Source organism: Mesorhizobium sp. M1329 (genome assembly GCF_040318035.1).
Taxonomy (GTDB): domain Bacteria; phylum Pseudomonadota; class Alphaproteobacteria; order Rhizobiales; family Rhizobiaceae; genus Mesorhizobium.
Genome location: NZ_JAMYLN010000011.1, coordinates 112,563 through 168,225 on the forward strand (window position 1 = coordinate 112,563; position 55,663 = coordinate 168,225).

The window sequence follows — 55,663 nt, forward strand, 5'->3', positions numbered from 1 at the left end:
TCGGGTAGAGCGCCAGTGCGGTTATGCCCAATGCCGAGAAATGAGCATGAATGAAGGCCCGGAAACGATAAATCAGCCACGCCAGCGCATAGATGATTGCGAGCGCCCGCAGGAACCGCACAAAATCGGAAATTTCCGGCCCTAAGGCCTCGGTCAGGAAGCCACTGAGCGCGAGCAGAATGACGGCGACGGCGAGCGCCACGATGAACGCGGGAAGGCGGAAGAATCGCGAAGCCAGGCTGACCGGCAGCAGGCCGGTGGCGACGTCGACGATCTTCTGGTTCGCCAGGAAGGGTTGGCCATAGGCGACGTAAAGGAAGCGTCCGGCCATGGTGGCGATCACGACGCCGGCGAGCAAGCCCCAGCGCTGCACGAGGATCAGTTCGTTGGAAATGTTCTGGTCGGTCTTCAGGCCGATGAACAGGACGAACAGGCCGAGCGCGATGGCGCCGGCATAGAGCGCTTCGCGAAAAGCGCGCTGGACCGGGGTGGCGACGACGGTGCTTTCCGGAGATACGGTAACCGCCATGATCTCAGACCTTTTCGACTTCTGGCCGGCCGAGAATGCCGGAAGGCAGGAAGATCAGTACGATCGCCAGGATGGAGAAGGCGGCGACGTCCTTGTAATCGATCGAGAAATAAGCCGACCACATGCTTTCGATGAAGCCAATCATCAGCCCGCCGAGCACGGCGCCGGGCAGTGAGCCGATGCCGCCGAGCACCGCGGCAGTAAATGCCTTCACACCGGGCGTAAAGCCGTCGGAAAACACCACCACACCGTAGTACATCAGGAACAAAGTGCCGGCGACGGCGGCAAGGGCGGCGCCCATGATGAAGGTGATCGAGATGGTGCGGTCGACGTCGATGCCAAGCAGTGCGGCCATCTTGCGGTCCTGCTCGCAGGCGCGCTGCGCCCGGCCGAGCGAAGTCTTGTTGACCAGGTACCAGAACAACGCCAGCAGGACTATGGTGACCAGGACGATGATGATCTGCTTCAGCGAGACGCTGATGCCTTCGATGTTGTAGACCTTGGACACCATTGGCGGGACCGGCTTGTTGCGCGGCCCTTGCGTCACCTGGACGAAATTGGACAGCGCAATCGACATGCCGATCGCGGTGATCAGCGGCGCCAGCCGGAATGAACCGCGCAAAGGCCGGTAGGCCACCTTCTCGATCGTCCAGTTATACAGGCTGGTCAGCAGCATCGCGACGATCATCATGATCAGCAGCGCAATGACGATCGGCAGCGAATAGAACAATGCACCGAGGATAAGGAAAACGATGAGCGCGGTGAAAGCGCCGATCATAAAAATGTCGCCATGGGCGAAATTGATCATGCCGATGATGCCGTAGACCATCGTATAGCCGATCGCTATCAGCCCATAGATCGATCCCAGCGTCAGCCCATTGATAAGCTGCTGGACAAAGTACTGCATGCTGTCGTGGCTCCCCTGGAATGTCGCCCATGCAGACGCATTCCTTTTCGTATTTCCCCTAGTCGTAAAGTTTCGAGCCCGGATTGCAACGTGATTTTTCGATCATTATGCGTGTTTTCGCCGCACGCCGTCCGATTGCCCGTTTTGTTCCCGTCCGACCCCTGGACCATCGCGAACCCTACCATTGGCCTAACGCAATGTCTTTGACGATTCAATCGCAGCATGCGCTCTATTTCGAAGAAATCGGCGTCAAAATAAGTTGATGAGCGGGATCGTTGCGTGATCGATCGCAATTCGTTTGCGCTCTCTTTCTTTCCCTTGCGTCAGTAATTTCCCTATTTGACGACGAAGCCGTGCGCGAACGGGTCGCGGTCGTCGATGAAGATCGTGTTCAATCCGGTCATCCGCGCCCAGCCGCCGATCGACGGAATGATTGCCGGGTTGCCGGCGACGGTGACCTCTTTCTCCACCCTGCCCTTGAACAGCGACCCGATGATCGATTCATGGACGAAGTCCTCGCCAACCCCAAGCTTGCCCTTGGCGTGAAGCTGCGCCATGCGCGCCGAGGTGCCGGTGCCGCAGGGCGACCGGTCGATTGCCTTGTCGCCATAGAAGACGGCGTTCCGGGCATCGGCTTGCGGGTTGGTCGGCGCGCCGGTCCACAATATGTGCGACAGCTTGTTGATGCCGGGATTCTCCGGATGCACGAAGGTATATTTTTCGTTGAGCCGTTGCCGCACCACCGGGCTCCAGGCGATCAGGTCGCCGGCCGAATGCTCGGCCATGTCGCGATAGTTCTTTTGCGGTTCGACGATGGCGTAGAAATTGCCGCCATAGGCGACATCGACGCTGATTTCGCCGAGCCCGGGGCACTCGACCGTCAGTCCCTCGGCGTAGAGGAAGGACGGCACATTGGTAATGCGAACCTCCTCGACATAGTCGCCGACTTGGCTGTACTCGGCTACGACCACGCCCGCCGGCGTATCCAGCCTGAGCACGCCCGGTGTCTTCGGCTTGATCAGCCCATGCTCGACCGCAAAAGTTACCGTGCCGATGGTGCCATGGCCGCACATCGGCAGGCAGCCCGAGGTTTCGATGAACAGGATGGCGATGTCGCAATCCTCGCGCGTCGGTGGATAGAGGATCGAGCCGGACATCACGTCATGGCCGCGCGGCTCGAACATCAGGCCGGTGAGAATCCAGTCATATTCGGCCAGGAAATGCGCTCGCCGCTCCATCATCGTCGAGCCCTTGAGCAAAGGCCCACCGCCGGCGACCAGCCGCACCGGATTGCCGCAGGTGTGGCCGTCTATGCAGAAGAAGGAATTCTTGGCCATGCCGGCTCCCAACTGAATGTCTTCGAACTCAAAACCGTTGCGGGCTGAACGGGCCGAGATCGAGCGATGGACTCTGCCCGAGAACAAGTTCGCGGATCAAGCGCCCGGTCGCCGCGGCCTGGGTCAGGCCGAGGTGACCATGGCCGAAACCATACACAACCGACGGCGTTTGTTGCGACCGCCCGATCACCGGCAGCGAATCCGGCAGCGACGGTCGGAAGCCCATCCATTCGCGGCCATTGGCCGGATCCAGCCCCGGCAGGAATTTCTGCGCCTTTTCGAGCAGCGCTTTCGAGCGCGCATAATTGGGCGGCCTCTCTAGGCCGCCGAGCTCGACAGCGCCGCCAACGCGCAAGCCCGTCTCGAGCGGCGTGATGACGAAGCCATGCCCGGAAAAGATCAATTGCCGCCTTACGTCGAAGGCAGTCTTCGGCAACGTCGTGTTGTAGCCACGCTCGGTCTCCAGCGGGATGCCGTCGCCGAGATGTCTCGCCAGCAGATGCGACCAGGCCCCGGCAGCAATGACGACGTGCTTCGCCCGTCGCCTCGTGCCGTCGGCCGCGGTCAGGATCGCGCCGTCCTGTCCCGCCTCGACACGCTCGATCCGGGCCTTTTCGAACCCGGCGCCCAACCCCTCGGCATAGGCCCACAAGGCCTTTCCAAGCAGCTTGGGATCGGCGACGGTTTTCCACCCCGGCACGAACGTTCCCTTGACGAAGCGCGGCGACAGGCCGGGCTGCAGGGCTGTGAGAGCCCTACCCTCGACATGGCTGAAGCCGATGCCGAAGCGCTGCCGTGCCGCCCAGCCGGGCAGCGAAGCCTTGAACTCGGCCTCGCTTTCGTAGAGTTCGAGCGAGCCGTCCTCGTGCAGCATCGGCCGTGTGCCGGAACGGTCGAGCAAGCCCATCCATTCCGCCTCGGCGAGCTTCATCATCCCGGCCTGCGCGGCAAGGCCGGCTTCATAGCGGTCGCTTCGGCCGGCACGCCAGAAGCGGACCAGCCAGGGCAGCAGCTTCGGCAGATAGGCGGGCGGAATGCTGAGCGGGCCGAGCGGGTCGGCGAGCCATTTCGGCAACTGCCTGATCATGCCCTTGTGGGCCAGCGGCAGCACGTCGGAGAAGGCAAAGGCGGCGGCATTGCCGGAACTGGTCTCCTCGCATATCCCTGTCCGATCGAAGATCGTGACGTTTCGGCCCGCCTCGGCCAGAAAGGCGGCGGCACAGATGCCGATAATGCCGCCACCAATGATGGCGACATCGAGCGTAGCATTGTCATTCATTGCCATGCGCCGCGCTGCACATCTGCAAATGCCATCAAAGCGACTGGATCAGAATGCCGGCAGCTCTGGCCGCACCGCCAGCGCATCCCTGACGATCTTTTCGACTGTCTTGCGCCGCTCGCCCGACAATGGCTGGCGCGGCATGCGCACGCGGTCGTTGGTGTTGATCGCCAAGACTTCGGCGAGCTTGATGTTCTGCACCAGATAGGTCGAGACGTCGAGGTCGAGCAGCGGCCGGAACCAGCGGTAGATCTTCAATGCCTCCTCGCGGCGGCCCTGCCTCATCAGCTGGTAGATCGCGACGGTCTCGCGCGGGAACGCGGTGACCAGGCCCGCCACCCAGCCGATGGCGCCGACCGACAGCGCCTCGAAGGCAAGATTATCGACGCCGGTGAACAGGTCGTAGCGATCGCCGAGACGGTTGATGATCTCGGTCGAGCGGCGGATGTCGTCGGAGGACTCCTTGATGGCAACGAAGCGCTGGTCTTTCGCCAACTCCTCCATCTGGTCGACAGTGACGTCGACGCGATAAGCAAGCCGGTTGGAGTAGATCATCACCGGCAGATCACCGGCCGCGGCGACGGCGCTGAGTGCCGCGACCGTCTCCTCGGCATTGGTATGGTAGATCGGGCTCGGCACCACCATCAAACCATTGGCGCCTTCCTTGGCGGCGCGGCGCGCGATCGCCGCCGCCTCGCGTGTACCGGCCTCGTTGACCGTCAACAGCACCGGCTTCTTGCCGGCGACCTTCTGCGCGGTCTTCAGCACCGCGATCTTCTCGTCATGCGACAGCATCGGGCCTTCGCCAAGCGAGCCGCAGACGATGATGCCGTCACAGCCGGCCTCCATCTGCAGCGCAAAGCAGCGCTCCATCTCGGCGTGGTCGAGGCTGTCGTCCTCGGTGAATTTGGTCGTAACGGCGGGGAAGACTCCGGCCCACATGTCGATCGCTCCATCTGATATATCAGTCGTATATTTCTTAAGAAGCCGGCTGTCAACATTGAATCCGCTATGATATATCAACAATATATCAGGAGATGCCGCATTGGTATATGACAGCCCGGGCTCCGAGCCGGCAACTGCGAAGGCCTACCGCAGGCTCGAGCACATGATCGTAACGCTCGAACTGGCGCCGGCGAGCTTCATCACCGAGGGGGCGCTGATCGACAGGCTCGGCCTCGGCCGCACCCCGGTTCGCGAAGCGATCCAGCGGCTGGCCTGGGAGGGGCTGCTTGAGGTCCGGCCGCGCGCCGGCATCGCCATCGCGCCGCTTCACCCCGGCGACTGGCTGCGTGTCCTCGACGCCCGCCGTGGCGTCGAGGTGGTGCTTGCCCGCTCGGCCGCCCGCTTCGTCACCCGCGAGGCCGCCGACCTGTTTCATGACGCTGCCCTTGCCATGCAAAAGGCGGTGATTTCGGAAAATGTGTTTTACTTCATCCAGGCCGACAAGGCGCTCGACGAAGCGCTGGCGCTGGCTGCCGACAACCCGTTCGCCGCGCGCCTGGCGGCGCCCTTGCAAACCCACAGCCGCCGCTTCTGGTTTCGCTACAAGGCCGACACCGGCTTGGCCGAATCCGCCGAGCACCACGTCGCGCTGATCCGCTCGATCCTCGCCGGCGACGAAGAGGCCGCGGCCAAGGACGCCAAGCGGCTGATGGCGCTGCTGCGCGGCCACGCTGAGGCAGCGGCTACGCGCTGACGCCGCCCGCTCCCTCATGAGTTTTGGCCGGGCAGGGCCTCTACGCTTTCCCAATTTTCGCCGGCTGCGACAATGCAGCTTCTGCCGGCGACGTCGGTCACGATGACCGTCCAGCTTCCGCTATCGGCGACAAAAACTTCCATGACCGCCTCCTGACCGATCAGTCCGAGAGCAAACTGTTTTTCCTGGAAATTCTCAGTCAGGTGGGCGACGAGGGCGCCATGTTCAACGCAGTATTGATATTGGGCGCTTGCGGCATTCGTACCCACCGCGAATAAGCCAGCAAAAGCTACGGTCTTCACCCATCCTAACAGCGATTTGCGTGCCATAGGGCACCTCCTTTGCCATCACGATCCGGCAAAGGGAGGTGATTGACGGCCTCATTTTGCCGGAGCGATCCAGGCCGGTTCCGGCGTCATCATCGCGTCGCTCCTTTCCGTGTTCCGGTCTGCCGTCAGCGGGAACGATTCTGGATGTTCTCGCTATGTTCGATATATGGTATCGCTAACGAAAAATAGCAAGCGATGCGCGCCTTAAGCGGGCGCGGGGAGATCCGTTTCAAGGTCGCCGAGAATAAGGCCGCTGCCCGGCTACCGTGCCGAGGCTGCGGCCAGGTGAATAGGAAAGGCCTACTTCAGGTGCCTGGCAGCGCCGCTATCGTCATCGCGCTCTCCCAGCCTTCGCCGACTGAAATCACGCAGCTTTGACCTTTTGTGTCGCTGGCGAGGATGGTCCATGTGCCTTTGTCGGAAACGAAGACTTCAAGCACCACATTCGGATTGACGACGCCGACCGCGCTAGGGTTTTCATGAAACTTCTCGCCGAGCGCCTTGACCATATCGGCGCGTGCCGCACATTGCTCGGCAGCCATTGCCGGGACGGCGGAAAGCGCCATCGCAGCGCAAGCTATAGTCGCCATGAGACGTGTCATCTGACACCTCCTTTGCGCCGGACGATATCCCCCGGAGCCGTCACCAGCGCCGTTGGTTGATCTGCCAGCGTGTCCTTCGCGGCAGGACTGCAACCTAAGAAGATTGCTGCCTTCTTGGTTCCATCACATTAGTGTTCATGCCGATGAAGACCGCGACAAAAAGGCCCGAGCTTGGTGCCCGGGCCTTGTCTGCTTTCCGCGATTTGGATCAGTTCATCGTCGGGATGACGAACTCGGCACCATCCTTCACGCCGCCCGCGCGCCCGAAGCCGAAGGCAAGGACGCACAGACAGAGAACCGTCCGGCTAATTCATCGTCGGGATGACGAACTCGGCACCATCCTTCACGCCGCCCGCGCGCCCGAAGCCGAAGGCGAGGACGCACAGACAGAGAACCGTCCGGCTAATTCATCGTCGGGATGACGAACTCGGCGCCATCCTTCACGCCGGACGGCCAGCGCGACGTTACCGTCTTTGTCTTGGTGTAGAAGCGGAACGCGTCCGGCCCGTGCTGGTTGAGGTCACCGAAGGAGGACGCCTTCCAGCCGCCAAAGGTGTAGTAGGCGATCGGCACCGGGATCGGCACATTGATGCCGACCATGCCGACCTGGACCCGTGAGGCGAAGTCGCGCGCCGCATCGCCGTCGCGGGTGAAGATGGCGACGCCATTGCCCATTTCGTGCTCGTTGGCGAGCTTGATGGCGTTCTCGTAGGTTGGCGCGCGCACCACCGACAGCACCGGCCCGAAGATCTCTTCCTTGTAGATGCGCATGTCGGCGGTCACGTTGTCGAACAGGCAGCCGCCCATGTAGTAGCCGTTCTCGTAGCCCTGCATGGAAAAGCCGCGGCCGTCGACGACCAGCTTGGCACCTTCCTTGACTCCGATATCGACATAACCCTTGACCCGCTCCAGCGCCTGCGCCGTGACCAGCGGGCCGAAATCGGCGGAAGAATCCGTCGACGGACCGACCTTCAGGCTCTCGACGCGCGGCACCAGTCTTTCCATCAGCCGGTTGGCGGTGTCGTTGCCGACCGGGACGGCCACCGAGATCGCCATGCAGCGCTCGCCGGCCGAGCCGTAGCCGGCGCCGATCAGCGCGTCGACGGTCTGGTCCATGTCGGCATCCGGCATGATGATCATGTGATTCTTGGCGCCGCCGAAGCACTGCACGCGCTTGCCGGCCGCGCAGCCGCGCGAATAGATGTACTGGGCGATCGGTGTCGAGCCGACGAATCCGATAGCCTTGATGTCGGGATCGTCGAGGATGGCGTCGACCACTTCCTTGTCGCCGTTGACGACGTTAAGGATGCCGGCAGGCAGGCCGGCCTCGATGAACAGTTCGGCAATCCGCATCGGCACGCCCGGATCGCGCTCGGACGGCTTGAGAATGAAGGCATTGCCGCAGGCGATGGCCGGCGCGATCTTCCACAGCGGGATCATCGCCGGAAAATTGAACGGCGTGATGCCGGCGACGACGCCGAGCGGCTGGCGCATCGAATAGACGTCGATGCCGGGGCCGGCGCCATCGGTGAACTCGCCCTTCATCATATGCGGCGCACCGATGCAGACCTCGACCACTTCGAGGCCGCGCTGGATGTCGCCCTTGGCGTCGGCGATGGTCTTGCCGTGTTCGCGCGCCAATATCTCGGCTAGCGCGTCATACTCCTTGGCGACCAGCTCGAGAAACCGCATCAGGACGCGTACGCGCCGCTGCGGATTGGTCGCCGTCCAGCCAGGCTGTGCCGCCTTGGCGTTTTCGACCGCCGCGCGCAATTCCGCCTGCGACGCCAACGCCACCGTGCCGCGCACTGTGCCATCCATCGGCTGCATGACGTCCTGCTTGCGGCCGCTGGTTCCGGCGACGCGCTTGCCGCCGATGAAATGACCGTATTCGATCATGATCTCTCTCCCTGGTTCGTGATGAGGCATTGTCCGCCTTTGCGGGAGCGATGGCAACGCGAGCGAAAACGCAACCGTTGTGCAGAAAATAGAGTGCGAGCGGTGCCTGTGCATTAAATCGCGCAAATGGTAGAGATGTGCGGTGTACGCCATGGGATTGAGAAATTGAGTTTCTTCGCGCCCCCCTCTGTCCTGCCGGACATCTCCCCCACTTGGGGGGAGATCGGCTGTCATATCCGCTTTCGCCAACCAGCAACGTTGCAAGAAAGTCGCCGCCGGAGCGGCCGGCCGATCTCCCCCCAAGTGGGGGAGATGCCCGGCAGGACAGAGGGGGGCGCCGTAGAGCGCTGCTGTAATCGTTATCATCCGGACCATCCCGATGAACTGGGATGATGCCCGCATCTTCCTTGCCGTGGCGCGGGCCGGCCAGATCCTGGGCGCTGCCAGGCGGCTGGAGCTTAATCACGCGACCGTCTCGCGCCGCATTGCCGCCCTCGAGGATGCGCTCAGGACAAAACTGTTTCGCCGGCTTACCACCGGCAGCGAGCTGACGCCGGCGGGCGAGCGTTTCCTCGAGATCGCCGAACGCATGGAGGGCGACATGATCGCCGCGCGCTCGACTGTTTCAGGCGAAGGCGACGACGTCTCGGGCACCGTGCGCATCGGCGCGCCGGACGGTTTTGGCGTCGCCTTCTTGGCCAGGCGCCTCGGCGCGCTGACCGCTCTACACCGTGAGCTCACCATCCAGCTCGTGCCGGTGCCACGCTCCTTCTCTTTGTCCCGGCGCGAGGCCGACATTGCCATCACCGTCGAACGGCCGACGGAAGGCCGCCTGGTGGCGGGAAAGCTGGTCGACTACACGCTCGGCCTGTTCGCGTCGCGGGCCTATGCCGACACGCATGGCCTGCCCGGAACCGCCGCCGAGCTAGGCCAGCATACGCTGATCGGCTACGTGCCGGACCTGATCGTCAGTCCCTCGCTCGACTACGCGGCCGAATTCAGCGCCGACTGGCGCACCAGCTTCGCCATTTCCTCAGCGCTCGGCCAGGCCGAAGCGGTGCGTTCCGGTGCCGGCATCGGCATACTGCACACCTTCGTTGCCCGCTCGATGCCGGAGCTGGTGCCCCTCGATATCGTCGCACCCATCCGCCGCGCCTACTGGCTGGTCTATCATGAATCGGTCAGGCCGCTGCGCCGCGTCCAGATCGTCTCGAGCTTCATCACCAAGGCCGTCGAACGGGACAGGGGTTTGTTCGCGTGAAGCCTATCGGCCGCTGGCTGTCTTAGGCTGCTGGGGTCTTACTTGGCGTATCGTCCCGGCCCGAGATCGCCGACGTCGATGTCTGGCACCCGGCTGGAGATGATGTCGGCCAGAACCTTGGCCGAGCCGCAGGCCATGGTCCAGCCGAGTGTGCCATGGCCGGTATTGAGATAGAGATTGGAGAAATCTGTGCGGCCGATCAGCGGCGGCCCGTCCGGTGTCATCGGCCGCAGCCCGCACCAGAAGGTCGCCGACCGCATGTCGCCGCTGCCCGGAAACAGGTCGCCGACCGAATGTTCGAGCGTGCGCCGCCGCGATTCGTGCAGCCGCAGGTCGAAGCCGGAAATCTCCGCTGTGCCGCCGACCCGGATACGGTCGCCGAGCCGGGTGATCGCTACCTTGTAGCTCTCGTCCATCACGGTCGAGACGGGTGCGGCGGCGGCGTCCTTGATCGGCAGGGTGATCGAATAGCCCTTGACCGGATAGACCGGGATGGGCCGCTTCAGCATGCGCATGAACCACGCCGAATAGCTGCCCATCGCCATCACATAGGCATCAGCGACCATCCAGCCCTTGCTGGTGCTGATATTGGTGATGCGATCGCGCTTCTTGACGACGCGCCGTATCTCCGTGTCGTATTCGAAGGTGACGCCGCGTGCCGCGCAAAGCTCGGCAAGCCTGTCGGTGAACATCTTGCAGTCGCCGGTTTCGTCGCCCGGCAACCGCAGGCCACCGACGAATTTTTCGCGCACGCCGGCCAGCCCAGGCTCGGCCGCAATGCAGCCGTCGGGGTCGAGGACCTCGTAGGGGACGCCATAGGTCTTCAGCACCTCGACATCGCCGCCGACGCCGTCGAGCTGCTTTTGCGTTCGGAAGAGCTGCAGCGTGCCCTTGGCGCGCTCGTCGTAGGCGATGCCGGTCGCCTCGCGCAGCGCCTTCAGCGTGTCGCGACTGTACTCGGCCAGCGGCACCATGCGCGCCTTGTTCAGCGCGTAGCGTTCAGCCGTGCAATTGCGCAGCATCTTGACCAGCCATATCCACATATGCGGATCGAGGGCCGGTCGCACCACCAGTGGACCGTGCTTCATCAAAAGCCATTTGATGGCCTTCAGCGGAACGCCGGGCCCGGCCCAGGGCGAGGCATAGCCGGGCGAGATCTCGCCGGCATTGGCAAAGCTGGTTTCCAGCGCCGGGCCTTTCTGGCGATCGATCACCGTCACCTGATGGCCGGCCTCGGCAAGAAAATAGGCGGTGGTGACCCCGACCACGCCGCCGCCCAGCACGAAGATCTTCATCGTTTGGTTCTCCGCGGCGGCACCTCGTCGGGATTCGAGAGCGGGATCATCGCCGCCTTCTGTCTGCCGGATTCTGTGGCGTCAGCCAAGTGCCGATGCTTAGGGAAAAGACATGCGTGAGGACAACAAGCTTGCGTCCTAGCCATTCACATAGCGCCGGTGGGAACGGTGGCCGAGGCTGGTCAAGACCTCATAGCCGATGGTGCCGGCCTGGCCGGCTACTTGGTCCACCGTCTGCGACGACGGCCCGATGAGTTCGACGAGGTCGCCGGCCTGCAGCCTGCCGGGCGGCAGTGCGGAAATGTCGAGGATGATCGTATCCATCGAAATCCGGCCGACGAAGGGCAGCCGCACATTTTCGAACCAGGCGACAGAAGCGGCGCGTCGATGCCAGCCATCGCCATAGCCGAGCGAAATGGTCGCCGCGGCAAGCGGGGTCTTAGCATGGAAAGTGTGGCCGTAGCCGACACCGGCGCCGGCCTCCAATATCCGCGTCTGGATGACCTTGGCTTGCAATCGCACCACCGGCAGCATCGGATTGTCCTTCGCCGGCGTCGGATTGATGCCATAGAGAGCGGCACCCGGACGGACGAGGTCGTAGTGATAGCGCTGCCCGAGAAAAATGCCCGATGAATTGGCAAGCGAAGCCGGCGCCTCCGGCAGCATCCGGCGCAGCCGTTCGAATTCCAGCCGCTGCCGCTCGTTGGCCGGTTGCTCGGGTTCGTCGGCGCAGGCGAGATGGCTCATCATGAATGTCAGTTCGACACCGTCGAAGGCCTGCGGATCGTGCGCCACGGCTTTCACCTCGGACGGCGTCATGCCGAGCCGCGACATGCCGCTGTCGACCTGGACGGCGGCCGGCAACTTACGGCCCACCCGCCCGGCCGTCTCGCGCCATGCCGCGAGTTGGCTGGCGCTGTTGACGACGGTGCAAAGCCCTGCCGCAACCGCTTCCGTTTCCGCACCCGGCGGAATGCCGTTCAGCACATAAATGGCCGGGTCTGAGCCGAGCGCCTTGCGCAGCAAGATGCCGCCGGCCAAATGCGCAACAAAGAAAGTATTACAGCCCTCAGCCATCAGTGCGGCGGCTACCGGCGCCGCGCCAATCCCGTAACCGTCGGCCTTGACCACTCCAGCACAGCCGACGCCGTCCAGCCGCGCCTTCAGCCGCCGGTAGTTCTCACGGACGGCGCCGAGATCGATGGTCAGGATCGCCCCCGCCGCGGCTTCGCTGATCGGTTCGCCCAGGGTGACGGTCAGCGGAAGAGATTTGCTGGAGATATCGTTCATGCCGACCTGTTTTAGCGGAAGGCCGGCGGCTACGCCACCAGGTGCCGGAACGCTGCCACCACGTCCTCGTAGACCTTGCGCTTGAACGGCACGATCAGACCCGGCAATTCCAGCATCGGCCGCCACGCCCACCGGTCGAACTCCGCATTGTGGCCACCCGGCGGCGGATTGATCTCGATCTCGCTTTCGTCGCCGTGGAAACGGAAGGCAAACCATTTCTGCGTCTGGCCGCGATATCGTCCCTTGAAGGCGACGCCGACCAGATGCGCCGGCAGATCGTAGTTGATCCAGTGCGGCGCCTCGGCCAGCAGCGACACCGAGCGCATGCCGGTCTCTTCGTAGAGCTCGCGCTCCGCCGCGGGCAGCGGCTCCTCGCCATTGTCGATGCCGCCCTGCGGCATCTGCCAGAGCTGCGTCGTTCCAGCGAATTCGCTGTCCGGCTCGGCAATGCGACGGCCGACCCAGACCAGGCCGTCGCCATTGAGGACCATCACCCCTACGCAGGGCCGGTAGGGTAGCGTCTCGGGGTCAACGAGCTTGTTCTTTGCCATCTCAGCCTTTTTCCGGATCTATCGCCACCGCCGAAACCGGCACGATCTCGATGCCGCGCTTCTTGGCCTCGGTCACCCAGGAAGACACGGTATCCACCGTCAGGTCGAAGGCCGAGCCGATGCCTACGGCAAACCCTTTCGCACGCGCTGTCGCTTCCAGCCCATCCAGTTTCTTCAATATGGCGCCACGGTCCTGCACCGCGTCGATCGCCGTATCGCCGCCGACGAACGGTACGCCGTCCTTCAGCGCCAGTTCGGGTGCCAGGCTGCGCGCCGACGAACCGTCGTCGACATAGGCCAGGCCACGCTTGCCAAGCTCGGCCATCAGCGGCCCCATCGCCGTCGCGTCGGCCGAAAAGCGGGCGCCCATATAGTTCATGACGCCGGTGTAGTTGGTCGTTCGCGACAGCGCCCAGCGTAAATTCTTCAAATTCTCGTCCGGCGTCGCAGCCACGGTCAGCGTGTTGCGGCCGGGGTCGACGTTCGGATAGTCGAACGGCTCGAGCGGCACCTGCATGATGACCTCATGGCCGCTCTGCCGCGCCACCTGCATCCAGCGGCCGATGCTGTTGCCTTGCGGCGCGAAGGCCAGCGTCACTTCCGCCGGCAGCTTGGCGATGGCTGCCTGCGTGCCGGTCTGCGACACGGCAAGACCGCCGATGACGAGCGCCACGCGTGCGCCGCGAGCCCCGGACCACGGCCGCGCATAGACATCGAATGGGCGCCGGCCGTCGGCGGCGCGGATCGGCAGCGGACCGGTCTCGCTGGCCTCGATCAGGGCCTTGTCGGGAATGTGCGCGATCCTGAGGTTCTGGCCGATCGTCGAAGGGTCGCGAATGACGATGGCCGCCTCGGGTGGACCGTCGCCCTCTTTGGTCTGGACATGGATGATCTGCGGACCGCCCGTCTTCGGCTCGCTTATATTGGCCCCACTTGCGTTGCTTGGCGCTGCCACGTCGGGCGTCGCCTTGGCCGGCGCCACGGCGGTATCCGCCGCCGCCGGCGTCTTTGGCGCCGAAACGGCTACTTCTTGCAGCCTCCGGAACGGCTTGTCGCGCAAGGCGATCGCGCTGGAAACGCCGACCACGGACAGCACGACAAGTGCGGCCGCGACCGCACCGGCGCTGATCCCGCTGCCTGAGCGCGACGGCCGGATCGCCTGTCCGAGCGGTCGTTCTATGTCCTTGCCGATATCAGCCAAGCCCGCACCCCCGGCGTGCATCCCCGAAGTAAAACCTTCTCCGGAGGCGCAAAATCCAAAATGTCGGCGCGTCCCCTTGCTTCACTGGACGCGCAACATGCCGGCCGCAGCCCCGAATCAAACTGCCGGAGCCTCGCGGCCCCGGCAGCATCGCATCGCTTCGCTCAGGCAGCCAGACCTGTTTGGCCCGGCTTGCCCGTCCTTACTGGTTCAACACGGCCTTTTGCGGATTCGGCGGGAACGCCGGATCGGTCTTCTGGCCGCGCAGCAGCTGCTCGGCAAAGATGAGCTGCAAATCGTCCTTCGGTTCCGGCGGCACATAGGCTGCCGAACCCGAACCGGTCGTGCCTTCGTCGGCGCCCTTGATGTGGCCCTTGAGGTCGGATTCGCCGCGCGTTAGGTCCCTGCCCTGCAGTTCCGCCGGCAGCGGCTGGTCGACCTTGATGTCGGGCGTGATACCCTTGCCCTGGATCGACTTGCCGGACGGCGTGTAATAGAGCGCCGTCGTCAGCCGCAGCGCCCCGTTCTCGCCAAGCGGGATGATGGTCTGCACCGAACCCTTGCCGAAGGACTGCGTGCCGACCACTGTGGCGCGGCGCAGATCCTGCAGCGCGCCGGCGACGATTTCCGAGGCACTGGCCGAGCCGCCGTTGACGAGCACGATCAGCGGCTTGCCGCCGATGTCGTCGCCGGCCCGCGCGTCGAAGCGGGTGACGTCCTTCGGATCGCGGCCGCGCGTCGAGACGATCTCGCCACGGTCGAGGAAGGCATCCGACACGCTCACCGCCTGGTCGAGCAAACCGCCCGGATTGAGGCGCAGGTCGAGCACGTAGCCCTTGAGCTTGTCGTTCGGCACCTGCTTCTTGATGGTGTCGATGGCATTCTCGAGGTCGTCATAGGTTTTTTCGGTAAAGGAGGTGATCTTCATGTAACCGATGTCGTTTTCGACCCGGAACTTGACCGCCTTGACCTTGATGATATCGCGCACGACGGTCAGTTCGATCGGCTTGTCGGCGCCCTGGCGCAGGATGGTGAGCTTGATCGGCGTATTGACCAGCCCGCGCATCTTCTCGACGGCGTCGTTGAGGGTCAGGCCGCGAACCTCCTCGCCGTCGATCTTGGCGATATAGTCGCCGGCGAGCACGCCTGCCTTGGCGGCCGGCGTATCGTCGATCGGCGTGATTACCTTGACCAGATCGTTCTCCATGGTGACCTCGATGCCGAGGCCGCCGAACTCGCCCTTGGTCTGCACGCGCATGTCCTGCGCTTCTTCGGCGTTCATGTAGGAGGAGTGCGGGTCGAGCGAGGACAGCATGCCGTTGATGGCATTTTCAACCAGCGACTTGTCGTCGGGCGGTGTCACATAATTCGCCCGCACCCGTTCGAAGATGTCGCCGAAGATCGCCAGTTGCTTATAGGTCTCGGAGCCCGCAGCCTTCGCCGTCGAGCCGGGCGCGCCATAGACCAGGCTCATCGCCGATGCACCCATTAGCGCACCGGCAAACAGAAGCGACAGTTTCCGCATCATTCACGTCCTTCCAGAAAAACGGTCCGCCCACCATGGGGCCGGATCGACGGGTTTTCCATCCTTGCGGAACTCGACATAGAGCTCCGGCGTGGCATTTCCATTCTTCGATGCCGAGGTGCTCGCCACCCGGGCCTCTCCCATCGCGCCGACCGGCTCACCTGCGAGCACCGACTGGCCAGACGCGACGCTGATTCTGCTCATCCCCGCCAGGACGACATGATAGCCGTCACCCGCATTCAGGATCAAGAGTTGACCGTAAGAGCGGAAAGGCCCCGCATAAAGCACATTTCCATCCGCCGGCGCTGTGACGATGGCTCCCGATTGTGTCGCAACCATGTCACCGAGCATCACCGCGCCGTTACCGTCGTTGGCCCCGAAGCGCCGCTTGATCCTGCCGGTGACCGGCAGCGCGATCTGCCCTTGAAGCGCGGAAAACGGCGCGGCAGCGGTGAGCCTGTTGCTCTCCGGCACCGGCAGCGAGGCCAATTCCGTCGGCGCCGCAGCCGATGCCGGGCCCTTGTCGGCGTCCGCGGTCTTTTGCTCGGCTGCCTTGGCCGCATCCGCCGCCTTGCGGGCCCTGTCGGCCTCGAGCGATGCGATCAGTTCTTTCAGGCTGCCGGCCTTGGCCGCCAGCGTCGCGGATCGCTGCTTTTCGGCGGCCAGCGCGGTTTGCGTATCGGCGGCGAGCTTCTGCTTGGCTTCGAGCAGCATGCCGAGCCGCTTTTTTTCCGCCGCCTGCTCGCCGACCGCTGCCGTCAGCCGCGCCCGCTCGGCCTCGATCGAGGCCGTCACCCGCGACTGCTCCTTGAGATCGGCCAGCAACATGTCGGTCTGCTGGCGCAGTTCCGGCACCACGGCACCGAGCAGGATGGCGCTGCGCACCGACGACAATGCGTCCTCCGGCTTGACCAGGATCGCCGGCGGCGGATTGAGCCCCATGCGCTGCAGCGCGCCGAGCACTTCGGCCAGAACGTCGCGTCTGGCGGCCAGTGAGGCGCGGATCTTCTGCTCCTGCGCCTTCAGCCCTTCCAGCTTGCCGCCAATGTCCTCGATGTCCTGGCCGAGCTTCTGCTCGGTCATCGCCGACTGGATCAGCGCCGCGGTGATCGAGGCGTGGTCCTTCTTGACCGCTGCTATGTCGGCGGCGAGCTTGGCCAGCCGCTCGGACGACAGCGTGATCTCTTTCGATACTTTTTCGTATTCGGCGCGGCTCTGGTCCGGGTCGGGCGCCAGGTCGAGCGTGTTCTCGGCCCGCGCGACGCCGAGCGAAAGCGCGATCGTCGCCACGGCGATGCCGTAGCGTACGCGCCAGGAGCCCGTTCGTGATTTCCAGTCTTCAGACATTGAAGCCTAACTCTATGCGCGGCTTCGTTAACGAACCATCAACCATGTTCGAGCCCCGGCCGCCATCCGCAAACCCCATGCGCCCAAACTGTCGATGAGCATTGGGGCAAAAATCCGGGCGGCTGGCATCAATTCGCCGACCAAGCCGACTTCATGAACGATGGTAGGGGTGGCCGGAAAGGATCGTGGCCGCCCTGTAAAGCTGCTCGCCCAGCATCACGCGGACCAGCTGATGCGGCCAGGTCAGCGCGCCGAGCGACACCGTCAGATCAGCCAGGTCGCGCAGCGACTGGTCATGGCCGTCGGCGCCGCCAATGGCAATCACCAGCGCCTTGCGCCCGCCATCGCGCAGCGAACCTATGCGGCCGGCGAAATCCTCGGAGGAAAGGTTCTTGCCGCGCTCATCCAGCAGCATCAGCGCCGTGCCCGGCTGCAAGTGCGTCTGCAGCTTCAGGCCTTCCTCGCGCCGGCGCTCATTGGCCGTCTGCGCGCGGCCTTCGGCAATCTCGACGATCCCGGCGAATTCGAGGCCTACGGCAGGACCGCTCTTGGCAAAACGCTCGAAATAGCGATCGGCCAACTGCTTCTCGGGGCCGGCTTTCATTCGGCCCACGGCATGAACGGTAATCTTCATCCTTGCCTCGAAGAGCCGCTGATGCATGTCGGACAACGACATGCATCAAGACGAATACGGCTCAGTGGAGGGTCTCCTCCTCGAGATCAGGCGCCTGCCACATCTTTTCGAGATTGTAGAAGTCGCGGACCTCGGGACGGAAGACATGGACGATGATGTCGCCCGAATCGATCAGGACCCAGTCGGCGCCAGCCAGCCCCTCGACGCGCGCCGTGCCGAGCCCGGCATCCTTGAGCGCCTTGAGGAGATGATCGGCAACAGCCGAGACATGACGGTGCGATCGACCCGATGCGACGACCATGTAGTCGCCGAGGCTCGATTTCCCCTGAATGTCGATTGAGACGATGTTTTCGGCCTTGGAGTCTTCCAGACTGGCAAGGACTGTCTTGATGGCGCGGGACACGGCGTCGTTTACGCTGATCCCGGCCGGCGAAGGCACGATGTCGGCCTTCTTCCGAAGTGCTGTTCTCAGTGTATTTCCTTTCGCAGCAAGAACAACCAAATCACCTATGAAATCAGGTGACACTGCTTAGATAGGCAGAGTTAGGTTGCAGTTTCAAGACACCGCTCGCAAGCAGGCGCCCGGCAGCGGCCGAATATCGGGCTTTCCGGGCGAGAAATTCGGAACCGCCTCGCCCCGCAGCGGTTATCGGCTCATCCACGAACCGGAATCCCGACATGCCGATCGATCCCCAGAACGCTCTCCTCACTGTTCAATCCGGCCTTGCGCAACTCAGTACGCTGATCGTCTCCTACTCGCTTTCGGCGGTCGGCGCCGTCATCCTGCTGGTCATCGGCTACATCGTCGCCGGCCTCGCCGAGCGTTCGATCTACGCCGGCCTCGGCCACGTTCACGGTTTCGACGAAACGCTCCGCCATTTCTTCTCGCAGGTCGTCCGCTACGCCATCCTGGGACTGGTCGTGATCATGGTTCTCGGCCAGTTCGGCGTGCAGACGGCTTCGATCATTGCCGCTATCGGTGCTGCCGGCCTGGCCATCGGCCTGGCGCTGCAAGGCACGCTGCAGAACATTGCCGCCGGTATCATGCTCCTGGCGCTGCGGCCGTTCCGCATCGGGGAATATGTCGAAGTCGGCGCCATATCCGGTACTGTCGAGGAGATCGGGCTGTTTGCCACTACGCTGAGAACGGTCGAGGGCGTCTACGTGCTTGCACCCAACTCGACCCTGTGGAACCAGCCGGTCCGCAATTTCACCCGCAACGGCGTGCGCCGCGGCGACATCACGCTCAGCATCGGCTCGTGGAACGACATCGATTTCGCGCAAAAGACCATGCTTGGCGTTGCCGCCGCCGACCGGCGTGTCAGGCGGCAGCCGGCGCCGATCGCCTTTGTCGCAACCGTCGGCGATAGCACCGTCACCATCACCTTGCGCTACTGGACGGCAGCCGCCGACTTCTTCGCCGCCCAGATCGACCTCACCAAGAATGTCAAGCAGGCGTTCGATGCCGAGGGCCTTTCGGTCCCGGCGCCGGCGCCGAAAGCGCCGCAGCCCGATGCCTCAGCCACACGGCAATAAAGCATTTGAAACCAGCTGGAGGGCGTTCAAAGCTCTCCGCGCCCGCGCTGACCTTCGGGCGCGAAGGCGAGATCGACGGGCAACGGCGCCTGCGCCGTCATCGGCGCGAAACTGCCGGTCTCGGTGGCGGGCACCGGCCGCACCATGACGACCCGCCAAAGAACGAACAGGCAATAGGCGGCGGCAATGATGATTGCCACATAGATGAAGGCCTGCGTGCCGTGGATGGCGGAAAGCCCGGTCACAATGCCGGGCACGACGAAGCCGGACAGCGACCAGGCAAACAAGAGCGAGCTCGACAGCGCCACCATATCGTCCTTGCCGGCGCGGTCGCCGGCATGGGCGCTGGCCAGAGAGTAGATCGATTCCGAGGCGCCGTCCCAGACGACGTAGATGACGAGCAGCGCCGCCAGCGCGCCACCGTCGAAACCGAGGGCAAACAGGCCCGCCGCGGCGGCAAGCGCCGACGCCGCGATCAGCACAAAGCGCCGGTCGGTGCGGTCGGAAATCCAGCCGAGCGGAATCTGCAGGATCAGCGTGCCGACCGGCATTGCCGAAAGCAGCAAGGCGACGTCGGCCTGGCTGTAGCCCTTGGCGGTGGCATGGATTGGCGCAAAACCCGAAATGGTCATCGACAGGCCGCCGACGGCAAGCATGCCGGCAACGCCGACCGGTGAGATCCGCCAGGCCCTGCCGAGCGCCACGGAGGCCGCTTGCGGCGCCGGCGGCTGCGCGAGCCGCGTCAGCCCGACGGGAAGGATCGACAGCGCGGTGAAGGCAATGCCGATCAGCGGCGCGTCGGCCGCGCGGATATCGATCAACGCCAGTGTCGAATAGCCGACGCCGAGCCCGGCGACATAGGCAACGTAGAAGATAGCCATGACCCGGCCGCGGATGGCGTTGGCGACGACATCGTTCAGCCAGCTTTGCGCGACGATGAACAGGCCGCATATGGCAAAGCCGTAGAGCGCCCGTGCCGCGATCCATGGCAATGGGTGGGGCCCGGCGCCCACCGCGGCATTGGACAGCACTATCAGTGCCGACAGCACCATGAACACGCGAGCATGGCCGACACGCCGCACCAGCGGCCCGGTCAGGATACAGCCGGCGAGGCCGCCAGCCGAAAGGCCGGTGACGATCAGTCCCGCCCATGTCGGATCGAAGCCCTCGGCGCCGAGCCGGACCGGGATATAAGCGAACATCAGCCCGTTGCCGACGGCGATCAGCGCCATCGACAAGAGGATGCTGGCAATGGCGATCGCCGGCGCCGGCTGCCCTAGACCGTTCTTGTCCTGGTCGCGCTCGAGAATCGTCATGACCGAGGATCGCCCATCAAGCTGGTCGAGGCAGCGGCAAAAGCGACATCAGCGGTCTTGCCCTCCGTGTTGGCTCAGCCCTTTGCCACCTTGCGGATCGCGCTGGACGACAGCGACGAACGCGGCCCGTGGATGAAGGTCCAGGCCGGCGCGTCCATGCGGGCGAGCAGTGGTGCGTCGCCCTCGTCGACGCGGGCATAGTCGAACGTCTTGGCGACCACCGACGACAGGAACGACAGCGTCGCGCCTGGCCGGTCAACCACCGCTATCGGGAACGTCATGACGATGCGGCGCCAGCGCTGCCAGCGATGGAAGTCGCGAAGCGAGTCGGCGCCCATGATCCAGACGAAATCGACGCCCGGATTTCGCGCCTTGACCAGCGCCAGCGTGTCCGCTGTGAAGCGGACGCGGTGGGCCGCCTCGAATGCGGTGACCTTGATCTTTGGGTTCTTCGCGATCTTTTCGGATAGCTGCAGCCGCTCGGCCAGCGGCGCCAGGTCTCCGGCATTCTTGAGCGGATTGCCGGGTGTCACCATCCACCACAGCTGATCGAGCGCAAGGCGTCTGAGTGCGATCTCGGCGACCAGCGCATGGCCAGCGTGCGGCGGGTTGAACGAGCCGCCGAAAAGCCCGACCGCCACGCCTTTCCCGGCATGCGGCATCTTGAGGTAGCGGGAGGATATGGCATGTTCGGACAAGGCAAGCATGCGTCAGGCACCCCCCTCTGCCCTGCCGGGCATCTCGCCCGCAAGGGGGGAGATTGTCAGCTTCATCCCCGGCGCCCTTAGTTCGACATCGAAAATTGGCGAAAGTATATGCGACATCCGATCTCCCCCCTTGCGGGCGAGATGTCCGGCAGGACAGAGGGGGGTGGCTGGGCGCACGCCTCTCAGGCTCTGACTGCGAACGGACTCAAGGCCTCACCTGTCCCGACCCGCGTACGCGGTATTTGAACGAGGTCAGTTGCTCGACGCCGACCGGCCCGCGTGCATGCATCTTGCCGGTGGCGATGCCGATCTCGGCGCCCATGCCGAACTCGCCGCCATCGGCAAACTGCGTCGAGGCGTTGTGCAGAAGGATCGCCGAATCGATCTCGTTGAGGAACCGTTCGACGGCGTTTGCATCCTCGGCGATGATCGCCTCGGTGTGATGCGAGGAAAAATTCTCGATATGCTCGATGGCGCCGCCAATGCCGTCGACCAGCTTCACAGCAATGATGGCGTCGAGGTATTCGGTCACCCAGTCTGCATCGCTCGCCGGCTGGGCATCGGCATAAAGCTTCAGCACCTCGGTATCGGCATGGATCTCGCAGCCTGCCGCCTGTAGGGCCTCGAGGATCGGCACCAGGTGCGTGGCGGCGACGGCACGGTCGACCAGCAGCGTCTCGGCAGCACCACACACCCCGGTGCGCCGCATCTTGGCATTGACCGCGATCTTGACCGCCATGTCGAGATCGGCCGATCGGTCGATATAGAGATGGCAGATGCCCTCGAGATGGGCGAACACCGGCACCCGCGCCTCGTTCTGCACACGCTCGACCAGGCTGCGGCCGCCGCGCGGAATGATGACTTCGAGATTGCCGGAAAGCCCTTTCAGCATTTCGCCGACGGCGGCGCGATCGGTGGTCGGCACCAATTGTATGGCATCCTCCGGCAGCCCGGCTGCCTTCAGCCCCTCGACCAGGCAGGCATGGATCGCGGCGGAAGAATTCGCCGAATCCGAACCGCCGCGCAGGATCACCGGATTGCCCGCCTTGAGGCAGAGCGCGCCGGCATCGGCGGTCACGTTAGGCCGGCTCTCATAGATGACGCCGACGACGCCGAGCGGCGTGCGCACCCGTTCGATATGCAACCCGTTCGGCCGGTCCCATGCCGCAATGACGTCGCCGACTGGATCGCGCAACTCGGCGATTTCATGGATACCGTCTGCCATGGCGCGGATGCGGGCCGGATCGAGCTTCAGCCGGTCCATGAAGGAGGCGGAAAGCCCGGATTCGTGACCATTCGAAACATCGATGGCGTTAGCATCGAGAATGTCCTGCTCACGGGCGATGATGGCGTCGGCCATGGCGAGGAGCGCGGCATTCTTGGCGGCAGTGTTCGCAATGGCCAGCGGTCGGGCGGCAGCGCGCGCCTTGCGGCCTATCCGTGCCATCAAACTGGCTACATCATCGCCTTGGTGTTTGTTCAGCATTTGACCGATCCAGTGACGCTGGTGGATTTACACGCGGCCAGCCTTCCCGGCAATGGCCGCAAATTTGAGGAAGCAGAATGAAGAGAGTTATAATCCTCGTTGCTCTCGGCGCGATCCTCGTACCGACAGGCCTCCGTGCCGCCGACTACTGCGACGACAAGTTTGAACCCGGAGAGAGCCCCGACGGCAAGGCCATGCTTATGGTAAGCTCGATGATGTCCCTCGCACTCGCTGAGCGCTATTGCGGCGCGCCACCGACACCGCTTTCCCAGATCGACGTCGTTGTTGAAGAGTTGCATGGATGTGGGCCGCGCGCTCGGCTTGAGGCGGAATTCAAAAAAAGGATGGAAGAGGAAAAAGGGGCAGAAGCAATGACGACTGACGCGCTCATCCGCGATCTCGTCGTCGAAGACGACAAGGATGTTCCCCAAGCCGAAGTGGATCGACGTGCCAAGGCCGGCATCGAAGCGGAGTTGGGAGGTTGCAGCGAACTTCTGAAGATATACCAGGACTTTCAGGATCGATATCGCAACCCACCCAAATGGCCGCATGAGCCTGACCAGTAGCGCGCCGTCAAAGGCGGGCTGCATCTCCGTCGGCCGCGCCGCTCACCACGAGGTCGTCGCGGTGGATCATCGCCGAACGCGCCTCGTAGCCGAGCACGGTCTCGATCTCGGTCGTCTTCAGGCCCGCGATCCTTACGGCATCGGCGGCATCATAGGCAACCAGCCCGCGCGCTATCTCGCGGCCCTCGGGCGACAGGATCGCCACCGTGTCGCCACGCGCAAAATTGCCGCTGACAAGTTTGACACCGGCCGGCAGCAGCGACTTGCCGGAGAGCAGCGCGCCGATGGCGCCGGCATCGACGGTCAGCCGTCCTGCCGGTTCGAGCTGCCCGGCGATCCAGGTCTTGTAGCCTTTGACCGGATTGGCGCTCGGCCGGAAGAACGTGGCGCGCTCGCCGCGCTCGATTGCCAGCAGCGGCGACAGCCGCGTGCCCGATGTGATGATCATGGCGGTACCGGCTGCGGTGGCGATCTTGCCGGCGTCGAGCTTGGTGCGCATGCCACCGCGCGACAATTCCGAAGCGGCGGCGCCCGCCATCGCCTCGATGTCGGGGGTGATGCGGTCGACGATCGGAATGAACCGGGCTTGCAGATCGCGCCCCGGCGGTGCCGTGTAGAGCCCGTCAATGTCGGAAAGCAGCACCAGTAGATCGGCGCCCATCATGGTGGCGACGCGCGCCGCCAGCCGGTCGTTATCGCCATAACGGATTTCGGAGGTGGCCACCGTGTCGTTCTCGTTGATGACCGGCACCGCCTTCATCTTGAGCAGCGTCGAGATCGTCGCCCGCGCGTTGAGATAACGGCGGCGCTCTTCGGTGTCGCCGAGCGTCAACAGGATCTGGCCCGATTTCAAGCCATTCTTGCCGAGCGCATCCGACCAGGCGCCGGCCAAAGCGATCTGCCCGACGGCAGCAGCGGCCTGGCTCTCCTCGAGCTTCAGCGCTCGCTTGCCGAGGTCGAGGATGGTGCGGCCAAGTGCAATCGCCCCGGAAGACACGACGAGAATTTCGGCGCCGCCATTGGCCAGCACGGCGATGTCGTTGGCAAGCGAGGCCAGCCAGTCGCGCTTCAGGCCCGCCGTGCGGTCGACAAGCAGCGCCGAGCCGATCTTGACGGCAATGCGCCGATAATTTTTCAGCGATTGCGCGGCCATGGCTATGTGTTCCAGCGCGTCTCGACCGGCGCAGCGACAGCCTCGCGCGCATCGGCCACCACAGCCATCAGCGCGCGCAACACCGCCTCGACGCCTTCGCCGGTGACCGCCGAAAGCAGCATCGGCGCGCGGCCGGCGGCGCGTTTCAGCGAGGCGGCTTTCGTCTTGCGCGCGGCGGCGTCGAGTATGTCGACTTGGGAAAGCGCGACGATCTCGACTTTGTCGGTCAGTCCGTTGCCGTAGGCGTCGAGTTCGGCGCGCACGGTCTTGTAGGCCTTGGCGGGATTTTCTTCCTGCGCCGAGACAAGATGCAGAAGGACACGCGTGCGTTCGACATGGCCGAGGAAGCGGTCGCCGATGCCGACACCTTCATGCGCGCCTTCGATCAGGCCGGGAATGTCGGCGATGACGAATTCACGCCCGTCGATGCGGGCCACGCCAAGGCCCGGATGCAGCGTGGTGAAGGGATAGTCGGCGATCTTCGGCTTGGCCGCGGTGACCGCCGCCAGGAAGGTCGACTTGCCGGCGTTGGGCAGCCCGACAAGGCCGGCATCGGCGATCAGCTTCAGCCTGAGCCAGATATTAAGCTCTTCGCCAGGCAGTCCAGGGTTGGCGCGGCGCGGCGCCTGGTTGGTCGAGGTCTTGAAATGCTGGTTGCCGAAGCCGCCATTGCCGCCCTTGGCCAAAAGAAAGCGCTGGCCGACGACCGTCAGATCGCAGATCAGTGTCTCATTGTCCTCGGCAAAGACCTGTGTTCCGGCTGGCACTTTCAGCGTCACGTCGGCACCCTTGGCGCCGGTCATGTTGCGGCCCATGCCGTGCGTCCCGGTCTTGGCCTTGAAATGCTGCTGGTAGCGATAGTCGATCAGCGTGTTCAGCCCATCGACCGCCTCGACCCAGACATCGCCGCCGCGGCCGCCATCGCCGCCGTCCGGGCCGCCGAACTCGATGAACTTTTCGCGCCGAAACGACACCGAACCGGCGCCGCCGTCGCCGGAGCGGATGTAGACCTTGGCTTGATCGAGAAATTTCATCGGATTGTATGGTTTCTGCTATTGGCTTTGCGGGATTGCTCTAAACCAAGGCGGGTCGAAGGGCGAGGGCCGTTTTTGCTACTGTAGCGTCGCGCGTAGCTCTGGACGCGTGCCATTTGGTTGACCCTTGCCGAAAATCGATCCTCGGCTTTCTAAGCGCGAGATGTCGGAATGAAGCTGGTAACTTACAATATCCACTACGGCGTCGGCCTCGATGGCCGCTATGATGTCGGCCGTATCGCCGATGCCGTGCGCGGCGCCGACTGATCGCGCTGCAGGAGGTCACCCGCGCCAACCCGAAGAATGGCGGCCGCGACATGGTGGCCGAGCTCGGCGAGGCGCTGCCCGACTATTTTGCCGTCTACGGCAGCAATTTCGAGGCCGACGCCGGCTCGCGACTGGAGAACGGCCGCGCCATCACGACCACCTTCCAGCTCGGCAACATGGTGCTGTCGAGGACGCCGATCCATCTGTCGCGCAATCTCCTTTTGCCGCGCAGCCGCAGTTTTGAGGCGATGAACTTCCAGCGCGGCGCGCTGGAGGCGCTGATCGAAACGCCGCTTGGTTCGATCCGCTTCTATTCCACCCATCTCGACCACCGCAGCCCGGTTGAACGCCTGAGCCAGATCCGCTTTCTGCGCCAGCGCCTGTTGAACTACCCGCTCGATGGCGGTGGGCTCTCCGGCGTCGCCGAGATCGGCTTGCCGGATCTGCCTTGTCCCGAAGCCTTCGTCGTTATGGGCGACTTCAACATGCTGGCCGGATCGCCGGAACACGTCGAACTCGCCGGCCAGCCTGACCATGAATTTGGCATGCCGGTGACCGCCGACCTCGCCATCGATGCCGCCACACGCCTCGGCGCTGCCTGCGCCGATCTCGTCACCTGGGTCGACCCCAAGCGGCCGGGCGATACCAGCCGCTACAAGCGCATCGACTACATCTTCACCAGCGCTTCGCTTGCCAAATCGCTGAGGCGCCTGTAGGTCGACCGGCAAGTGGCCGGTTCGGATCACTTGCCGGTCTGGCTCGAGATGGCCTGAGCCGCATCCATCAAAAATGCACCCAGTTCCGCAGGCTGGTCCAGGTCTTGCGGTCGAGGCGGTAGCGCTCGACCGGCACCTGGCCGGCAACGATCGAATTCAGCATGCCCTGGCCGGCATACTGGAAGCCGCATTTGTGGATGACCCGGCGCGAGGCCGGATTGATAACCCGCGTCGAGGCGTGCAGCACCTGGATCGTGGTTCTCTGGAAGGCAAGGTCGACCAGTGCGTGCGCCGCTTCCGTCGCGTAGCCGCGTTTCCAGTACGGCTCGCCAATCCAGTAGCCGAGCTCCAGCCCACGATCCGTAGTGTTGAGCCCGGCACAGCCGACGAAGGTCTCGGTGCCGGCCAGCGTCAACGCATAGGCGATTCCGGCCCGGCGCGACGCCGTCATGGCCAGGAAAGCGCGTGCCTCCGCCTCGCCATAGGGATGCGGCATGCGAGCCAGCATTTCCGCGACATGGCGGTTGTCGGCGAGCGCCACCAATTGCTCGATGTCGCCTTCACGCGGGGCACGCATGACCAGCCGCTCGGTCGCGAGCACCGGGCAATCTATCGTGTAACTTTCGTCGTCTGAGTCTTCCGCTTCGGCAACCATGTCAAAGTCCTCCAGGCAAGAAAAAGGGAGATGGAAACCCATCTCCCCTGATCCTTTTCCTGGCTTGGCCAGACACCGGTCCCGAGATGGGTGCCGGTGTTCTCGTGCGGAACCGGCTACTCCGCTGCCTTCGTCATCGGGTTCACCGATACGTAGGTTCGGCCATTGGCTTTTTTGTTGAAGGTGACTGCGCCAGCTTCCAGCGCAAACAGCGTGTGGTCCGTGCCAATGCCGACATTGGTGCCGGGATGCCACGTCGTGCCACGCTGACGAATGATGATGTTGCCCGGAATCACGGCTTCGCCGCCGAACTTCTTCACGCCGAGCCGCTTGGAATGGGAGTCGCGACCATTGCGCGACGATCCGCCAGCTTTCTTGTGTGCCATCTAACTACTCCGATGCGCCGCGAGGCGCCTAAACGATCTTATGAACGCGTTCGCGTTCCGTTTCAAGTCCGATCCGGCGACGATTGCGCCGTTCGTTTTACTTCTTCGCCAATTCCTTGGCCTGCTCGCGCCAGTCCTTGATCTGGTCGGCGCTGAACGGCATGTGCTCGTCGATCTTGGCGACATCCTTGTCGGACAGCTTGGCGATCTGGGCGAAGGTGGTGATGCCCTGTTCGTTGAGCTGGCCGGCGGCAACCGGGCCGATGCCCTTGATCACCGTCAGGTCATCCGGCTCGCCCTTCGGCGCCTTAAACAACGGCGCGGCGGCTTCACTTGCCTCGGCCTTGGCTTCTTTCTTCGGCGCAGCCTCTGCCTTCGCTTCGGCCTTCGGCGCGGCTTCAGCCTTCGCCTCGGTCTTGGCTGCAACCTCGGCCTTCGCTTCGGTCTTGGCGGCGGCCTTCTTCGCTGGCTTGGCGCCGCCCAGCAGGATCTCGGCGATCCTGACGGTGGTCAAAAGCTGGCGATGGCCGATCTTGCGGCGCGAATTCTGCCGACGGCGCTTCTTGAAGGCGATGACGGTGCGGTTCTTGCCCTGCTCGACGACTTCGGCGGTGACCATCGCACCATCGACGAACGGCGCGCCGAACGTGACGTTCTCGCCCTCGCCATGCGCGAGCACATTGCCGATTTCGACGATATCGCCGACATTGGCTTCGAGTTTTTCGATCTTCAGGAGATCGTTGGCGGCAACGCGATACTGCTTGCCGCCCGTTTTGATGACTGCGAACATTTTTTGCCTTTCGCTGTTCGGTCGGCCTTGATGAACCGCTTCAGGCGGTTCGGCCGTCTTTTTGTCAGTCTGCGGGTTCAAAAAACAAGCGGCGCGGAAGATTCCTCCACGCCGATTGCGCGCTGTCCCTAACCGAAGGTTCGGCTTGAGTCAAGGCAAGCGCCGCGGGCAAGAGGCGGATGAGTTGAGCCCAGTCCGCCAAATATCGAACAGCGGCTACCGGAGCCTTGAAGAAAGCACGAACGGGAACCTGCGGCGCCGGGGCAGATTGGCCCTTGTAACCTGCCTGTCCAGCCGTTATCTAGTGCGCCGCGCCGGCAACGGCGGACCATGACCGCGGAGAGGTGGCAGAGTGGTCGAATGCACCGCACTCGAAATGCGGCATGGGTGCAAGCCCATCGGGGGTTCGAATCCCTCCCTCTCCGCCAGTGATCCTAATTTCTTGATACTGCCTGCCGAACGCAGCCATAAATGCTTGTGAAGTCGCGGAGCTCAATCGCAGCCGGCGTTAGCATTAGCCCGCTACGTCGTTGTGACCAGGCAACCGAGCGGTGTTGCGGAAGGTTGTCAGTCCGCAGCGTGGTCAAGCGAGCATCAGCCGGATTGTGTATTTGGTGACCCGTCGCGAACCTACCCACGACCTCATCGATCACATGGAACGGAGCAAGAAAACCACTTCCGTGGTCGCACTGGATGGCGGCTGGGTTCTGTTGCGCGCAGTTGCGGATCAAGACGGCTATGACTTGTGTCTGCGGCGGCAAGGCCGCCAAAATCGGCGAGCGATGCACTAACTGCTGGAGTGCGCACCGCCTTCGAGGTATAAATGGCTCTATATTCCGGGAGGAAGAGCCATGAATGCAGTGCCTCAATGGCGGCTCGCAGGCGACTGGTTCGACATCTGCAGCTGCGATATCCCTTGCCCTTGCGAGTTCGCCCAGCGGCCGACCGGCAATCATTGCCAGGGTGTGCTCGCCTGGCATGTGCGCGAGGGTCAGTATGGCGACGTGAAGCTCGACGGCCTGTCGCTGGTGGCGCTCGGAGAGTTCGAAGGCAATCTATGGGCCGGCGAGGCAAAGGCCGTGATGGGCATGTACCTCGACGAGAAGGCGAACGAACGGCAACGTGAAGCCCTGCAGGCGATCTTCGGCGGGCAGGCTGGCGGCTGGCCGGCGGGTTTTGCCGCCAACATCGGCGAGATGCGTGGCATGGAGTTCGTGCCGATCACTTTCGAGGTGGCGGGGGATCTTGCCAACTGGCGGGTCGAGATTCCTGGCCTCGTCGTCGGGCATGCGGAAGCGCTTTCAGGTCCCACGACACCACCCGGCAAGCGGGTGCAGACGATCAACCCGCCGGGCTCGGAGGTCGGCCCGGGCCAGGTTGCCACCTGGGGGCGTTCGGTCGAGGTGAGCACCAAAGGCTTCGGGCTCGACTGGACGGGCACGGCGCGCTCGAGCAAACACATTCCGTTCGACTGGACCGGCCCGAACTAGGGACGTGCCGATGCCTGACGCGTTCCCCGGGAAATCGTGGCGGCTCCGGAATTTGCGTGGCATGCCGCTCGGCCTTCTCGCATCGCTTGTCGTGCTAACAGCGGCGGCGTGGGCGCTGACCCTCAGCATGGATATGCCTATGGGCATTGCGGTGCGCGGCGGGATGGAGGGCATGGAAGGCATGGCCGGCATGGCGACGGCCGGAATTGCCGCCGACGGCTGGTCGCTTGCCGGCGCCGCCGCCTTTCTTGCTGTATGGACGGTGATGATGGCTGCTATGATGCTGCCGGCGGCCGCGCCCATGATCTTTATGTTCGCAGCGGCGCAGGCCAGGCGCGAACAGCACGTCGCTATCCCGGCGTGGATATTCGTCGCGGGCTACATGCTCGTCTGGGCGGCGGCGGGCCTTCTTGTGTATGTCCTGGTCCAGCTCGGAAGCGCGTTTGCGACGAGCCTCGATCCGCCTCAGCGTTCGAAATGGGCGCCGCTCGCGCTCGGTATGACGCTTGGCGTCGCCGGACTCTACCAATTCACGACCCTCAAGCACATTTGCCTCAGCCATTGCCGTTCGCCGCTCGCTTTCGTTGCGCAGCATTGGCGCGACGGCCGGGTTGGCGCACTCGAGATGGGGCTGCGGCACGGACTCTATTGCTTTGGTTGCTGCTGGGCTCTGTTTGCCTTGCTGGTCGCGGTGGGCATCATGAGCGTCGCCTGGATGCTGCTGTTGACGCTGGTCGTCTTCGTCGAGAAGCTGCTGCAGCGCGGCCGCCGCTTCGAAGTTGCTTTGGGCATTGCGCTGATGGCCCTCGGGATCGCTGTATCGTTCGGCGCGATCGAGATGCCTTGGATGAGCGGCTAGCCCCAGCCGGTTGGTGAAATTCCGAACACATCGGTCTCATTTTCAGTCCTTAGGGGTAAGGGCGGGTCGTTCTGTTTGACGAACCGATGCTAGCAGCTGACAGTCGGGTCGGTGCTGGCTCAAGATGGCGCGCTATACAACTTTCCGCCGCAATTGGCTCACGCTCAGCCACACCGCCGAAACCAGGAAGTAGAGGGCGCCTACTGCGGCATAGCCGGCCACGTTGGCGATGGATGGCGGCATCGGCATCCGCGCCTGCGCGATGAAAAACGTGCCTGCCAGTGCTGATTGCCCTCCGCTCAGGATCATCGCCCACTGCGCACCTGAGCTCTTCCAACGGCGGACAGCGGTGCCGAGTTGAAGCAGGCCGGACAGGATCGCCCATAGGCCAAACACCCCGAGCACCCAATTCATGCTCATCTTCAGCGCAACAACGACCGCGAGCGTTGTCGCCACACTGACCACGACGTTGATGGTCTGGGTGCGATTCTGTCCCAATCCTCCGCTGCGCGATGCGTCGACAAAATTGGCCAAGGCATCCCATGCAGGATAAGCCACGAGTAAAACCGCCGCGACCACCCCGGAATGCTGTCCCACTGTAAAGGCAGCCGCCACCCAGACAGCCGAGAACGCCGTCCGAGCGAAGTAATAGAGCTTGAGCCATTGTTCCTGGCTGGCGCGGGAAAGATCGCCATCGTGAATCGTCATTGGATCATCCTTTCGACTAGTAGGTAGGTCTCTCGACGAACGTCGCAGAGCCATTACGGCTATGGTTCGTTGAGGTCTTAGGGTCGTATCTGGAGGGAACGCGGAGCGAGCCGCTCCAGGAGCGGGCCTGTCACGACGCCGAATACCTTCGGGTCGCCATAGGCCCGTGCGGAAAGCATCGCGCCGTGGACAGTCGCCATGAACGCTTCAGCCTCGGCACGAGGGGTACTCACCAGTTGAAATCGGCCGCGTCGCGCGCCGCGCTCCAGCACGGATGTAAGCCAAGCCGACAGGGAGCGGAAATGCGCCCGGACCTCAAGGCCAACTTCCTCGGGCAGAACGGGGAGCTCGCTTGCCAACAGCGCGCAGATGCAAAACGGGGCGCTGACGTCCGCAATGCAGGCTTCCCAATACCGGGCATAGATCCCCAACTGTTCGAGCGGATCGGATTCGTGAAGTTCGACATTTGCCAGCCCCGCTTCAGCTTCCTCCCGATACCGCGCAACCAGCGTTCGGACCAGATCGACCTTGCTTGGGAAATGGTGATGGATGCTCGCCTTACGGATCCCGACCACATCAGCGATGTCGGCATAACTGAAACCGTTGTAGCCGCCAGCGACGATCAGTGAACGTGCACAAGCCAGGATGTCATCAGAGGTGGTAGACAAGTTGCTCATGCCCTCTACCTACCTTCTGGTAGGATGGCAGTCAAGCCTCGTTGCGATGCGGCGAACCAAGGAGAGAGTAGCGTGAAATCGGGTGGCTATGGCGTAGACGTCATTCGATCTTCATTGTTTCTCGGCCCCCATCCATTCAAAAGCGGGGTGTTTGTCGATCGAGGTAGCCGTCCCACTTCGCAGGCGGCGACACCCTCCGGCCGACCGGATCATCGCAATCGCCGCGCGGCTCTAGGCGTTTGCACCGACTGCGCTATCTCCCCATCGTTAGCCTTGTTCTATCGCTGGTTGAGATCGGGAGGTTTCCATGGATCGGCGACTATTTTTGACAGGAATGTTTGGCATTGCGGGGGCTGCGGCCCTTGCAAGCACAGTTCGGCCAATCAACGCAGTGGCCGGCGTTCCAACTGCCAGAAGCGGCATTCTCGATGAACTCGAGGCGCCGGATGTCGAGACCTTCGACGACGACGAAACTCAAGCAGAGTTGCAACCAATCTATCATCGCCGGTGGCACCGGCCGCGTCGCCGCCGCCGGCGCGCTTGGAGAAGGGTCTGTCGCGTTTACTGGCGAAATGGCTATCGGCGTAGGCGGTGCTTCCGCAGGCGCGTCTGGGTCTGGTTTCGATTCTAGCAACTGGCCGGCATGAACCCTGGCCATCGCGGCCGGGGTTTTCGCCTCAGGCGGCCGTTTGCGCCCTTAGGGAGCTTTCCTAAGGGCGCGGAGGAGGCTGACGGTGTTTGCAGGTTTCAGAGCCACCAGCTTGGAACTAGACGATACGACCATCTTCGCAAGGGTCGGTGGCACCGGTCCGCCGCTACTGCTTCTTCACGGTTTTCCAGAGACGCATCTGATGTGGAGGGATATCGCCGAAGCCTTGGCGCCCCGCTTCACTGTGGTCGCCGCCGACCTGCGAGGCTATGGACGAAGCGGATGTCCGGTTTCCTCTGCCGATCATAGCCTATACGCCAAACGCGCCATGGCCGGCGACATGGTTCAAGTCATGAAGCAGCTGGGGTTTGAGCGGTTCATGGTTGCCGGGCATGATCGTGGCGGACGGGTTGCCCATCGCCTGGCGCTCGACCATCCCGACAAAGTACTCAAGATCGCCGTCCTCGACATCATCCCCACCGCCGCAACATGGGATCGGGCGGATGCCAGACTGGCGCTCGGCTTCTGGCCATGGAGCCTTCTTGCCCAGCCGGAGCCCCTGCCGGAACGTCTGATCGGCGCGGCTCCCGATGCCGTCGTCGACGATGCGATAACGCAGTGGGGATCGTCGGCAAAAATGGTCTCCAAAGAGGTCAGGGACGCCTATGTTGATGCGCTTCGTGATCCCGCGCATATTCATGCAATCTGCGAAGAGTATCGCGCCGCTGCGACGATCGATCGTGAACATGACGCGCTGAACCAGGCAAACGGTCGTCGCATCGAGTGTCCGCTACTGGCGCTATGGAGTAGCGAAGGCGCTCTGGAGAACTGGTATGCGCAAGAAGGCGGGCCGCTGGTCATCTGGAGGAAATGGGCCGACAGAGTGGAAGGACGGGCCGTCCAAGGCGGGCACTTTTTCCCGGAAGAGCACCCCGACAAGACGGCAGCGGCTCTCTCGGAATTCTTCGAAGAAAAACAGGACGGTCAGCACGGAGTGTTGTAGAGGTCACATGCTTCAGTTACGCGGAACCTCGGGAGCCCTTCGCCGCCCGAGATCGAGAACCCTCCGAAATCCGCCCGTCCGGCATCAACGTGCTTGATAAGGGAATGAAGGCGATCTCCACGGCCACGCCTGTAATATGCAGCCTGATGTTTGTCGCAAGTTGCGCATCGCCTTTGCCGGCATCCTTTGATGCTGCGAAATACGACAAGATGAGTTGCGTCGAGCTCAACGTGGCGATAGGCGCGGTCGCCGACGAAATGTCGGCAACGGCCATTGCTCGCGGCAAAGTCGTCCACACCAACATTCCGAGCTGGCTGTTGGGAGGACAGCGTGTCGCCGCGACCGTGGCTGCCCGCCAGAGTGCGAAGATCGAGCGCTTGCGGCAGCAGGAGGCAGCGATTGCAGCGGCGAGACGAAGCCGGTGCTGATTGCGCCGCTGGAGTGGGTCTTCAACCCGACAGACCGGATTGATGCGCAGCGATCGCGCCGAGGAATATCTCGCCGAAATCCTTGAGCTTGGCGGCGCCGACGCCGTTGACCGCGGCGAAGGCGTCCAGATCACGCGGGCAGCGTTCGGCCATATCGATCAGTGTACGATCCGAAAAGACCACGAAGGCCGGCACCTGGCGTTCGCGGGCAAGACGCAGCCGTACCGCCTTGAGCGCGGCCAGCAGCGCCGAATCCAGACCTTCCGTGCCTGCTGCGGTATCCTGTACGGTCCGTATCTTGCCTCGCGATAACTGGCGCGCGTCCACGCGATACCGGAACGAGGCCTCGCCCCGAGCCAGCGCACGGCCCTTCTCGGCAATGGCGAGGCCGCCATGGCCGGCTGGGTCCAATGTCAGGAACCCTCCCGCGACGAGCTGGCGGACCAGCGACAGCCACACGTTTTTCTTGTGCGCCACACCGGTGCCGAAGCTGGCAAGCCTATGGTGGTTCCTGTCCAGGACCTTCTCGGTCTCATGGCCGAGCAGAACATCGACGACATGGGCGGCGCCAAAGCGCTCGCCGGTCTGTGTGATCGCCGCCAGGATGATCCGCGCCTCCGCCTCGCCATCCGCATGCGGCGCCTGGTCGAGGCAGTTGTCGCAATTGCCGCAATGCGAAGCATTTTCGCCGAAATAGCCAAGCAGGATCTGGCGGCGGCACTGCGTCGTCTCGCAATAGCCGATCAGCGTATCGAGCCGGCCATGCGCGCGCCTTTTGTGCTCAGCCGGTGCGTCCTCGTCTTCGATGAAAAGCCGGCGCATGCGGATATCGCCGAGACCGAAGAGCATATGTGCCTCGGCCGCTCGCCCGTCGCGGCCCGCCCGCCCGATTTCCTGATAATAGGCCTCAAGACTGCCCGGCAGGTCGGTGTGGAAGACATAGGCGACATCCGGCTTGTCGATCCCCATGCCGAAGGCGATGGTCGCTACCATCACCACGCCGGACAAGGTCATGAAAGCGTTTTGATTCGCTTCGCGCGCGTCCTTGCTCATGCCGGCATGATAGGCGAGCGCGCGTACGCCGTTCCGCTCGAGGAACGCCGCCATCTCCTCGGTCTTTTTGCGTGACAGGCAATAGACGATCCCGCTGCGGCCCGCATGGCGCTGCACGAAGCCTAGCAGTTGGCGCTTGCTGTCCTGCTTGGGCTCGATGCTTAGCTTGATGTTCGGCCGGTCGAAGCCGAGCACCACGGTATCGACGCGCCCATCGAACAGTTGCGCGGCAATGTCGGTGCGCGTCGCCTCGTCCGCCGTCGCCGTCAACGCAATGATCGGCACTTTCGGGAAGACATCACGTAGTCTCGACAACTCTTCGTATTCGCGCCGGAACGCCGGTCCCCATTGCGAGATGCAATGCGCCTCGTCGATGGCCATCAGCCGGACATCGAGCTTGGTCAACGCCTCGAGCATTCGCACCGTCATTAGCCGCTCCGGTGCAAGATAGAGCAGGCGTGTCTGGCCTGCCGCGACGCGGCGCCATGCAGCGACATTGGCGTCGCGGTCGAGCGAGGAATTGATCGTATCGGCCGCCACGCCGGCAAGGCGCAATGCGGCGACCTGATCCTGCATCAGCGCCACCAGCGGCGAAACGACAATGGTGAGCCCGCCCAGCACCAGCGCCGGGACCTGGTAGCAGAGCGATTTGCCGGCGCCGGTCGGCATGACAGCCAGCACATGGCGCCCGGCCAGCAGCGCCTCCATAACGGGCGCCTGGCCGAGACGAAAGTCATCGAAGCCGAAGACATCCTTCAGGACGCGCCGCTTGGAATCCTCCGCCGGGATGCTCGCTGCTGCCTGCATTACAGAACTTTCGGAGGCACGACCTGCCGAAATTTCCCGGCGAATCGCCAAGTGATTGCCTGGACAGCAGATTCGAACATTTATCGACCCCTCCGGTCCTCCTCGGCACCGCCTGAAGCGAACCTCTCTCTCATTGGCCGATATCAGACCGTCGTTCCAGCCCCTATTCGCTTTGGCTGTGAATATCGCGCCGCCTCGGAGCGGTTAATCCTATCTTCACCATCATTCGGCAGGTTCAGGTTCTGCGGTGATGTTTTGAGTACCGCGGCGCCACAAGCGCCCAGGCAACACGCCCGCGTCTCTCCGGAGGCGCGGGTTTTTCGTTCCGAGAACCGGCTGCCTGATCTTCGCGCCAGCGGCTCAGTCGAGGAAATCGGCGCGGTGCGGCGTGAAGCTGTCGACCAGTCGTCCCGCCTCCAGCGCCTTGACGCCATGGACAAGGTTGGACCGGACGATGAAGCTGCTTCCGGTCTCCAGGATCTCGGTCCTGCCGTCGATGGTGACTTCGAAGCGGCCTTCGGCGACGTAGCTCGCCTGGACGTGCGGGTGCGAATGCAGCGCGCCGACGCCGCCCTTGTCGAATCCGAACTCAACCATCATCAGCTCATCGGTGTGCAGGAGCACGCGCCGGCAGTTGCCGTCGGGCGTCGGCGTCCACGCACCCTCGCCGGCATGCGAGAAGATTTTGATTCCGGTCATCGTCAAACTCTCATTGTCGCTGTTCATCGCGCCAGCCAGCCGCCGTCCACCGGCACCACCGCGCCATGCATATAGTTCGACGCCGGCGCCAGCAGGAAGACGGCTGCGTCGCCGATGTCCTCCGCCGCGCCCCAGCGCCCGGCCGGAATGCGCGCCAGGATCGACGCGCTGCGGTCGGGATCGGCGCGCAGCGCCTCGGTGTTGTTGGTCTCGATATAGCCGGGCGCAATGCCGTTGACGTTGATGCCCTTTGCCGCCCATTCGCACGCCAGCAGCCGTGTAATGCCGAGTACGCCATGTTTGGAGGCGGTGTAGGAGGCGACGCGGATGCCGCCCTGAAAACTCAGCACCGAAGCGATGTTGACGATCTTGCCGCGCCGCGCCGGATCGGCGAGCACGCGCCTGGCAAAGCGCTGGCTGAGGAAGAATACCGTCTTCAGATTGACACCGATGACGTCGTCCCAGTCGGCTTCGGTCAGTTCGACCGCATCGGCACGCCGGATAATGCCGGCATTGTTGACCAGGCCGTCGAGCGGCCCGGTGTCGTCCCAGACGCGGTCAAGCATCGCCTGGGCGGCTGCATCATCGCCAAGATCGCAGCGGACAGCCTCGAAGCGGCCGCCGGCTGCTGCAATCTTCTCCGCGGTCTCGTCCATCGCCGAGCGGCCGACGCCGACGACCGCGCCGCCGGCACGCGCGACCGACACGGCGATGCCCTGGCCGATGCCGGTATTGGCGCCGGTGACGAGAATGCGCTTACCGGCAAGGCTGAAGGCCGAGAGGTCGCTCACTTGAGCTCTTCCATCGTTACCAGGTCGACATCGGTATAGTCGGCATTGTCGCCGGCCATCGCCCAGATGAAGGCGTAGTTCGAGGTGCCGGCGCCCGAATGGATCGACCATCCCGGCGACAGCACCGCCTCCTCGTTACGCATGACGAGATGGCGCGTTTCGTCCGGCTCGCCCATGAAGTGAAACACCCGGGCTGCCTCCGGCAGGTCGAAATAGAGATAGGCCTCCATGCGCCGGTCATGCACATGGCATGGCATGGTGTTCCAGACCGAACCGGAGGCAAGCTGCGTCATGCCGACGACAAGCTGACAGGTCTTTACGCCATCGGCATGGATGAACTGGAAGATCGAGCGCTCGTTGGAGGTTGCCTGGCTGCCTAGATCGAGCCGCTTGGCATCGCCGATGCGGATCAGCCGGTTGGGATGGCTCTGATGCGCCGGCGCGCTGAGCAGGTAGAATTTTGCCGGCTCAGCCGGGTTGGTCGCAGCGAACGATACCTCATTCGTGCCCATGCCGAGATAAAGCATGTCGCGCGCCTGCAACTCGAAGGATTGACCGCCGGCTTTCACGATGCCCGCGCCGGCGACGTTGACAATGATCATCTCACGGCGGTCGAGAAAATTCTTGGTCCCGGTCGGCTTGATTGCCTGCAGCGTCAGGGGTGTACCGGCGGGCATGGCGCCGCCGACGATCATACGGTCGTAATGGGTGTACGTCAGGCTGATGCGGCCGGGCTGAAACAAGTCCTCGATCAGGAAATTGTGTCGCAGCTCGTCCGTTCCCATGGCTGCGGCAGAAACAGGATCGATGGCGAAGCGGGAGGTGAAATCGGTATGATTGTCGGTGTGATTCATTGCTGTCCCATGGGGCTGCCTCAATTGCTTATTCGGTTGCCGCGGCCTTGACCGAGTCGGCATAAAAAACCTGGCGCGCGTGCAGGCGCTCGCGATAGCGCTGCTGGCTGGCACCGAGATGCGCGCGCATCGCCTCCCGGGCCCCCTCGGCATCGCCTGCCGAGATGGCATTGAGGATCACCAGATGCTCTCGTTGCAGGCCGCGCTGATAGGCGTCCGATTGGGCGATCTCGGTCGACCAGGGCGAGGTCACGTCGCAAGGAATGGCGCGGCGGCCGAGCACGTCGAGCATCTCGACATAGAACGGATTGTTGGTGGCGCTGGCGATAGCGCGGTGGAAGGCAAGGTCGGCCGGTCCCGTCGGCTCGCTGTTGAGGAGCAGCCGTTCGAATTCGAAAAAAGCTTCCTGGATCGCCGCTTCCTGCGCGGCGTTGCGGCGGATGGCAGCGAGCCCGGCGGATTCGATCTCGATCGCCAACCTGACTTCGAGCACGTTGAGGGCGATCGAGTCCTTGCTGCCCATCTCCGCTGCCAGCGCACCGAACGCAGTCGAGATATGCTCGGTGACGAAGACGCCGGCGCCTTGGCGCGGCTCGACCAGGCCGTCTGCGGCAAGCTTGGCCAGCGCCTCGCGTATCACGGTGCGGCTGACCCCGAAGGTTTCAGTCAACTGACCCTCGGTCGGCAGCTTTTGCCCGGGCTGGATCTCACCCGCCTGCAGCTGTTTGCGGATCGCCGCGACGACGGTTTCCGAAAGCTTCGGTCTTCGTTCGACGCGGAGATCGACTGCGGTATCCGAGGCCATGTCGCACCCCCTATTTGAAGACACTCGGCAGCCATAGCGAAATGGCCGGAATGTAAGTGACGAGCGCAAGCACCACGAGGCCTGCCGCATAGAACGGCCAGATCGAGCGCATCGATTCCCAGACGGATATCTTGCCCACGGCACACGCCACGAACTGCACTGCGCCCACCGGCGGCGTGTTCAGTCCGATGCCGAAATTGAGGATCATGATGACGCCGAAATGCACCGGATCGACGCCGTAGGCCTGCGCCACGGGCAGGAAGATCGGCGTGCAAATGATGATCGTCGGCCCCATGTCCATGAACGTGCCGAGGAACAGCATCAAGAGGTTGAGCAGGAGAAGCACGACCAGCGGATCGTCCGAGATCGCGTTCATGGAGGCTATCAACGCTGCCGGCACTTTCAGGAAGGCCATCAGCCACGAGAACGCCGCCGCCATGCCGATGATGAGCAGCACCATGGCCGTGGTGCGCACGGCGCCATGGGTGGCATGAACGAACCCTTCCCAGGTCATCTGCCGGTAAACGAAGACGGTCACGAGCAGCGCATAGATGACGGCGATACAGGAACTCTCGGTGGCGGTGAAGACGCCCGATCGCACGCCGCCGAAGATGATCGCGATCAGCAGCAGGCCGGGCACCGCAACGGCGAAAAGATGCGCGACGGCGGTGAAGCCCGGAAACGCCTCGGTCGGATAGCCGCGCGAGCGCGCCACGATATAGGCGGTGACCATCAGCGACAGGGCCAGTAGCAGGCCCGGGATGATACCGGCCGTGAACAGATCGGCGATGGAGATCTTTCCGCCTGCCGAGATCGAGTAGATGATCATGTTGTGCGACGGCGGCAGCAGCAGCGCAATCAGCGCCGCCATCGACGTGACGTTGACGGCGTAGTCCGCCCCATATCCACGCGCTTTCATCTGCGGGATCATCAGGCCGCCTACCGCCGCTGCCTCCGCAACCGCCGAGCCGGAAATGCCGCCGAAGAGTGTGGCGGTGGCGATGTTGACCTGGCCGAGGCCGCCGCGCAAATGGCCGACGAGCGAGCCGGCGAAGGCAACGATCTTGCTGGCGATGCCGCCGCGCACCATCAAGTCGCCGGCGTAGATGAAAAACGGAATGGCCAGCAGCGAAAAGACGCTCATGCCGGAATTCAGGCGCTGGAACACGATGAGCGGCGGCAGGCCCATATAAAGGACGGTGGCAAGGCTTGCGACGCCCAGGCAAAAAGCGATCGGCGTGCCGATGAGCATCAGCAGAGTGAAGACGCCGAAGAGAATCCACAGTTCCATGGCGTCAGACCTTCACCTTGGCGGTATCGAGTTCGGCCGCGACTTCAGCCGGCGGCAGTTCATCGAGGGCATCGTCGATCGGTGCGCCGGAGAGACGAAGCACGATGCGCTCCAGCGTGAAAAGCACGATGAGCGCGCCTCCCGCGACAAGCGGGACATAGTCCCAGCCTCCCGATATGCCGAGTGACGGCAAGACGGAGCCCCAGGTCAATGCGACCAGCTGGCTGCCATACCAGATCATGCCGATGCCGAAGGCGAGCGCGACAATATCCGAAATCATCCGCAGCCAGCGCTTGCCGCCTTTCGGCAGCACGTAGAGCAGGACGTCGAAGCCAAGATGATAGTTCTCGCGCACACCGACGGCAGCGCCGAGGAAAATGAACCAGCTCATCAGCATCACCGAGCCGGGCTCGGTCCAGCTCGGCGAGCGGTTCAGGACGTAGCGGCCGAACACCTGCCAGGCGACGAACGCGGTCATCAGCACCAGCCCGATGCCGGCGATCGACAGCGCCGCCGTGCTGACGCGCGACATCACTTGCGCGACGCCCGACAGGAGCGGTGTTGGTTTTGGGCTGGAAGTCACCGGTTTTCTCCCCAGGAGGATGGCGGCGCGGAATGTCCGCGCCGCCGCTTGATCACTGCACGGCCTTGATGGCTTCGACCATGGCCTTCAGCTTGTCGTCCTTGACATGCTTCTCATAGACCGGCCCCATCGCGTCGATGAAGGGCTGCTTGTCCGGCGTCGTGATCTGCGAACCGGCCGCCTCGACCTTGGCGCGCGATTCCTTGACCTTGGCAGTCCACAGCTCGCGCTGCTTGGCGACGCTTTCCTTGGCGGCCGCCTTGAAGATCGCCTGGTCTTCCGGCGTCAGCTTGTCCCAGCTCGACTTCGCCATGACGAAGGCTTCCGGCACCATCGTGTGCTCGTCGAGCGAATAGTACTTGGCGACTTCCGCATGCTTGGCAGTGTCGTAGCTCGGAAAATTGTTTTCCGCGCCGTCGATGACCCCGGTCTCGATCGCCGAATATACTTCGCCATACGGCATCGGCGTCGCGTTGGCGCCGAGTGCCGCCACCATGTCGACGAAGATGTCGGACTGGATGACGCGGAACTTCATCCCGGCCATATCGGCGACGGTGTTGATCGGCTTCTTCGAATTGTAGAAGGAGCGCGAGCCGCCGTCGTAAAAGGCAAGCAGCACCAGCCCGACCTGGTCGAACGCCGCCGCGATCTGGTCGCCGATCGCCCCGTCCATGACCTTGTGCATGTGCTCTTCCGAACGGAAGATGTAGGGCAGCGAGGGCACGGTGGTCTCCGGGATGAGCCCGTTGAACGGCGCCATCGAGACGCGGTTGAGATCGATCACGCCGGTGCGCACCTGCTCGATCGTGTCCTTTTCCTCGCCGAGTTGCGCGGAAGGATAGATCTCGACCACGTAGCGGCCGGCCGTGCGCTCTTTCACGAGCTCGCCGAAATATTTGACCGCCTCGACCGTCGGATAACCGTCCGGGTGCGTGTCGGAGGAGCGCAGGACCGTCTGGGCGCTTGCCGTTCCGGCCAGCAGTGCGGCGGCAAGTAGCGTAGCTCCCGCCAATCTCGAAAAATGCAGCATTGGTTTCCTCCCGTTTTGAACGATGGCGGCAAGCGCCGTTAGAGCCGGTACGCCTTTTTCGCGAGCGTATAGGCAAGTTCCTGCGCCAGCTCGTGCGCCTCGTCTTCGCCGAGCCGATGCTCGGCGACGAGACGCGCCAGATATGCGCAATCGACCCGGCGCGCCACATCATGGCGGGCCGGTATGGATGGAAAGGCGCGGGTGTCGTCGTTGAAACCGACGGTGTTGTAGAAACCGGCCGTTTCGGTGGTCATCTCACGGAACCGGCGCATGCCTTCGGGGCTGTCGTGGAACCACCAGGCCGGCCCGAGCTTCAATGCCGGGTAGACGCCGGCGAGCGGCGCCAGCTCGCGCGCATAGCTCGTCTCGTCGAGGGTGAAGAGGATGATGGTGAGGTCGCGCTCCAGCCCGACACAGTCGAGCAACGGCTTCAGCGCCGTCACATAATCGGTGCGGGTCGGGATATCGAAGCCTTTGTCCCTGCCGAACTTGTGAAAAATAGCCGGCGAATGATTGCGCCAGGAGCCGGGATGGATCTGCAGCACCAGCCCGTCGTCGCGGCTCATCTTGGCCATCTCGGTCAGCATCTGGGCGCGAAACAGTTTTCGCTCCCGCTCGTCGTCCGAGCCCCGGCGGATGCGGTTGAACAACTCCTGCGCGGCGGCATCCGAGAGATTGGCGGTTTCGGCCGTTGGATGGCCGTGATCGGAGGAAGTCGCACCGAAACTTTTGAAGAAGGCCCGCCGCTGGCGATGTGCATCGAGATAGCCGGCCCAGTTGCCGGTATCGCACCCGGTGATCTCGCCAAGCCGGTCGAGATTGGCCGAGAACCCTTCGAAATCGGGATCGACGACCGCGTCCGGCCGATAGGCGGTGACGACGCGGCCCTCCCAGCCGCTGTCGCGGATCATCTGGTGCCATCTGAGATCGTCGAGCGCGCCTTCGGTCGTCGCGATGACCTCAATGTTGAAGCGCTCGAACAGCGCTCGGGGGCGAAAATTCTCCCACTGCAGCAGCATCGCGATCGTGTCGTAATGGCGGTCGGCCGTCTTGGCATTCAGCGGCTCGTCGATGCCGAACAGGTGGGCAAGAACATGGTCGAACCACAGCCGGGTCGGCGTGCCGCGGAACAGGTAGTAATGCTCGGCGAAGCGCCGCCAGATCGTCCTGCCGTCGGTCTCCACCGGCGAGCCGTCAAGAGTCGGCACGCCAAGCTCCTCAAGGCGAACGCCCTGGCTGAACAGCATACGGAAAATGTAGTGGTCCGGCACGATCAGCAATTGCGCCGGATCCGGAAACGCCTCGTTGAGCGCATACCAGCGCGGGTCGGTGTGGCCGTGCGGGCTGACGATCGGCAGGTCCTTGACCGCAGCATAGAGATCGCGGGCCAGCGAAAGCGGGCGCGCCTCGGCGGGAAACAGCAAATCCGGATCCGTCAATGCGGCCACGTAATCCTCCCAATCTGGACATCGGTAGGGTTGGAAAGAAATAATGTCAACATACAAAAACTGGGTTGTTGTATGATGACTTTTCGTCGGTCATCGCCCATTGTGCGTGACGGCATCGGGTGTTACGCCGCCTGCCACCAGTGTCCCAACAATCTCGATCAGACACGTGGCGCAATGACCAATAGACGCCTTTCCAACAGCACCCTGAAGGCACTGCCGGCTTCGGTCGCGGTTCCGCGCTACGACCGCGGCGGCATCGCACCGGGCATCGTCCATCTCGGCGTCGGCGCGTTCCACCGCGCCCACCAGGCGGCCTCTGTCGACGACTGCATGGCGTCGGGAGAGACGGACTGGGGCATTGTCGGCGTGTCCTTGCGCAGTCCAGACACGCGCGACGCACTGGCGCCGCAGGATGGCCTCTACACGCTGGCGATCAGAAGCAGCATCGGCGAAGAGCTGCGCGTCATCGGTTCGATCCTGTCGCTGCTGGTCGCGCCGGAAGATCCGGTTGCGGTGCTCGCCGCTCTGACCGATCAGCGCACCCGCATCGTCACGCTGACGATCACCGAAAAGGCCTATCTGAGAGCAGCCGGCGGCGGACTGGACAATACCCACCCCGACATCGTCCATGATCTGGCTAACCCGCAAATGCCACGGACGGCGCATGGTTTCCTCACCGAAGCGCTGTCGCGCCGCCGTGCCGCCGGCATCCAGCCTTTCACCGTGCTCTGCTGCGACAACCTTCCGGCGAATGGCGCCACGCTGCACCGCCTGCTCGTCGAATTCGCCGCACTGCGCGATTCCAGGCTCGCCACTTCAGGCGATGCCAGGCTCGCCGCACACATCGCTGACGGCGTCGCGTTTCCGTCGAGCATGGTCGACCGTATCGTGCCGGCGACCACCGACGCCGACCGGGCGCGTATCGCCGTCGAGCTCGGCGTCGAGGATGCCTGGCCGGTGATGACCGAGCCGTTCTGCCAATGGGTGGTCGAGGACGATTTCCCGGCGGGCAGGCCGGCCTGGGAAAAGTTCGGCGTCACCATGGTCGGCGACGTCGGGCCGTTCGAGGACATGAAGCTGCGGTTGCTCAACGGCTCGCATTCGGCAATTGCCTATCTCGGCCTGCTCAGCGGCTACGACACGGTCGACCGCGCCTTTGCCGATCCGGCGATCCGGCAATTCGTCGACGGACTATGGGCCGAGGCCATCCCGACGCTGCCGCAGGACGCCGGACTCGATACGGCCGGCTACACGGCCCAGCTCGCCGAACGCTATTCGAACACCGCGCTCGCCCATCGCACGGCGCAGATCGCCAATGACGGCAGCCAGAAGCTGCCGCAGCGCATCGTCGCCTCTGCCCTCGATCGGCTGGGTGCCGGTGACCCGCCCGCGCATCTCATGCTGGTGGTGGCCGCCTGGATCGCCGCTTGCGAGGCGCGCGGCAAAACCTTGCCGGAAGCCCATTTTACCGACCCGATCGACACTCGGCTTACGCTCGGCAGCCGGCCGGCTGTCGAAACGGTGACAGCAATGTTCGATCTCGCCGGCTTCGCCAAGGACCATTCCCACCGCATGACACTGATCGATCTGACGGCAGCCCATCTTGAGCGCCTGCGGCGGGGCGGACCTGCCGCTGCCTTCGCGGCGCTTGGCATAGGGAGTGAGAAGCCATGAGACAAACCTGGCGCTGGTTCGGGCCAGACGATCCGGTGACGCTTGCCCATGTCCGTCAAGCCGGCGCCGTCGGCATCGTCAGCGCGCTGCACCATCTCAATGACGGCCGCGCCTGGCCGGCGGACGAGATCGCCAGGCGCAAGGCCGAGATCGAGGCAGCAGGCCTGACCTGGGATGTGGTCGAGAGCATCGTCGTCCACGAGGACATCAAGACCCGCAACGGCAACTGGCGCAGCCTGATCGACAATTACAAGGCCTCGATCCGCGCCGTCGCCGCCGCCGGGATCAATACCGTCTGCTATAATTTCATGGCGATCACCGACTGGACGCGCACCGACCTCGATTATCCCATGCCGCATGGCGGCACGGCGCTGCGCTTCGATGTCGTTGAGCTCTGCGCCTATGACGTCTTCATCCTCGAGCGAGAAGGGGCGGAGGCCGATCACCCACCGGCCCGTATCGAGGCCGCGCGTGCGCGGCTGCAAGGGATGAGCGACAGCGACAAGGCAAGGCTGGAGCGCAACCTGATCGGCTGGGTGCCGGCGCGCGAATTCATCTTCGATCGGGCAAGCTTCCGCCGCGCCCTCGACCTCTACAAGGACGTCTCCACCGAAGGCCTGCGCGAAAACCTGTTTGCCTTCCTGCGCGAGATCGTGCCGGTGGCCGAAGAGGCCGGCGTCAGGATGGCGATCCACCCCGACGATCCACCTTTTTCGCTGTTCGGCCTGCCGCGCATCGTTTCCAACGCCAATGATGCCCGCGCGCTGCTCGACGCCGTCGCTTCGCCGGCTAACGGGCTGACACTGTGCACCGGCTCCTACGGCGCGGGCGCGCAGAACGACCTGCCGGCAATGGCCAGGGCCTTCGCCGAAAACATCCATTTCGCCCATCTGCGCAATGTCACCAAGGAGTCCGACGGCTCCTTCCACGAAGCCGAGCACCTCGACGGCGACACCGACATGGTGGCGGTCGTGTCGGCGCTGATTGGCGAAGAGCGGCGGCGCAAGGCGGCAGGCCGCGCGGACTGGCAGATCCCGATGCGCCCCGATCATGGCCATGCCATCGTCGACGACATCGGCAAGAAGGTGAACCCCGGCTATTCCTGCATCGGCCGGCTGAAGGGCCTCGCCGAACTGCGCGGCGTCATGCGCGCAGTGGAGGCACTGACGACCTGAGGCTACTTGCTGGCCTGGCCGTTCAGCGTCTGTCGCGATGAATAATCGGTGCCCTTGGAATTCCAGAACAACCGCACAGCCTTGCCGACCAGATTTTCGTAGGGAACAAAGCCGACAGTGAATCGGCTGTCGGAGGCATTGTCGCGGTTGTCGCCAAGGACGAAATAATGGCCTTCGGGCACCTCAAACACGCGCGTATTGTCACCAATCGAGTTGTCGGTGAGGTCGAGGACGGAATGGGTGACGCCCCCCGGCAGAGTTTCGCGTTGAAGTTTGGCTTTCGAGAACTCTTCAGACGAAAAAGTGCCGATATCGTCGAGTCCCACCGCGACATCGTTGATGTGAAGCACCCCATCGATGATCTGGATCCTTTCGCCCGGAAAGCCGACGATCCGCTGGATGTAGTCCACGCTCGGATCGGGCGGGAACTTGAAGACAACCACATCTCCCCGTTTGGGCTCCGCGCCGAACAGCCGCCCGTCAAATGAAAGAACGTTGAAGGGCACGCTGTAGCGACTGTAACCGTACGCGGATTTGGAAACGAAGAGATAGTCGCCCTCCTGCAACGTCGGCACCATGCTGCCGGAGGGAATCGAAAACGGCTGGAATAGGAACGCGCGTATTGCAAATGCGGCCGGATACGTGGTCAGAAAGACGAGCACCAGCACCCAGAGCCCGTGCGCATACCATCTGTCCGGCTTGAATCGGCGCGCGAACGGCACGACAAGCGCTGCCCACAGGATCATCAAGCCGATACTTGAAAGATCGGCCGGCCAGGCAAGATCGACGCCAGGCAATACCGGAAATCCGATATAGACAAGCGCGAAAACGAGGGCGCCGATCACTAGCATGCTGGCAACCGCCAGTCTGCCGCTGCCGATCCAGAGGAACCCGCCGAACGGTCCGCCAAAGGCTGACACCAGGGCCGTCGACCACAGGGATCGCGAGGCAGTTTCTCGTTGCGCTGTTTCTTCCGTCACGGCCACCCCTCAATGCCCAGGCAGCCAGACTGTCCACCAAACAAAAAAGCGGGGCAACCCGCTTTTTCAGTCGATCATTTGAGCGAACCTCAAGCCGGCAGGATGGCACCTTCTAGCGTGGTGAGTTGGCTAAGGAACTGCTCGGCCTTGCTGCGGGTCTGGTCGTCCTTGGCGTCGGCGGCGTCTTCCCTCGCTTCCTGGATGCGGCGGGCAAGGTCGGCGCGGTCGATGTCGCCGACGGCCACAGCCGATTCCGCCAGCAGCGTGCAGCCGGCCGGAACGATGTCGGCAAAGCCGCCCAACACCACATAGCGCTCTTCCTTGCCTTGCGCGGTCCTCAGTGTGACGACGCCCGGCTTGATTGTGGTCATGACCGGCGCGTGATGCGCCATGACGGTCATCTCGCCTTCGGCGCCCGGGATGACGACGGATTCGACCTGCTCGGAAACCAAGAGGCGCTCCGGCGAGACCAGTTCGAATTTGAAAGCTTCAGGCATGATCAGTTTAGCGACTGGTGAATGGTGAATGGTGAATGGTCAAAAAGAATGACCTTCACTCAGCCCCGATTTCCTATCCGCTACTCCCCATTCACAATTCGCTATTGACCATTCACCATCAGGCCGCTTCAGCGGCCAGGCGCTGCGCCTTCTCGACCGCTTCCTCGATGCCGCCGACCATGTAGAAGGCGGCCTCCGGCAGATGGTCGTAGTCGCCGTTGCAAAGGCCCTTGAAGCCCTTGATGGTATCGGCGAGGTCGACCAGCTTGCCCGGCGCGCCGGTGAACACTTCGGCGACGAAGAAGGGCTGCGACAGGAAGCGCTCGATCTTGCGGGCGCGGGCAACCGTCTGCTTATCCTCTTCCGACAGCTCGTCCATGCCCAGGATGGCGATGATATCCTGCAGCGACTTGTAGCGCTGAAGGATCGACTGCACCTGGCGGGCGACCTGGTAGTGCTCTTCGCCGACGACCATCGGGTCGAGCATGCGCGAAGTCGAATCGAGCGGATCGACGGCCGGATAGATGCCCTTCTCCGAAATCGCGCGGTTGAGCACGGTCGTCGCGTCGAGGTGGGCGAACGAGGTCGCCGGTGCCGGGTCGGTCAGATCGTCGGCCGGCACGTAGATCGCCTGCACCGAGGTGATCGAGCCCTTGGTCGTCGTGGTGATACGCTCCTGCAGCGCGCCCATGTCGGTGGCCAGCGTCGGCTGGTAGCCGACGGCCGAAGGAATGCGGCCGAGCAGCGCCGACACTTCCGAACCCGCCTGCGTGAAGCGGAAGATGTTGTCGACGAAGAACAACACGTCCTGGCCCTGGTCGCGGAAATATTCGGCAACCGTCAAGCCGGTCAGGCCGACGCGGGCGCGCGCGCCCGGCGGTTCGTTCATCTGGCCATAGACGAGCGCGGCCTTGGAGCCTTCGCCGCCGCCCTTCTTGTTGACGCCGGACTCGATGAACTCGTGATAGAGGTCGTTGCCTTCGCGGGTGCGCTCGCCGACGCCGGCGAACACCGAGAAGCCGCCATGCGCCTTGGCGACGTTGTTGATCAGTTCCTGGATCAGCACCGTCTTGCCGACGCCGGCGCCGCCGAACAGGCCGATCTTGCCGCCGCGGGCATAGGGTGCCAGCAGGTCGAGCACCTTGATGCCGGTGACCAGGATCTGCGCTTCCGTCGACTGCTCGACATAGGTCGGTGCCGGTTGATGGATCGAGCGCATCTCGATGCCGTCGACCGGGCCTGCCTCGTCGACCGGCTCACCGATGACGTTGATGATGCGGCCGAGCATGCCCGGGCCGACCGGCACGGTAATCGGTGCACCGGTGTCATAGACGTCCTGGCCGCGGACCAGACCTTCGGTCGAGTCCATAGCGATGCAGCGCACGGTGTTTTCGCCCAGATGCTGGGCCACCTCTAGCACCAGGCGATTGCCGACGTTGATCGTCTCGAGCGCGTTCAGGATCGCCGGCAGATGTTCGCCGAACTGGACGTCGACAACGGCGCCGATGACCTGGCGAACCTTGCCTGCCAGGCCGGTTTTCTTGATGGTGGCGGCCGGCGTATTCACAGCGGCGGCCCTGGTTGGTGCCGCCTTCTTGGCCGGAGCGGCCTTTGCAGCTGCCGGAGCCTTTGCTGGTGCCGCGGCCTTAGGGGCTGCCGTCTTCGGGGTCGCTGCTTTCGCCATCGTCTTTACCCTTTTCGTCTCTTTGTTTCTCACACGCCTGAGGTCGATGACCTCCTTGTGAGCGTGCCTAGAGCGCCTCGGCGCCCGAAATGATTTCGATCAATTCCTTGGTGATCTGCGCCTGCCGCTGGCGGTTGTAGGTGATCGACAATTTGTTGATCATGTCGCCGGCGTTGCGCGTCGCATTGTCCATGGCGCTCATCTTGGCGCCCATCTCGCCGGCAGCATTCTCGAGCAGCGCGCGAAAAACCTGCACGGAAATGTTGCGCGGGATGAGATCGGAGAGGATTTCGCCCGGCTCCGGCTCGTATTCGTAGACGGCGCTGCCGCCATCCTTCACTTCCGCGGCAGCCGAAGCGACGCCCGCCGGGATAATTTGCTGCGCTGTCGGGATCTGGCTGATCACCGACTTGAACTGCGAATAGAACAGCGTGCAGATGTCGAAGCCGCCTTCGTTGAACAGGTGGATCACCTTCTTGGCGATGGCATCGGCATTGACGAAGCCCAGCGTCTTGACCTCGCGCAGGTCGACACGCTCGATGATCAGCGCCCCGTAGTCGCGGCGCAATATGTCGAATCCCTTCTTGCCGACGCAGATGATCTTGACCTGCTTGCCGTCGGCCAGAAGCTTGCGGATGTGGTCGCGGGCAAAGCGGGCGATCTGCGAATTGAAACCGCCGCACAGACCGCGTTCGGCCGTGCAGACGACAAGCAGATGTACGTCGTCCTTGCCGGTGCCGGTCATCAGCGCCGGGGCATCCCCGCCGCCACCGATCGCCTGGGTGATGTTGGCCAGCACCGCGCCCATGCGCTCCGAATAGGGACGTGCCGCTTCCGCCGCTTCCTGCGCACGACGCAGCTTCGCCGCGGCGACCATCTGCATCGCCTTGGTGATCTTCTGCGTCGCCTTGACCGAGGCGATACGGTTACGAAGGTCTTTTAACGAAGGCATGCTTCAAACCTGATCCCGTCCGTCCTGCTCAAGCAAAGGTCTTGGCGAAGGCGTCGATTTCTGCCTTCAGCCTGGCGCGCAGATCGTCGGACAGCGCCTTCTCCTTGCGGATGCCGTCGAGCACGTCCTTGCCGGCCGAGCGCATATGCGACAACAGACCATGCTCGAACTTGCCGACCTGGTTGATCGCCAGCTTGTCGAGATAGCCGTTGACGCCGGCGAAGATCACCGCGACCTGCTCCTCGACCTTAAGCGGCGAGAATTGCGGCTGCTTCAAAAGCTCGGTCAGGCGCGAGCCGCGGTTGAGCAGGCGTTGCGTGGCGGCGTCGAGATCGGAGCCGAACTGCGCGAAAGCAGCCATTTCGCGGTACTGCGCGAGCTCGCCCTTGATCGACCCGGCAACCTGCTTCATCGCCTTGATCTGCGCCGAGGAGCCGACGCGCGACACCGACAGGCCGACATTGACCGCCGGACGGACGCCCTGGAAGAACAGATTGGTCTCAAGGAAGATCTGGCCGTCGGTGATCGAGATGACGTTGGTCGGGATGTAGGCCGAAACGTCGTTGGCCTGCGTCTCGATGATCGGCAGCGCCGTCAGAGACCCGCCGCCGTTTTCGTCATTGAGCTTGGCGGCGCGCTCGAGCAGGCGCGAGTGGAGGTAGAAAACGTCGCCGGGATAGGCTTCGCGGCCCGGCGGGCGGCGCAGCAGCAGCGACATCTGGCGGTAAGCGACGGCCTGCTTCGATAGATCGTCGTAGCTGATCAGCGCGTGCATGCCGTTGTCGCGGAAATATTCGCCCATGGTGCAGGCGGTGAACGGCGCCAGGAACTGCATTGGCGCCGGATCGGAGGCGGTCGCGGCGATGATGATCGAATAGTCGAGCGCGCCGCGCTCTTCCAGGACCTTGACGAACTGCGCCACGGTCGAGCGCTTCTGGCCGACGGCGACATAGACGCAGTACAGCTTTTCCTTCTCAGGGCCGTTGTCGTGCACCGATTTCTGGTTGAGCATGGTGTCGAGGATGATCGCGGTCTTGCCGGTCTGGCGGTCGCCGATGACCAGCTCGCGCTGGCCGCGGCCGACCGGGATCAGCGCGTCGATGGCCTTGAGGCCGGTCGACATCGGCTCGTTCACCGATTTGCGCGGAATGATACCAGGCGCCTTGACGTCGACGCGCTTGCGTTCGGTGGCCTGGATCGGGCCTTTGCCGTCGATCGGGTTGCCGAGCGCGTCGACGACGCGGCCGAGCAAGCCCATGCCGACGGGCGCGTCGACGATGGCGCCGGTGCGCTTGACGGTGTCGCCTTCCTTGATGTCGCGGTCGGCGCCGAAGATGACGACGCCGACATTGTCGGCTTCCAGGTTGAGCGCCATGCCGCGGATGCCGCCGGGGAACTCGACCATCTCGCCGGCCTGGACATTGTCGAGGCCGTAGACGCGGGCGATACCGTCACCGACGGACAGCACCTGGCCGACTTCGGAGACCTCGGCCTCCTTGCCGAAATTCTTGATCTGGTCTTTCAGAATTGCGGAAATTTCCGCGGCGCGGATGTCCATCAGCCGACCTCTTTCAGTGCAAGCTTGAGCGAATTGAGTTTGGTTTTGAGCGACGTATCGATCTGGCGCGAGCCGATCTTGACCACCAGTCCGCCGAGCAGCGACGGATCGACGGTGACCGTGATCGCCACATCCTTGCCGGCGACGCTTTTCAGCGCTGCTTTCAGCTCGGTTTCCTGGGCAGGCGTCAGCGCATGCGCCGAGGTGACCTCGGCAGCGGTCTCGCCGCGGTGTTCGGCTGCGATCTGGCGGAAGGCCTTGATCATGCCGGGCACGGCGAACAGCCGGCGATTCTGGGCAACGACGCGCAGGAAATTGCCGGTGAGGCCGGTAATCCCTGCTTTGTCGGCGATCGCGGCGATCGCCTTGGCCTGGTCCTCGCTGGAGAAGACAGGGCTCCTGATCAGCCGCGAAAGGTCAGCGCTACCTTCGAGCATGGCGTCGAAACTATTGAGGTCGGCCTCGACGCTGGCGACCGAATTGGCCTGCAGCGCGAGCTCGAACAGCGAACCCGCATAGCGTTCTGCGACACCTGAGATTGGCGATGACGATTGGGCCACGGACCGTCTTTTCTCTTGTCTGACAGGCCGCAGATTGTTGGCGCGAGCAAAAACTCTGGCTAAATCTTTGACCTTACTGCATTTTTCCAAGCACGGAGGCGCGGCTTCCGCTATCCCCGGTCGAAAGTCGATTGCCGTCTAGCACAGGCATTTTCAGACCGCAATGCGTCGTCCGGCATGGTTTTCAGGCACTATTGTCGCATCCGCTGGCCGAGTTCAGCAACCAACCCCGGATTGATCCCTGATTCAGGGCAAAAAGCCAAAGGCGAAGGCAAGCGGCAGCGCCGCCAGCACCAGCTCGACGACGATCGATGCCCAGTTGAACGGCGTGTTGGCGCCGTCCGACATCATCGAGAGCAGCCGGCCGAAGGCGGTGAACAGCCAGGAGAAGCCGAGCGCCATGTAGAGCAGCGGCTGCGCCAGGAGGATGCAGCACAGGCTGACGCCGAGATAGAACCCCGACATCCGGCCGCGCCCCTCGGCGATCGCCGCCGCCTTCTCGGGCTTGACCTGCAGCCTGAGAATCCGGAAGGCCAGCCCTGGCGCGAGGAACAGCAGCAGGCCGAACAGCAGGGTCACCACGGCGCTCGACCATGCCAGCCACTCGCCCTGGCTCATCGGCCACGGAAACGCAAATTCCATCTTGTCCCCTCGTAAATGGATATTCAAAATTTCGGGCATTCTAGCGAAGCAAGAGACATACGCCAGATGGGCCGTCGGCAATTTGCAGGGCGCGTCAGCCCAACGCGGGCGCGACCGTTTTCTCGACCGGGCTAACAGGACGTTACACAACGGGCTGTTTTTTTCTGCACAATTCCTATATTGTGACTACATGAGACCACAAGGGGTTCCGCGCATGAAGACGATGCAACTACGAGAGGCAAAGGCCAGCCTTTCCGCGCTCGTGGAGGCTGCTGAGAACGGTGAGCCCACGGTTATCACCAAGCACGGCAAGCCCGCAGTCATGGTGGTGCCGATCGGTGAGGGACGGAAACTTTATCCGCAGAACAGCCAAAAAGACTTCGTGGATTTCCTGCTTCAGTATCCAGGCGGCATCGAGCTTGAGCGAAACGAATCGCCGTCGCGGGAAGTGGAGTTTTGACCGGTTATCTGCTTGATACGTCTTTTCTCTCGGCATTTGCACCTGGTCGGCCTCTGCTTCCGTCACACGTGCAGACCTGGGTTGCCGAACAAGGAGAACGCGGCTCTTGGCAGCTCTCGTCGATCGTCATCTTGGAGATGGAACGAGGAATCGCGAAACTGAAGCGGGCGGGCGGGCATATGAAGGCAGAGCGCATCAATGAGTGGTTCGAAAGGTTGCTTCTAGAGTTCAACCAGCGCATCCTTCCCATCGATTTAGCAATCGCACGAGAAGCCGGAAAACTGGAAGACGCCACTATCGCCAGAGGCGCCAATCCGGGTCTGGCGGACGTCCTGATCGCAGCTACTGCCCGTTTACACGGCCTGTCAGTTTTGACGGCCAACACCCGGCATTTTGCGATTCTCGACGTGCCTTACCTGAACCCATTCGCCGAACGCGTCACGAAAGGGTAATTCGACACCTTACAAAAAGCTCTGCGGGTCGATGTCGACCTGGACTCGCACCGAGCCCCTTATCTTCGGCCCCTCGGCCAGCATGGTGCGAATGAACCCTTGCATGTCGGCGCGCCGTTCGCCCTGGATCAGCAGGCGAAAGCGATGGCGGCCGCCGATCAATGACAGCGGCGCCTCGGCCGGGCCGAGCACGAACAGATCGGTGGCTTGCGGCGCGGCGCGACGCAGGCCACGGGCGTGCCCTTCGGCTTCGGCCCGTGTCGCCGCGCTGACGATGACGCCGGCGAGCCTGCCGAAGGGCGGCAGCCCCGCCCGCTCACGCTCGGCGATCTCGCGCTCGTAGAAGGCCTCGGCATCGCCGGAGACGATCGCGCGCATCACCGGGTGGTCTGGCTGGAAGGTCTGCAGCAGGCCGAGGCTCTTCTTGCCGGTGCGGCCGGCGCGGCCGGTCACCTGGCTGAGCAGTTGGAAGGTGCGCTCGGCGGCCCGCGGGTCGCCATTGGCAAGGCCGAGATCGGCATCGACCACACCGACCAGCGTCATGTTAGGGAAATTATGGCCCTTGGCGACGAGTTGCGTGCCGATGACGATGTCGGCCTCGCCATTGGCGATGGCTTCAAGCTCGAGCCGCAGCCGCCGCACGCCGCCCATCAGGTCCGACGACAGCACGATGGTGCGGGCATCGGGGAAATGCGCGACGACCTCCTCGGCGATGCGCTCGACACCCGGCCCGCAGGCGACGAGATGATCGAGCGTGCCGCATTCCGGACAGGCCTCTGGCCGGCGTTCATTGTGCCCGCAATGATGGCAGACGAGTTGGCCGCGAAAGCGATGCTCGACCAGCCAGGCCGAGCAGACCGGACAGCCAAAGCGGTGGCCGCAGACCCGGCAGAGCGTCAGCGGCGCATAGCCGCGCCTGTTGAGGAACAGCAGCGACTGTTCCTTTCTTTCCAGCGTCTGCCCCATATGGCCGAGCAGCACCGGCGACAGGAAGCCGCCGCGTGCCGGCGGCGCGCGGCGCATGTCGACCGTCTTGAGATCGGGAAGTGCCGCCTCGGCAAAGCGCGCCGAAAGCACCGCCCTGCTGTAGCGGCCCTGGCTGGCATTGACCCGGCTTTCGACCGACGGTGTGGCCGAAGCGAGCACGACCGGAAAACCGCCGATATGGCCGCGCACCACGGCCATGTCGCGGGCATTGTAAAAGACGCGATCCTCCTGCTTGTAGGCGGGATCGTGCTCTTCGTCGACGACGATCAATCCAAGCTCCCTGAACGGCAGGAACAGCGCCGAGCGTGCGCCTGCGACGACCCGCACGCCGCCTTCCGCTACTTGCCGCCAGACCTTTTCGCGCATCCTTGGCGGCAGGTCCGAGTGCCACTCCGCCGGCTTGGCGCCGAACCGCTCCTGGAAGCGTTCGAGGAAGGCGTGGGTCAGCGCAATTTCCGGCAGCAGGATCAGCACCTGCTTGCCACGATCGAGCGCGGCCGCGACCGCCTCGAAATAGACCTCCGTCTTGCCGGATCCGGTTACACCGTCGAGCAGGGTGACGCCGAATGT

Annotated in this window: 55 protein-coding genes, 1 tRNA gene and 1 pseudogene (2 of these 57 only partly in view); 14 read left to right on the top strand and 43 right to left on the bottom strand. The window is 63.4% G+C overall.

Annotated elements, in window-relative coordinates:
* The 5 genes from livM to NKH21_RS13830 all read right to left on the bottom strand — a co-directional run.
* Positions 1–529 carry the start of a high-affinity branched-chain amino acid ABC transporter permease LivM gene (gene livM, locus NKH21_RS13810; protein WP_352666106.1) on the bottom strand. The gene continues 1,100 nt to the left of window position 1, outside the view, so only the first 529 of its 1,629 coding nucleotides appear in the window; it begins with the start codon at positions 527–529; its stop codon lies off the left edge, out of view.
* Between the two features lie 4 nt (positions 530–533).
* The gene (locus NKH21_RS13815; protein ID WP_352666105.1) at positions 534–1,436 is read right to left on the bottom strand and encodes a branched-chain amino acid ABC transporter permease; all 903 of its coding nucleotides are present in this window, start codon (positions 1,434–1,436) and stop codon (positions 534–536) included.
* A gap of 335 nt (positions 1,437–1,771) precedes the next feature.
* Positions 1,772–2,773, bottom strand: a complete 1,002-nt coding sequence (locus NKH21_RS13820) for a 4-hydroxyproline epimerase (RefSeq protein ID WP_352865565.1) — start codon at positions 2,771–2,773, stop codon at positions 1,772–1,774.
* A gap of 28 nt (positions 2,774–2,801) precedes the next feature.
* Positions 2,802–4,052 carry an NAD(P)/FAD-dependent oxidoreductase gene (locus NKH21_RS13825; RefSeq protein ID WP_352666103.1) on the bottom strand — a complete coding sequence of 417 codons (1,251 nt, stop codon included), beginning with the start codon at positions 4,050–4,052 and terminating at the stop codon, positions 2,802–2,804.
* A gap of 48 nt (positions 4,053–4,100) precedes the next feature.
* Positions 4,101–4,994 carry a dihydrodipicolinate synthase family protein gene (locus tag NKH21_RS13830; protein WP_352666102.1) on the bottom strand — a complete coding sequence of 298 codons (894 nt, stop codon included), beginning with the start codon at positions 4,992–4,994 and terminating at the stop codon, positions 4,101–4,103.
* 166 nt (positions 4,995–5,160) lie between these two features.
* Between NKH21_RS13830 and NKH21_RS13835 the strand changes: the two genes are divergently transcribed.
* The gene (locus NKH21_RS13835; RefSeq protein ID WP_502895519.1) at positions 5,161–5,751 is read left to right on the top strand and encodes a GntR family transcriptional regulator; all 591 of its coding nucleotides are present in this window, start codon (positions 5,161–5,163) and stop codon (positions 5,749–5,751) included.
* A gap of 14 nt (positions 5,752–5,765) precedes the next feature.
* Here the strand turns inward: NKH21_RS13835 and NKH21_RS13840 are convergent, their stop codons facing one another.
* The 3 genes from NKH21_RS13840 to NKH21_RS13850 all read right to left on the bottom strand — a co-directional run bounded on the left by NKH21_RS13840 (position 5,766) and on the right by NKH21_RS13850 (position 8,581).
* Positions 5,766–6,080 carry a hypothetical protein gene (locus NKH21_RS13840; RefSeq protein ID WP_352465658.1) on the bottom strand — a complete coding sequence of 105 codons (315 nt, stop codon included), beginning with the start codon at positions 6,078–6,080 and terminating at the stop codon, positions 5,766–5,768.
* A gap of 305 nt (positions 6,081–6,385) precedes the next feature.
* Complete coding sequence (locus tag NKH21_RS13845; protein ID WP_352450871.1) at positions 6,386–6,682, bottom strand: hypothetical protein; 297 nt, start codon at positions 6,680–6,682, stop codon at positions 6,386–6,388.
* A 402-nt stretch (positions 6,683–7,084) separates the two neighbouring features.
* Positions 7,085–8,581 (bottom strand): CoA-acylating methylmalonate-semialdehyde dehydrogenase, encoded by a 1,497-nt coding sequence (locus tag NKH21_RS13850; RefSeq protein ID WP_352666101.1) that lies wholly within the window; start codon positions 8,579–8,581, stop codon positions 7,085–7,087.
* Between the two features lie 379 nt (positions 8,582–8,960).
* On the opposite strand from NKH21_RS13850, the gene NKH21_RS13855 reads away from it, so the two are divergent.
* On the top strand, positions 8,961–9,842 hold the full coding sequence (locus tag NKH21_RS13855; RefSeq protein ID WP_352666100.1) for a LysR family transcriptional regulator: 882 nt from the start codon (positions 8,961–8,963) through the stop codon (positions 9,840–9,842).
* Between the two features lie 38 nt (positions 9,843–9,880).
* Here NKH21_RS13855 and NKH21_RS13860 read toward each other — a convergent pair whose 3' ends face one another.
* From NKH21_RS13860 to rsfS, 8 genes are all read right to left on the bottom strand, one after another.
* A complete protein-coding gene (locus NKH21_RS13860) occupies positions 9,881–11,209 on the bottom strand; it encodes a D-amino acid dehydrogenase (RefSeq protein ID WP_352666238.1) in 1,329 nt (442 codons plus the stop codon).
* Between the two features lie 66 nt (positions 11,210–11,275).
* Positions 11,276–12,427: an alanine racemase gene (gene alr / locus NKH21_RS13865; protein ID WP_352865571.1), complete on the bottom strand. Its 1,152-nt coding sequence runs from the start codon at positions 12,425–12,427 to the stop codon at positions 11,276–11,278.
* 29 nt (positions 12,428–12,456) lie between these two features.
* Positions 12,457–12,978, bottom strand: a complete 522-nt coding sequence (locus NKH21_RS13870; RefSeq protein ID WP_352666098.1) for an RNA pyrophosphohydrolase — start codon at positions 12,976–12,978, stop codon at positions 12,457–12,459.
* A 1-nt stretch (position 12,979) separates the two neighbouring features.
* A complete protein-coding gene (locus NKH21_RS13875; RefSeq protein WP_352865573.1) occupies positions 12,980–14,179 on the bottom strand; it encodes a divergent polysaccharide deacetylase family protein in 1,200 nt (399 codons plus the stop codon).
* 202 nt (positions 14,180–14,381) lie between these two features.
* Complete coding sequence (locus tag NKH21_RS13880) at positions 14,382–15,707, bottom strand: S41 family peptidase (RefSeq protein ID WP_352489210.1); 1,326 nt, start codon at positions 15,705–15,707, stop codon at positions 14,382–14,384.
* A complete protein-coding gene (locus NKH21_RS13885; protein WP_352450875.1) occupies positions 15,708–17,051 on the bottom strand; it encodes a murein hydrolase activator EnvC family protein in 1,344 nt (447 codons plus the stop codon). It lies immediately after the preceding gene.
* A gap of 151 nt (positions 17,052–17,202) precedes the next feature.
* A complete protein-coding gene (gene rlmH / locus NKH21_RS13890) occupies positions 17,203–17,685 on the bottom strand; it encodes a 23S rRNA (pseudouridine(1915)-N(3))-methyltransferase RlmH (RefSeq protein WP_352666096.1) in 483 nt (160 codons plus the stop codon).
* A 61-nt stretch (positions 17,686–17,746) separates the two neighbouring features.
* Positions 17,747–18,124 (bottom strand): ribosome silencing factor, encoded by a 378-nt coding sequence (rsfS, locus tag NKH21_RS13895; RefSeq protein WP_023678068.1) that lies wholly within the window; start codon positions 18,122–18,124, stop codon positions 17,747–17,749.
* A gap of 239 nt (positions 18,125–18,363) precedes the next feature.
* On the opposite strand from rsfS, the gene NKH21_RS13900 reads away from it, so the two are divergent.
* A complete protein-coding gene (locus NKH21_RS13900) occupies positions 18,364–19,221 on the top strand; it encodes a mechanosensitive ion channel family protein (RefSeq protein ID WP_352666095.1) in 858 nt (285 codons plus the stop codon).
* Between the two features lie 26 nt (positions 19,222–19,247).
* On the opposite strand, the gene NKH21_RS13905 is transcribed toward NKH21_RS13900, so the two are convergent.
* The 3 genes from NKH21_RS13905 to NKH21_RS13915 form a co-directional block, all read right to left on the bottom strand.
* On the bottom strand, positions 19,248–20,537 hold the full coding sequence (locus NKH21_RS13905) for an MFS transporter (RefSeq protein ID WP_352865577.1): 1,290 nt from the start codon (positions 20,535–20,537) through the stop codon (positions 19,248–19,250).
* A gap of 74 nt (positions 20,538–20,611) precedes the next feature.
* Positions 20,612–21,199 (bottom strand): nicotinate-nucleotide adenylyltransferase, encoded by a 588-nt coding sequence (locus tag NKH21_RS13910; protein ID WP_352666237.1) that lies wholly within the window; start codon positions 21,197–21,199, stop codon positions 20,612–20,614.
* Between the two features lie 250 nt (positions 21,200–21,449).
* Positions 21,450–22,730 (bottom strand): glutamate-5-semialdehyde dehydrogenase, encoded by a 1,281-nt coding sequence (locus NKH21_RS13915; protein WP_352666093.1) that lies wholly within the window; start codon positions 22,728–22,730, stop codon positions 21,450–21,452.
* A gap of 77 nt (positions 22,731–22,807) precedes the next feature.
* Here NKH21_RS13915 and NKH21_RS13920 point away from each other — a divergent pair, with 77 nt between their 5' ends.
* On the top strand, positions 22,808–23,296 hold the full coding sequence (locus NKH21_RS13920; RefSeq protein WP_352865580.1) for a hypothetical protein: 489 nt from the start codon (positions 22,808–22,810) through the stop codon (positions 23,294–23,296).
* A gap of 7 nt (positions 23,297–23,303) precedes the next feature.
* Here the strand turns inward: NKH21_RS13920 and proB are convergent, their stop codons facing one another.
* Positions 23,304–24,449, bottom strand: coding sequence for a glutamate 5-kinase (gene proB, locus NKH21_RS13925; protein ID WP_352666091.1), 1,146 nt, complete (start codon positions 24,447–24,449; stop codon positions 23,304–23,306).
* 2 nt (positions 24,450–24,451) lie between these two features.
* Positions 24,452–25,483 carry a GTPase ObgE gene (obgE, locus tag NKH21_RS13930; protein WP_352465645.1) on the bottom strand — a complete coding sequence of 344 codons (1,032 nt, stop codon included), beginning with the start codon at positions 25,481–25,483 and terminating at the stop codon, positions 24,452–24,454.
* A gap of 171 nt (positions 25,484–25,654) precedes the next feature.
* Here obgE and NKH21_RS13935 point away from each other — a divergent pair.
* Positions 25,655–26,466: pseudogene (locus NKH21_RS13935) on the top strand (endonuclease/exonuclease/phosphatase family protein).
* A 67-nt stretch (positions 26,467–26,533) separates the two neighbouring features.
* On the opposite strand, the gene NKH21_RS13940 reads toward NKH21_RS13935, so the two are convergent.
* The 3 genes from NKH21_RS13940 to NKH21_RS13950 all read right to left on the bottom strand — a co-directional run bounded on the left by NKH21_RS13940 (position 26,534) and on the right by NKH21_RS13950 (position 28,297).
* Complete coding sequence (locus NKH21_RS13940; RefSeq protein ID WP_352666090.1) at positions 26,534–27,121, bottom strand: GNAT family N-acetyltransferase; 588 nt, start codon at positions 27,119–27,121, stop codon at positions 26,534–26,536.
* A 116-nt stretch (positions 27,122–27,237) separates the two neighbouring features.
* Positions 27,238–27,507 carry a 50S ribosomal protein L27 gene (gene rpmA / locus NKH21_RS13945; protein WP_023678077.1) on the bottom strand — a complete coding sequence of 90 codons (270 nt, stop codon included), beginning with the start codon at positions 27,505–27,507 and terminating at the stop codon, positions 27,238–27,240.
* A gap of 97 nt (positions 27,508–27,604) precedes the next feature.
* Positions 27,605–28,297 (bottom strand): 50S ribosomal protein L21, encoded by a 693-nt coding sequence (locus tag NKH21_RS13950; protein WP_352865584.1) that lies wholly within the window; start codon positions 28,295–28,297, stop codon positions 27,605–27,607.
* A gap of 338 nt (positions 28,298–28,635) precedes the next feature.
* On the opposite strand from NKH21_RS13950, the gene NKH21_RS13955 reads away from it, so the two are divergent.
* From NKH21_RS13955 to NKH21_RS13965, 3 genes are all read left to right on the top strand, one after another.
* Positions 28,636–28,725, top strand: a tRNA-Ser gene (locus tag NKH21_RS13955).
* A gap of 423 nt (positions 28,726–29,148) precedes the next feature.
* On the top strand, positions 29,149–29,787 hold the full coding sequence (locus tag NKH21_RS13960) for a DUF1326 domain-containing protein (protein WP_352666088.1): 639 nt from the start codon (positions 29,149–29,151) through the stop codon (positions 29,785–29,787).
* A gap of 61 nt (positions 29,788–29,848) precedes the next feature.
* On the top strand, positions 29,849–30,646 hold the full coding sequence (locus NKH21_RS13965; protein ID WP_352666087.1) for a DUF2182 domain-containing protein: 798 nt from the start codon (positions 29,849–29,851) through the stop codon (positions 30,644–30,646).
* Positions 30,647–30,778: 132 nt separating this feature from the next.
* Here the strand turns inward: NKH21_RS13965 and NKH21_RS13970 are convergent, their stop codons facing one another.
* Both NKH21_RS13970 and NKH21_RS13975 read right to left on the bottom strand, forming a co-directional pair.
* A complete protein-coding gene (locus NKH21_RS13970) occupies positions 30,779–31,354 on the bottom strand; it encodes a DUF308 domain-containing protein (protein WP_352669426.1) in 576 nt (191 codons plus the stop codon).
* A gap of 77 nt (positions 31,355–31,431) precedes the next feature.
* Positions 31,432–32,031: a TetR/AcrR family transcriptional regulator gene (locus NKH21_RS13975; protein WP_352669429.1), complete on the bottom strand. Its 600-nt coding sequence runs from the start codon at positions 32,029–32,031 to the stop codon at positions 31,432–31,434.
* A 734-nt stretch (positions 32,032–32,765) separates the two neighbouring features.
* Between NKH21_RS13975 and NKH21_RS13980 the strand changes: the two genes are divergently transcribed.
* Together NKH21_RS13980 and NKH21_RS13985 are read left to right on the top strand one after the other, a co-directional pair.
* Complete coding sequence (locus NKH21_RS13980) at positions 32,766–33,683, top strand: alpha/beta fold hydrolase (RefSeq protein WP_352669431.1); 918 nt, start codon at positions 32,766–32,768, stop codon at positions 33,681–33,683.
* 209 nt (positions 33,684–33,892) lie between these two features.
* Positions 33,893–34,111, top strand: coding sequence for a hypothetical protein (locus tag NKH21_RS13985; RefSeq protein ID WP_352865587.1), 219 nt, complete (start codon positions 33,893–33,895; stop codon positions 34,109–34,111).
* Between the two features lie 21 nt (positions 34,112–34,132).
* Here the strand turns inward: NKH21_RS13985 and recQ are convergent, their stop codons facing one another.
* The 9 genes from recQ to uxaC all read right to left on the bottom strand — a co-directional run bounded on the left by recQ (position 34,133) and on the right by uxaC (position 43,472).
* Positions 34,133–35,971, bottom strand: a complete 1,839-nt coding sequence (gene recQ / locus NKH21_RS13990; RefSeq protein ID WP_352669437.1) for a DNA helicase RecQ — start codon at positions 35,969–35,971, stop codon at positions 34,133–34,135.
* A 360-nt stretch (positions 35,972–36,331) separates the two neighbouring features.
* A complete protein-coding gene (locus NKH21_RS13995) occupies positions 36,332–36,670 on the bottom strand; it encodes a cupin domain-containing protein (RefSeq protein WP_352669439.1) in 339 nt (112 codons plus the stop codon).
* Positions 36,671–36,693: 23 nt separating this feature from the next.
* Positions 36,694–37,461, bottom strand: coding sequence for a 2-dehydro-3-deoxy-D-gluconate 5-dehydrogenase KduD (kduD, locus tag NKH21_RS14000; protein WP_352669442.1), 768 nt, complete (start codon positions 37,459–37,461; stop codon positions 36,694–36,696).
* Positions 37,458–38,315: a 5-dehydro-4-deoxy-D-glucuronate isomerase gene (gene kduI, locus NKH21_RS14005; protein WP_352669444.1), complete on the bottom strand. Its 858-nt coding sequence runs from the start codon at positions 38,313–38,315 to the stop codon at positions 37,458–37,460. The genes kduD and kduI overlap by 4 nt, the downstream gene beginning before the upstream one ends.
* A 28-nt stretch (positions 38,316–38,343) precedes the next feature.
* On the bottom strand, positions 38,344–39,120 hold the full coding sequence (locus NKH21_RS14010; protein ID WP_352669446.1) for a FadR/GntR family transcriptional regulator: 777 nt from the start codon (positions 39,118–39,120) through the stop codon (positions 38,344–38,346).
* 10 nt (positions 39,121–39,130) lie between these two features.
* Complete coding sequence (locus NKH21_RS14015) at positions 39,131–40,411, bottom strand: TRAP transporter large permease (RefSeq protein WP_292656436.1); 1,281 nt, start codon at positions 40,409–40,411, stop codon at positions 39,131–39,133.
* A 4-nt stretch (positions 40,412–40,415) separates the two neighbouring features.
* A complete protein-coding gene (locus tag NKH21_RS14020) occupies positions 40,416–40,943 on the bottom strand; it encodes a TRAP transporter small permease (protein WP_352669521.1) in 528 nt (175 codons plus the stop codon).
* A gap of 103 nt (positions 40,944–41,046) precedes the next feature.
* Positions 41,047–42,024 (bottom strand): TRAP transporter substrate-binding protein, encoded by a 978-nt coding sequence (locus NKH21_RS14025; RefSeq protein WP_352489188.1) that lies wholly within the window; start codon positions 42,022–42,024, stop codon positions 41,047–41,049.
* A 38-nt stretch (positions 42,025–42,062) separates the two neighbouring features.
* The gene (uxaC, locus tag NKH21_RS14030; RefSeq protein WP_352669448.1) at positions 42,063–43,472 is read right to left on the bottom strand and encodes a glucuronate isomerase; all 1,410 of its coding nucleotides are present in this window, start codon (positions 43,470–43,472) and stop codon (positions 42,063–42,065) included.
* 174 nt (positions 43,473–43,646) lie between these two features.
* On the opposite strand from uxaC, the gene NKH21_RS14035 reads away from it, so the two are divergent.
* Positions 43,647–45,146, top strand: a complete 1,500-nt coding sequence (locus NKH21_RS14035; protein WP_352669451.1) for a mannitol dehydrogenase family protein — start codon at positions 43,647–43,649, stop codon at positions 45,144–45,146.
* The gene (uxuA, locus tag NKH21_RS14040; protein ID WP_352669454.1) at positions 45,143–46,321 is read left to right on the top strand and encodes a mannonate dehydratase; all 1,179 of its coding nucleotides are present in this window, start codon (positions 45,143–45,145) and stop codon (positions 46,319–46,321) included. The genes NKH21_RS14035 and uxuA overlap by 4 nt, the downstream gene beginning before the upstream one ends.
* A 2-nt stretch (positions 46,322–46,323) precedes the next feature.
* Here uxuA and lepB read toward each other — a convergent pair whose 3' ends face one another.
* The 7 genes from lepB to NKH21_RS14075 all read right to left on the bottom strand — a co-directional run bounded on the left by lepB (position 46,324) and on the right by NKH21_RS14075 (position 53,194).
* A complete protein-coding gene (gene lepB / locus NKH21_RS14045; RefSeq protein ID WP_352669523.1) occupies positions 46,324–47,067 on the bottom strand; it encodes a signal peptidase I in 744 nt (247 codons plus the stop codon).
* 323 nt (positions 47,068–47,390) lie between these two features.
* Positions 47,391–47,798, bottom strand: coding sequence for a F0F1 ATP synthase subunit epsilon (locus tag NKH21_RS14050; RefSeq protein WP_352865592.1), 408 nt, complete (start codon positions 47,796–47,798; stop codon positions 47,391–47,393).
* Between the two features lie 118 nt (positions 47,799–47,916).
* A complete protein-coding gene (gene atpD / locus NKH21_RS14055; RefSeq protein WP_352669459.1) occupies positions 47,917–49,482 on the bottom strand; it encodes a F0F1 ATP synthase subunit beta in 1,566 nt (521 codons plus the stop codon).
* A gap of 67 nt (positions 49,483–49,549) precedes the next feature.
* Positions 49,550–50,434, bottom strand: coding sequence for a F0F1 ATP synthase subunit gamma (locus NKH21_RS14060; protein ID WP_352669462.1), 885 nt, complete (start codon positions 50,432–50,434; stop codon positions 49,550–49,552).
* A 28-nt stretch (positions 50,435–50,462) separates the two neighbouring features.
* A complete protein-coding gene (gene atpA / locus NKH21_RS14065; RefSeq protein WP_352489181.1) occupies positions 50,463–51,992 on the bottom strand; it encodes a F0F1 ATP synthase subunit alpha in 1,530 nt (509 codons plus the stop codon).
* On the bottom strand, positions 51,992–52,552 hold the full coding sequence (locus NKH21_RS14070) for a F0F1 ATP synthase subunit delta (RefSeq protein WP_352669465.1): 561 nt from the start codon (positions 52,550–52,552) through the stop codon (positions 51,992–51,994). The genes atpA and NKH21_RS14070 overlap by 1 nt, the downstream gene beginning before the upstream one ends.
* Positions 52,553–52,798: 246 nt before the next feature.
* Positions 52,799–53,194: an AGROH133_08824 family phage infection protein gene (locus NKH21_RS14075; protein ID WP_352500793.1), complete on the bottom strand. Its 396-nt coding sequence runs from the start codon at positions 53,192–53,194 to the stop codon at positions 52,799–52,801.
* A 214-nt stretch (positions 53,195–53,408) separates the two neighbouring features.
* Between NKH21_RS14075 and NKH21_RS14080 the strand changes: the two genes are divergently transcribed.
* Both NKH21_RS14080 and NKH21_RS14085 read left to right on the top strand, forming a co-directional pair.
* A complete protein-coding gene (locus tag NKH21_RS14080; RefSeq protein WP_254018681.1) occupies positions 53,409–53,654 on the top strand; it encodes a type II toxin-antitoxin system Phd/YefM family antitoxin in 246 nt (81 codons plus the stop codon).
* A complete protein-coding gene (locus NKH21_RS14085) occupies positions 53,651–54,106 on the top strand; it encodes a type II toxin-antitoxin system VapC family toxin (protein ID WP_352669468.1) in 456 nt (151 codons plus the stop codon). Before NKH21_RS14080 ends, NKH21_RS14085 begins: the two co-directional genes overlap by 4 nt.
* Positions 54,107–54,115: 9 nt before the next feature.
* On the opposite strand, the gene NKH21_RS14090 is transcribed toward NKH21_RS14085, so the two are convergent.
* On the bottom strand, positions 54,116–55,663 hold the 3' portion of the coding sequence (locus NKH21_RS14090; protein WP_352865598.1) for a primosomal protein N'. The gene runs 636 nt beyond the window's last position; the window shows 1,548 of its 2,184 coding nt (coding positions 637–2,184); the start codon falls outside the window, past its right edge; its stop codon occupies positions 54,116–54,118.

What these genes read in the sequence shown, in the direction of transcription:
- NKH21_RS13830 (WP_352666102.1), bottom strand. Translation starts at nt 4,994, where the DNA reads ATGTGGGCCGGAGTCTTCCCCGCCGTTACGACCAAATTCACCGAGGAC.
- lepB (WP_352669523.1), bottom strand. Translation starts at nt 47,067, where the DNA reads ATGATCCTGTGGGCAGCGCTTGTCGTGCCGTTCGCGCGCCGATTCAAG.
- proB (WP_352666091.1), bottom strand. Translation starts at nt 24,449, where the DNA reads ATGGCCGCGCAATCGCTGAAAAATTATCGGCGCATTGCCGTCAAGATC.
- NKH21_RS14060 (WP_352669462.1), bottom strand. Translation starts at nt 50,434, where the DNA reads ATGCCTTCGTTAAAAGACCTTCGTAACCGTATCGCCTCGGTCAAGGCG.
- NKH21_RS14050 (WP_352865592.1), bottom strand. Translation starts at nt 47,798, where the DNA reads ATGCCTGAAGCTTTCAAATTCGAACTGGTCTCGCCGGAGCGCCTCTTG.
- NKH21_RS14080 (WP_254018681.1), top strand. Translation starts at nt 53,409, where the DNA reads ATGAAGACGATGCAACTACGAGAGGCAAAGGCCAGCCTTTCCGCGCTC.
- NKH21_RS13870 (WP_352666098.1), bottom strand. Translation starts at nt 12,978, where the DNA reads ATGGCAAAGAACAAGCTCGTTGACCCCGAGACGCTACCCTACCGGCCC.
- NKH21_RS13845 (WP_352450871.1), bottom strand. Translation starts at nt 6,682, where the DNA reads ATGACACGTCTCATGGCGACTATAGCTTGCGCTGCGATGGCGCTTTCC.
- NKH21_RS13920 (WP_352865580.1), top strand. Translation starts at nt 22,808, where the DNA reads ATGAAGAGAGTTATAATCCTCGTTGCTCTCGGCGCGATCCTCGTACCG.
- NKH21_RS13970 (WP_352669426.1), bottom strand. Translation starts at nt 31,354, where the DNA reads ATGACGATTCACGATGGCGATCTTTCCCGCGCCAGCCAGGAACAATGG.
- NKH21_RS13940 (WP_352666090.1), bottom strand. Translation starts at nt 27,121, where the DNA reads ATGGTTGCCGAAGCGGAAGACTCAGACGACGAAAGTTACACGATAGAT.
- rlmH (WP_352666096.1), bottom strand. Translation starts at nt 17,685, where the DNA reads ATGAAGATTACCGTTCATGCCGTGGGCCGAATGAAAGCCGGCCCCGAG.
- NKH21_RS14075 (WP_352500793.1), bottom strand. Translation starts at nt 53,194, where the DNA reads ATGGAATTTGCGTTTCCGTGGCCGATGAGCCAGGGCGAGTGGCTGGCA.
- uxuA (WP_352669454.1), top strand. Translation starts at nt 45,143, where the DNA reads ATGAGACAAACCTGGCGCTGGTTCGGGCCAGACGATCCGGTGACGCTT.
- NKH21_RS13835 (WP_502895519.1), top strand. Translation starts at nt 5,161, where the DNA reads ATGATCGTAACGCTCGAACTGGCGCCGGCGAGCTTCATCACCGAGGGG.
- atpA (WP_352489181.1), bottom strand. Translation starts at nt 51,992, where the DNA reads ATGGACATCCGCGCCGCGGAAATTTCCGCAATTCTGAAAGACCAGATC.
- recQ (WP_352669437.1), bottom strand. Translation starts at nt 35,971, where the DNA reads ATGCAGGCAGCAGCGAGCATCCCGGCGGAGGATTCCAAGCGGCGCGTC.
- NKH21_RS13975 (WP_352669429.1), bottom strand. Translation starts at nt 32,031, where the DNA reads ATGAGCAACTTGTCTACCACCTCTGATGACATCCTGGCTTGTGCACGT.
- NKH21_RS13965 (WP_352666087.1), top strand. Translation starts at nt 29,849, where the DNA reads ATGCCGCTCGGCCTTCTCGCATCGCTTGTCGTGCTAACAGCGGCGGCG.
- NKH21_RS14020 (WP_352669521.1), bottom strand. Translation starts at nt 40,943, where the DNA reads ATGTCGCGCGTCAGCACGGCGGCGCTGTCGATCGCCGGCATCGGGCTG.
- NKH21_RS13960 (WP_352666088.1), top strand. Translation starts at nt 29,149, where the DNA reads ATGAATGCAGTGCCTCAATGGCGGCTCGCAGGCGACTGGTTCGACATC.
- atpD (WP_352669459.1), bottom strand. Translation starts at nt 49,482, where the DNA reads ATGGCGAAAGCAGCGACCCCGAAGACGGCAGCCCCTAAGGCCGCGGCA.
- NKH21_RS14025 (WP_352489188.1), bottom strand. Translation starts at nt 42,024, where the DNA reads ATGCTGCATTTTTCGAGATTGGCGGGAGCTACGCTACTTGCCGCCGCA.
- NKH21_RS13825 (WP_352666103.1), bottom strand. Translation starts at nt 4,052, where the DNA reads ATGAATGACAATGCTACGCTCGATGTCGCCATCATTGGTGGCGGCATT.
- NKH21_RS14010 (WP_352669446.1), bottom strand. Translation starts at nt 39,120, where the DNA reads ATGGCCTCGGATACCGCAGTCGATCTCCGCGTCGAACGAAGACCGAAG.
- NKH21_RS13985 (WP_352865587.1), top strand. Translation starts at nt 33,893, where the DNA reads ATGAGTTGCGTCGAGCTCAACGTGGCGATAGGCGCGGTCGCCGACGAA.
- NKH21_RS13850 (WP_352666101.1), bottom strand. Translation starts at nt 8,581, where the DNA reads ATGATCGAATACGGTCATTTCATCGGCGGCAAGCGCGTCGCCGGAACC.
- rpmA (WP_023678077.1), bottom strand. Translation starts at nt 27,507, where the DNA reads ATGGCACACAAGAAAGCTGGCGGATCGTCGCGCAATGGTCGCGACTCC.
- NKH21_RS13900 (WP_352666095.1), top strand. Translation starts at nt 18,364, where the DNA reads ATGCCGATCGATCCCCAGAACGCTCTCCTCACTGTTCAATCCGGCCTT.
- NKH21_RS13815 (WP_352666105.1), bottom strand. Translation starts at nt 1,436, where the DNA reads ATGCAGTACTTTGTCCAGCAGCTTATCAATGGGCTGACGCTGGGATCG.
- obgE (WP_352465645.1), bottom strand. Translation starts at nt 25,483, where the DNA reads ATGAAATTTCTCGATCAAGCCAAGGTCTACATCCGCTCCGGCGACGGC.
- NKH21_RS13840 (WP_352465658.1), bottom strand. Translation starts at nt 6,080, where the DNA reads ATGGCACGCAAATCGCTGTTAGGATGGGTGAAGACCGTAGCTTTTGCT.
- NKH21_RS13995 (WP_352669439.1), bottom strand. Translation starts at nt 36,670, where the DNA reads ATGACCGGAATCAAAATCTTCTCGCATGCCGGCGAGGGTGCGTGGACG.
- NKH21_RS14015 (WP_292656436.1), bottom strand. Translation starts at nt 40,411, where the DNA reads ATGGAACTGTGGATTCTCTTCGGCGTCTTCACTCTGCTGATGCTCATC.
- NKH21_RS13910 (WP_352666237.1), bottom strand. Translation starts at nt 21,199, where the DNA reads ATGCCGCATGCCGGGAAAGGCGTGGCGGTCGGGCTTTTCGGCGGCTCG.
- kduI (WP_352669444.1), bottom strand. Translation starts at nt 38,315, where the DNA reads ATGAATCACACCGACAATCATACCGATTTCACCTCCCGCTTCGCCATC.
- NKH21_RS14035 (WP_352669451.1), top strand. Translation starts at nt 43,647, where the DNA reads ATGACCAATAGACGCCTTTCCAACAGCACCCTGAAGGCACTGCCGGCT.
- NKH21_RS13880 (WP_352489210.1), bottom strand. Translation starts at nt 15,707, where the DNA reads ATGATGCGGAAACTGTCGCTTCTGTTTGCCGGTGCGCTAATGGGTGCA.
- NKH21_RS13915 (WP_352666093.1), bottom strand. Translation starts at nt 22,730, where the DNA reads ATGCTGAACAAACACCAAGGCGATGATGTAGCCAGTTTGATGGCACGG.
- NKH21_RS13885 (WP_352450875.1), bottom strand. Translation starts at nt 17,051, where the DNA reads ATGTCTGAAGACTGGAAATCACGAACGGGCTCCTGGCGCGTACGCTAC.
- NKH21_RS13820 (WP_352865565.1), bottom strand. Translation starts at nt 2,773, where the DNA reads ATGGCCAAGAATTCCTTCTTCTGCATAGACGGCCACACCTGCGGCAAT.
- NKH21_RS13855 (WP_352666100.1), top strand. Translation starts at nt 8,961, where the DNA reads ATGAACTGGGATGATGCCCGCATCTTCCTTGCCGTGGCGCGGGCCGGC.
- NKH21_RS13905 (WP_352865577.1), bottom strand. Translation starts at nt 20,537, where the DNA reads ATGACGATTCTCGAGCGCGACCAGGACAAGAACGGTCTAGGGCAGCCG.
- NKH21_RS13950 (WP_352865584.1), bottom strand. Translation starts at nt 28,297, where the DNA reads ATGTTCGCAGTCATCAAAACGGGCGGCAAGCAGTATCGCGTTGCCGCC.
- alr (WP_352865571.1), bottom strand. Translation starts at nt 12,427, where the DNA reads ATGAACGATATCTCCAGCAAATCTCTTCCGCTGACCGTCACCCTGGGC.